Source organism: Pseudomonas sp. Pse35, assembly GCF_024519715.1.
Classification (GTDB): domain Bacteria; phylum Pseudomonadota; class Gammaproteobacteria; order Pseudomonadales; family Pseudomonadaceae; genus Aquipseudomonas; species Aquipseudomonas paracarnis.
This window is the reverse complement of record NZ_JALJRP010000020.1, coordinates 1-57,169: the sequence shown is the minus strand read 5'-3', so window position 1 is coordinate 57,169 and position 57,169 is coordinate 1. Positions and strand designations below refer to the sequence as shown.

Annotated in this window: 48 protein-coding genes and 1 pseudogene (1 of these 49 cut by a window edge); 27 read left to right on the top strand and 22 right to left on the bottom strand. The window is 59.6% G+C overall.

Features of this window, described 5'->3' with window-relative positions; genetic code table 11:
• From OC445_RS17475 to gcl, 7 genes are all read right to left on the bottom strand, one after another.
• Positions 1 to 635, bottom strand: partial view of an ion transporter gene (locus OC445_RS17475; protein WP_014717713.1) — the 5' portion only. It extends 190 nt beyond the left edge of the window; only the first 635 of its 825 coding nucleotides appear in the window; its start codon is at positions 633 to 635; the stop codon falls past the left edge of the window.
• 31 nt (positions 636 to 666) lie between these two features.
• A complete protein-coding gene (locus tag OC445_RS17470; protein ID WP_054920108.1) occupies positions 667 to 1,542 on the bottom strand; it encodes an urea transporter in 876 nt (291 codons plus the stop codon).
• Between the two features lie 131 nt (positions 1,543 to 1,673).
• Entirely contained in the window at positions 1,674 to 3,089 is a 1,416-nt protein-coding gene (pyk, locus tag OC445_RS17465) for a pyruvate kinase (RefSeq protein WP_054920106.1), read from the bottom strand.
• Entirely contained in the window at positions 3,079 to 4,359 is a 1,281-nt protein-coding gene (locus tag OC445_RS17460) for a glycerate kinase (protein ID WP_262020235.1), read from the bottom strand. Before OC445_RS17460 ends, pyk begins: the two co-directional genes overlap by 11 nt.
• 176 nt (positions 4,360 to 4,535) lie before the next feature.
• Entirely contained in the window at positions 4,536 to 5,474 is a 939-nt protein-coding gene (locus tag OC445_RS17455; protein WP_405647657.1) for a 2-hydroxy-3-oxopropionate reductase, read from the bottom strand.
• Between the two features lie 80 nt (positions 5,475 to 5,554).
• On the bottom strand, positions 5,555 to 6,337 hold the full coding sequence (gene hyi, locus OC445_RS17450; protein WP_014717718.1) for a hydroxypyruvate isomerase: 783 nt from the start codon (positions 6,335 to 6,337) through the stop codon (positions 5,555 to 5,557).
• Between the two features lie 10 nt (positions 6,338 to 6,347).
• A complete protein-coding gene (gene gcl / locus OC445_RS17445) occupies positions 6,348 to 8,123 on the bottom strand; it encodes a glyoxylate carboligase (protein ID WP_200648836.1) in 1,776 nt (591 codons plus the stop codon).
• Between the two features lie 256 nt (positions 8,124 to 8,379).
• Here gcl and OC445_RS17440 point away from each other — a divergent pair, with 256 nt between their 5' ends.
• Positions 8,380 to 8,820, top strand: a complete 441-nt coding sequence (locus tag OC445_RS17440; RefSeq protein ID WP_020302584.1) for a GlcG/HbpS family heme-binding protein — start codon at positions 8,380 to 8,382, stop codon at positions 8,818 to 8,820.
• 131 nt (positions 8,821 to 8,951) lie between these two features.
• On the opposite strand, the gene OC445_RS17435 is transcribed toward OC445_RS17440, so the two are convergent.
• Together OC445_RS17435 and OC445_RS17430 are read right to left on the bottom strand one after the other, a co-directional pair.
• Positions 8,952 to 9,410, bottom strand: coding sequence for an REP-associated tyrosine transposase (locus tag OC445_RS17435; protein WP_054898376.1), 459 nt, complete (start codon positions 9,408 to 9,410; stop codon positions 8,952 to 8,954).
• Positions 9,411 to 9,613: 203 nt separating this feature from the next.
• Entirely contained in the window at positions 9,614 to 10,219 is a 606-nt protein-coding gene (locus OC445_RS17430) for a TetR/AcrR family transcriptional regulator (protein ID WP_032897537.1), read from the bottom strand.
• A gap of 134 nt (positions 10,220 to 10,353) precedes the next feature.
• Here OC445_RS17430 and OC445_RS17425 point away from each other — a divergent pair, with 134 nt between their 5' ends.
• Positions 10,354 to 11,268 carry a DUF808 domain-containing protein gene (locus OC445_RS17425; RefSeq protein WP_060764485.1) on the top strand — a complete coding sequence of 305 codons (915 nt, stop codon included), beginning with the start codon at positions 10,354 to 10,356 and terminating at the stop codon, positions 11,266 to 11,268.
• Positions 11,269 to 11,324: 56 nt separating this feature from the next.
• Here the strand turns inward: OC445_RS17425 and OC445_RS17420 are convergent, their stop codons facing one another.
• Positions 11,325 to 12,113: a VacJ family lipoprotein gene (locus OC445_RS17420; protein ID WP_003189993.1), complete on the bottom strand. Its 789-nt coding sequence runs from the start codon at positions 12,111 to 12,113 to the stop codon at positions 11,325 to 11,327.
• Entirely contained in the window at positions 12,106 to 13,404 is a 1,299-nt protein-coding gene (locus OC445_RS17415) for a serine/threonine protein kinase (protein WP_032892643.1), read from the bottom strand. The genes OC445_RS17420 and OC445_RS17415 overlap by 8 nt, the downstream gene beginning before the upstream one ends.
• 233 nt (positions 13,405 to 13,637) lie before the next feature.
• Here OC445_RS17415 and OC445_RS17410 point away from each other — a divergent pair, with 233 nt between their 5' ends.
• Complete coding sequence (locus OC445_RS17410) at positions 13,638 to 14,006, top strand: hypothetical protein (RefSeq protein WP_014717724.1); 369 nt, start codon at positions 13,638 to 13,640, stop codon at positions 14,004 to 14,006.
• Between the two features lie 106 nt (positions 14,007 to 14,112).
• Here the strand turns inward: OC445_RS17410 and OC445_RS17405 are convergent, their stop codons facing one another.
• Positions 14,113 to 15,666 (bottom strand): glycosyl hydrolase family 17 protein, encoded by a 1,554-nt coding sequence (locus OC445_RS17405; RefSeq protein WP_262020234.1) that lies wholly within the window; start codon positions 15,664 to 15,666, stop codon positions 14,113 to 14,115.
• A 332-nt stretch (positions 15,667 to 15,998) separates the two neighbouring features.
• Between OC445_RS17405 and OC445_RS17400 the strand changes: the two genes are divergently transcribed.
• The 3 genes from OC445_RS17400 to OC445_RS17390 all read left to right on the top strand — a co-directional run bounded on the left by OC445_RS17400 (position 15,999) and on the right by OC445_RS17390 (position 19,049).
• Positions 15,999 to 16,850 (top strand): glycine betaine ABC transporter substrate-binding protein, encoded by an 852-nt coding sequence (locus OC445_RS17400; protein ID WP_262020233.1) that lies wholly within the window; start codon positions 15,999 to 16,001, stop codon positions 16,848 to 16,850.
• A 232-nt stretch (positions 16,851 to 17,082) separates the two neighbouring features.
• Complete coding sequence (locus tag OC445_RS17395) at positions 17,083 to 17,394, top strand: DUF485 domain-containing protein (protein WP_003190001.1); 312 nt, start codon at positions 17,083 to 17,085, stop codon at positions 17,392 to 17,394.
• Positions 17,391 to 19,049 (top strand): cation acetate symporter, encoded by a 1,659-nt coding sequence (locus OC445_RS17390; RefSeq protein WP_032892639.1) that lies wholly within the window; start codon positions 17,391 to 17,393, stop codon positions 19,047 to 19,049. The genes OC445_RS17395 and OC445_RS17390 overlap by 4 nt, the downstream gene beginning before the upstream one ends.
• A 246-nt stretch (positions 19,050 to 19,295) precedes the next feature.
• Here OC445_RS17390 and gltA read toward each other — a convergent pair whose 3' ends face one another.
• The gene (gene gltA / locus OC445_RS17385; RefSeq protein ID WP_014717728.1) at positions 19,296 to 20,585 is read right to left on the bottom strand and encodes a citrate synthase; all 1,290 of its coding nucleotides are present in this window, start codon (positions 20,583 to 20,585) and stop codon (positions 19,296 to 19,298) included.
• Between the two features lie 365 nt (positions 20,586 to 20,950).
• Between gltA and sdhC the strand changes: the two genes are divergently transcribed.
• From sdhC to brnQ, 10 genes are all read left to right on the top strand, one after another.
• The gene (gene sdhC, locus OC445_RS17380) at positions 20,951 to 21,325 is read left to right on the top strand and encodes a succinate dehydrogenase, cytochrome b556 subunit (RefSeq protein ID WP_262020232.1); all 375 of its coding nucleotides are present in this window, start codon (positions 20,951 to 20,953) and stop codon (positions 21,323 to 21,325) included.
• Entirely contained in the window at positions 21,319 to 21,687 is a 369-nt protein-coding gene (sdhD, locus tag OC445_RS17375; protein WP_003172805.1) for a succinate dehydrogenase, hydrophobic membrane anchor protein, read from the top strand. Before sdhC ends, sdhD begins: the two co-directional genes overlap by 7 nt.
• Positions 21,688 to 21,690: 3 nt before the next feature.
• Entirely contained in the window at positions 21,691 to 23,463 is a 1,773-nt protein-coding gene (gene sdhA / locus OC445_RS17370) for a succinate dehydrogenase flavoprotein subunit (protein ID WP_054920095.1), read from the top strand.
• Between the two features lie 11 nt (positions 23,464 to 23,474).
• The gene (locus OC445_RS17365; protein WP_003172807.1) at positions 23,475 to 24,179 is read left to right on the top strand and encodes a succinate dehydrogenase iron-sulfur subunit; all 705 of its coding nucleotides are present in this window, start codon (positions 23,475 to 23,477) and stop codon (positions 24,177 to 24,179) included.
• 262 nt (positions 24,180 to 24,441) lie between these two features.
• Positions 24,442 to 27,273: a 2-oxoglutarate dehydrogenase E1 component gene (locus OC445_RS17360; RefSeq protein WP_034127191.1), complete on the top strand. Its 2,832-nt coding sequence runs from the start codon at positions 24,442 to 24,444 to the stop codon at positions 27,271 to 27,273.
• 44 nt (positions 27,274 to 27,317) lie between these two features.
• Positions 27,318 to 28,541, top strand: a complete 1,224-nt coding sequence (gene odhB / locus OC445_RS17355; protein ID WP_262020231.1) for a 2-oxoglutarate dehydrogenase complex dihydrolipoyllysine-residue succinyltransferase — start codon at positions 27,318 to 27,320, stop codon at positions 28,539 to 28,541.
• A gap of 99 nt (positions 28,542 to 28,640) precedes the next feature.
• Positions 28,641 to 30,077, top strand: coding sequence for a dihydrolipoyl dehydrogenase (gene lpdA / locus OC445_RS17350; RefSeq protein ID WP_003190010.1), 1,437 nt, complete (start codon positions 28,641 to 28,643; stop codon positions 30,075 to 30,077).
• Between the two features lie 204 nt (positions 30,078 to 30,281).
• Positions 30,282 to 31,448, top strand: coding sequence for an ADP-forming succinate--CoA ligase subunit beta (gene sucC, locus OC445_RS17345; protein WP_003190011.1), 1,167 nt, complete (start codon positions 30,282 to 30,284; stop codon positions 31,446 to 31,448).
• Entirely contained in the window at positions 31,448 to 32,329 is an 882-nt protein-coding gene (gene sucD / locus OC445_RS17340) for a succinate--CoA ligase subunit alpha (RefSeq protein ID WP_003190013.1), read from the top strand. Before sucC ends, sucD begins: the two co-directional genes overlap by 1 nt.
• A 428-nt stretch (positions 32,330 to 32,757) precedes the next feature.
• Entirely contained in the window at positions 32,758 to 34,071 is a 1,314-nt protein-coding gene (gene brnQ, locus OC445_RS17335) for a branched-chain amino acid transport system II carrier protein (protein ID WP_003190014.1), read from the top strand.
• 90 nt (positions 34,072 to 34,161) lie between these two features.
• Here the strand turns inward: brnQ and OC445_RS17330 are convergent, their stop codons facing one another.
• Positions 34,162 to 37,923 (bottom strand): dermonecrotic toxin domain-containing protein, encoded by a 3,762-nt coding sequence (locus OC445_RS17330; protein WP_262020230.1) that lies wholly within the window; start codon positions 37,921 to 37,923, stop codon positions 34,162 to 34,164.
• Positions 37,924 to 38,139: 216 nt separating this feature from the next.
• Here OC445_RS17330 and OC445_RS17325 point away from each other — a divergent pair, with 216 nt between their 5' ends.
• Positions 38,140 to 38,880: a DUF599 domain-containing protein gene (locus tag OC445_RS17325; protein WP_034127195.1), complete on the top strand. Its 741-nt coding sequence runs from the start codon at positions 38,140 to 38,142 to the stop codon at positions 38,878 to 38,880.
• Between the two features lie 84 nt (positions 38,881 to 38,964).
• On the opposite strand, the gene OC445_RS17320 is transcribed toward OC445_RS17325, so the two are convergent.
• Complete coding sequence (locus OC445_RS17320; RefSeq protein ID WP_034127196.1) at positions 38,965 to 39,222, bottom strand: hypothetical protein; 258 nt, start codon at positions 39,220 to 39,222, stop codon at positions 38,965 to 38,967.
• Between the two features lie 157 nt (positions 39,223 to 39,379).
• Between OC445_RS17320 and OC445_RS17315 the strand changes: the two genes are divergently transcribed.
• The 4 genes from OC445_RS17315 (at position 39,380) to OC445_RS17300 (ending at position 43,228) form a co-directional block, all read left to right on the top strand.
• Complete coding sequence (locus OC445_RS17315; RefSeq protein WP_014717736.1) at positions 39,380 to 39,856, top strand: PaaI family thioesterase; 477 nt, start codon at positions 39,380 to 39,382, stop codon at positions 39,854 to 39,856.
• A complete protein-coding gene (locus OC445_RS17310; protein WP_057976708.1) occupies positions 39,853 to 40,305 on the top strand; it encodes a PaaI family thioesterase in 453 nt (150 codons plus the stop codon). The genes OC445_RS17315 and OC445_RS17310 overlap by 4 nt, the downstream gene beginning before the upstream one ends.
• An 89-nt stretch (positions 40,306 to 40,394) precedes the next feature.
• Positions 40,395 to 42,299, top strand: a complete 1,905-nt coding sequence (htpG, locus tag OC445_RS17305; RefSeq protein ID WP_262020229.1) for a molecular chaperone HtpG — start codon at positions 40,395 to 40,397, stop codon at positions 42,297 to 42,299.
• A 200-nt stretch (positions 42,300 to 42,499) separates the two neighbouring features.
• Entirely contained in the window at positions 42,500 to 43,228 is a 729-nt protein-coding gene (locus OC445_RS17300) for a dienelactone hydrolase family protein (RefSeq protein WP_262020228.1), read from the top strand.
• 99 nt (positions 43,229 to 43,327) lie between these two features.
• Here the strand turns inward: OC445_RS17300 and OC445_RS17295 are convergent, their stop codons facing one another.
• Both OC445_RS17295 and OC445_RS17290 read right to left on the bottom strand, forming a co-directional pair.
• Positions 43,328 to 44,194: a pirin family protein gene (locus OC445_RS17295; protein ID WP_054920074.1), complete on the bottom strand. Its 867-nt coding sequence runs from the start codon at positions 44,192 to 44,194 to the stop codon at positions 43,328 to 43,330.
• A gap of 62 nt (positions 44,195 to 44,256) precedes the next feature.
• Complete coding sequence (locus OC445_RS17290; RefSeq protein WP_034127200.1) at positions 44,257 to 44,673, bottom strand: OsmC family protein; 417 nt, start codon at positions 44,671 to 44,673, stop codon at positions 44,257 to 44,259.
• A 139-nt stretch (positions 44,674 to 44,812) separates the two neighbouring features.
• On the opposite strand from OC445_RS17290, the gene OC445_RS17285 reads away from it, so the two are divergent.
• From OC445_RS17285 to OC445_RS27170, 3 genes and pseudogenes are all read left to right on the top strand, one after another.
• Positions 44,813 to 45,835, top strand: a complete 1,023-nt coding sequence (locus OC445_RS17285; protein ID WP_089042709.1) for an amidohydrolase family protein — start codon at positions 44,813 to 44,815, stop codon at positions 45,833 to 45,835.
• A gap of 96 nt (positions 45,836 to 45,931) precedes the next feature.
• A pseudogene (locus OC445_RS27175) lies at positions 45,932 to 46,702 on the top strand (MCP four helix bundle domain-containing protein); the annotation flags it as partial.
• A complete protein-coding gene (locus OC445_RS27170; protein WP_405647825.1) occupies positions 46,694 to 47,557 on the top strand; it encodes a methyl-accepting chemotaxis protein in 864 nt (287 codons plus the stop codon). The pseudogene OC445_RS27175 and the gene OC445_RS27170, both read left to right, overlap by 9 nt.
• A gap of 185 nt (positions 47,558 to 47,742) precedes the next feature.
• Here the strand turns inward: OC445_RS27170 and fabB are convergent, their stop codons facing one another.
• From fabB to OC445_RS17255, 5 genes are all read right to left on the bottom strand, one after another.
• Positions 47,743 to 48,963, bottom strand: coding sequence for a beta-ketoacyl-ACP synthase I (gene fabB / locus OC445_RS17275; RefSeq protein ID WP_197900608.1), 1,221 nt, complete (start codon positions 48,961 to 48,963; stop codon positions 47,743 to 47,745).
• 11 nt (positions 48,964 to 48,974) lie between these two features.
• Positions 48,975 to 49,490 (bottom strand): 3-hydroxyacyl-[acyl-carrier-protein] dehydratase FabA, encoded by a 516-nt coding sequence (gene fabA / locus OC445_RS17270; RefSeq protein ID WP_003190035.1) that lies wholly within the window; start codon positions 49,488 to 49,490, stop codon positions 48,975 to 48,977.
• A 249-nt stretch (positions 49,491 to 49,739) separates the two neighbouring features.
• A complete protein-coding gene (locus tag OC445_RS17265; protein WP_054899022.1) occupies positions 49,740 to 51,641 on the bottom strand; it encodes an ATP-binding protein in 1,902 nt (633 codons plus the stop codon).
• A complete protein-coding gene (locus OC445_RS17260) occupies positions 51,638 to 52,567 on the bottom strand; it encodes an ABC transporter substrate-binding protein (protein ID WP_054899023.1) in 930 nt (309 codons plus the stop codon). The genes OC445_RS17265 and OC445_RS17260 overlap by 4 nt, the downstream gene beginning before the upstream one ends.
• Before the next feature lies 1 nt (position 52,568).
• Complete coding sequence (locus OC445_RS17255) at positions 52,569 to 54,689, bottom strand: TonB-dependent receptor plug domain-containing protein (RefSeq protein WP_082423475.1); 2,121 nt, start codon at positions 54,687 to 54,689, stop codon at positions 52,569 to 52,571.
• Positions 54,690 to 54,882: 193 nt separating this feature from the next.
• Between OC445_RS17255 and OC445_RS17250 the strand changes: the two genes are divergently transcribed.
• From OC445_RS17250 to sixA, 3 genes are read left to right on the top strand one after another with little or no spacing between them, the layout of a single operon-like run.
• Entirely contained in the window at positions 54,883 to 55,908 is a 1,026-nt protein-coding gene (locus tag OC445_RS17250) for an NAD(P)H-dependent glycerol-3-phosphate dehydrogenase (RefSeq protein ID WP_034127205.1), read from the top strand.
• A 10-nt stretch (positions 55,909 to 55,918) separates the two neighbouring features.
• Positions 55,919 to 56,266 (top strand): DUF4389 domain-containing protein, encoded by a 348-nt coding sequence (locus tag OC445_RS17245; RefSeq protein ID WP_054899024.1) that lies wholly within the window; start codon positions 55,919 to 55,921, stop codon positions 56,264 to 56,266.
• The gene (sixA, locus tag OC445_RS17240) at positions 56,263 to 56,712 is read left to right on the top strand and encodes a phosphohistidine phosphatase SixA (RefSeq protein ID WP_072448129.1); all 450 of its coding nucleotides are present in this window, start codon (positions 56,263 to 56,265) and stop codon (positions 56,710 to 56,712) included. Before OC445_RS17245 ends, sixA begins: the two co-directional genes overlap by 4 nt.
• Positions 56,713 to 57,169: the final 457 nt, after the last annotated feature.

Below are 57,169 nucleotides of genomic sequence, written 5' to 3'. Positions count from 1 at the left end.
GAAATCACCTGGCCCAGGGGCGTCTTGGGCACGATATCGCCGAAGCCCACGGTGGTCAGGGTGACGATCGCCCAGTAGATGCCCTTGGGGATACTGGTAAAGCCATGTTCCGGGCCTTCGATCACGTACATCAAGGTGCCGAACACCGTCACCAGGGTGCACACGCTGACCAGGAACACCACGATCTTCTGCTTGCTGCCGCGCAGCGCCGCCATCAGGTAGTTGGCCTGCTTGAGATACGGGCTGAGCTTGAGCACGCGGAAGATGCGCAGCATCCGGATGATGCGGATGATCAGCAGATACTGGGCGTCGCTGTAGTACAGCGCGAGGATGCCGGGGACGATGGCGAGCAGGTCCACCAAGCCATAAAAGCTGAAGGCATAGCGCAGCGGCTTGGGCGAGCAATACAGGCGCAGGCCGTACTCGATGGCGAAGATCAGCGTGAAGCCCCACTCGATATAGGCCAGCACGTCGGCGTAGTTCTGATGGATTGTGTCGATGCTGTCGAGCATCACGATCACCAGGCTGGCGAGGATGATCAGCAGCAGGATGCCGTCAAAGCGCCGCCCGGCGACGGTATCGCTTTGGAACACCATGATGTAGAGGCGCTGGCGCCAGTCGTTGTTGCTGTCCATAAACCCTGCCCGAAACGAATATCGAGCAAGCCTAGGGCGATTCGAACGGGCTGTCCATGTGAGGCTTGTGCAGCATTCGCTGACCGGCGCGCACCAGCCAGCACGCGAGAATAAATGGCGCGGTCAGCGCGGGCAGGTGCAGGCCGCAAAAGCCAGGGGTGAGCAGGATGGCCAGGCCGATACCCAGCAGTGGCAACCAAGGCTGGCGACGCGACGAGCACAGGGCCAGCGCGGCCAGCGCGGGGTTATAGCTATGCAGGCCGAGCAGGGCGCCAGTGGGGTCGTTCAACCACAGGCCGGCCAGCATGCCGAGAGTGGCGCCGCCCAAGGCCCACGCGACGGCGCGACGGTCGGCCAGCAGCAAGCCCAGGGCGATCAGCACACCCGCCAGGGGCTGGTCCAGAAGCATGATTTGCCCAAGGCCGGTGAAGGGTGCGGCCAGTACAGCGACAGTGTCGGGCTCGCTCAGCGCAAGGGTGTTCTCCGGGGCCTGGCCGAGCAGCAACCAGCCCAGGCCAACAAAGGGCGCGGTGTACGCTGGCAAATCCAGGGGTTGGGTCGCGTGTTTCAACCAGTGCCGAGTGAGGATGGCACTCAAGCCGCCGCACGCCAGGATCAGCGGCGGCACCAGCGCCGACCAGGCAAAGTGCTGGCTGATCAACAGGCCCAGCAATACGCCGTTGTAGCTATACAGCCCGGCCTGGCGCTCGGCCTTGGGATACCCCCGGCGCTGGGCCGTGAGCAACCCTGCGACGCCCCCCAGCAAGGCACCGCCAAGCAAGGCAGGGGCACCGATCAGGATCGCCAGCAGGCACAGCAGGCCGCACAGCGGGTGGCGCTGCAGGAAGATTTGGCTGAAGCCGTTGAGCAGGGCTTCGGCCCAGTCGGGGCAGGTTGGGTTGTGCATTTGGGTTGAGTCAATAAGACCGAGTTGCCCTCATCGCAGGCAAGCCAGCTCCCACATTTGATTGATGTTCGACATGCAAACTCGATCAAAGGTGGGAGCCGGGCTTGCCCGCGATGAGGCCCTGACAGGCGCTAAATCAGCGTCTCTATACGCAGCGAATTGGTGGACCCCGGCTGCCCGAACGGCACCCCTGCGGTAATCACCAAGGTGTCGCCACGCTGCGCCATGCCCTGGGCCTGGGCAATTTCCAGTGCGGTGGAACACACCTCATCCACCTGGCGCAGCCGATCATTGACCACCGAGTGCACGCCCCACGCCACGCTCAGGCGTCGCGCCGTGGACAGGTTGGGCGTGAGGTTGAGAATCGGCGCCACGGGCCGCTCCCGCGCCGCGCGCAAGCTGGAACTGCCGGACTCGCTGTAGTTCACCAGCACCGCCACCGGCAGGATGCTGCTGATGCGGCGGATCGCACAGCTGATAGCGTCCGACACCGTGGCATCTGCCTTGGGCCGGCTGACATCCAGCTGTGCCTGGTAGTCAGGGCCGTTTTCCACCTGGCGGATGATCTTGCTCATCATCTGCACCGCTTCCAGCGGGTACTCGCCCGAGGCGGTTTCCGCCGACAGCATCACCGCGTCGGCGCCTTCAGCCACCGCGTTGGCGACATCGGTGACTTCGGCGCGGGTGGGTGCCGGCGAGAAGCGCATGGATTCGAGCATCTGCGTGGCCACCACCACCGGCTTACCCAGTTGGCGGCAGGTGCTGATAATGTCTTTCTGGATCTGCGGCACGCTCTCGGCCGGCACTTCCACGCCCAGATCACCCCGGGCCACCATGATCGCGTCACTCAGTTCGGCGATTTCACGCAACCGTTGCACCGCCGAAGGCTTTTCGATCTTGGCCATCAAAAACGCTTTATCGCCGATCAGCTCGCGGGCTTCGCGGATGTCTTCCGGGCGCTGCACAAACGACAGCGCCACCCAGTCCACACCCAGCTCCAGGCCGAAGCTCAGGTCGCGGCGGTCCTTGGCGGTGAGTGGGCTCAGTTCCAACAGCGCTTGTGGGACGTTCACACCTTTACGGTCAGACAGTTCGCCGCCATTGAGCACGGTGGTGTCGATGGCGTCGGCATGCTTGGTGATCACGCGCAGGCGCAGCTTGCCGTCGTCGAGCAGCAGGTCCATGCCCGGCTCCAGGGCCGCGATGATTTCCGGGTGGGGCAGGTTGACCCGGCGTTGGTCCCCCAAAGTTTCATCCAGGTCCAGGCGCAGGGCCTGGCCGCGTAGGAGCTGCACCTTGCCTTCGGCAAAGCGTCCCACCCGCAGCTTCGGCCCTTGCAGGTCCATGAGGATGCCGAGCGGGTAGTTGAGCTGGCGCTCGACCTGGCGAATCCACTGGTAGCGCTGGGCATGGTCGGCGTGGTCACCGTGGCTGAAGTTGAGGCGGAAGATATTTACCCCGGCCTCCACCAGCTCGCGGATGTCATCGATACCGTCGGTGGCCGGGCCCAGGGTGGCGAGGATTTTGACCTTCTTGTCAGGCGTCATGGTTGGCAGTCTCAAGGATCAGGATGGCGCGGAAGTCGTTGACGTTGGTGCGCGTCGGCTCGGTGACGATCAAGTCGCCCAGGGCGGCGAAATAGCCGTAGCCGTTGTTGTTGTCCAGCTCATCACTGGCCGACAGGCCCAGGGCTTCGGCACGGCGGTAGCTGCAGGGGGTCATGATCGCGCCGGCGTTGTCTTCTGAACCGTCGATGCCATCGGTATCGCCGGCCAGGGCGTACACGCCGGGCAGGCCCTTGAGGCTGTCGGTGAGGCTCAAGAGGAATTCCGCGTTGCGTCCGCCACGGCCGTCGCCGCGTACGTTGACGGTGGTTTCGCCCCCCGAAAGGATCACGCACGGCGCCGCCAGTGGCTGGCCGTGCTGCACGATCTGGCGGGCGATGCCGGCGTGTACCTTGGCCACATCGCGGGCTTCGCCTTCCAGATCACCGAGGATCAGCGGGCTGAAACCGGCCTGGCGCACTTTGACCGCCACCGCTTCCAGGGATTGCTGCGGGCGGGCGATCAATTGGAAGTGGCTGCGGGCAAGCACCGGGTCGCCGGGCTTGACGGTTTCCGAGGCCGGGTTCTGCAACCAACTGCGCACCGAAGCGGGGGTGTCGATGTGGTAACGCTTGAGGATCGCCAGGGCCTGTTGCGAGGTGCTAGGGTCACCGACGGTCGGGCCCGAGGCAATCACCGTGGCCTGGTCGCCCGGTACATCGGAGATCGCGTAGGTGTACACCGTGGCCGGCCACGCAGCCTTGGCCAACCGACCGCCCTTGATCGCCGAGAGGTGCTTGCGCACGCAATTCATCTCGCCAATGGTGGCGCCGGATTTAAGCAGGGCTTTGTTGATGGCTTGTTTGTCCGCCAGGGTGATGCCCTCGGCGGGCAGGGCCAGTAATGCCGAGCCACCGCCGGAGAGCAGGAAGATCACGCGGTCGTCTTCACCCAGATGGCTGATCAGTTCCAGCACGCGCTGGGCCACGGCCAGGCCGGCCGCATCCGGCACCGGATGGGCGGCTTCGACCACTTCGATTTTTTTGCATGGCGCGCCATGGCCGTAGCGGGTGACCACCAAGCCCGAGACTTCGCCCTGCCAACAATCTTCGACGACCAATGCCATGGCGGCCGCGGCTTTACCGGCGCCGATCACGATCACACGGCCACTGCGGTCGGCAGGCAGGTAGGGTTCAAGGACTTGCCGGGGGTGGGCGGCATCGATGGCTGTGGCAAACAGCTCGCGAAGCAGGTGTTGCGGATCGACCGACATAAGCGGGCTCCCGGGGGGTTCTTGTTATTAGAGGTGCAGCGATCGTTCCCACGCTCTGCGATCGTTCCCACGCTCTGCGTGGGAATGCAGTCCGGGACGCTCTGCGCCCAAAGCGTGACGCGGAGCGTCACAAGAGGCATTCCCACGCGGAGCGTGGGAACGATCAGCGGTGTGGGTTATTTATCGCGAATCGAGAAATTCGCCATATGCTCCAGGCCCTTGATCAGCGCCGAGTGGTCCCAGTTGCCGCCGCCAATTGCCGTGCAGGTGCTGAACACTTGCTGGGTGCCGGCGGTGTTCGGCAGGTTGATCCCCAGTTCCTTGGCACCGGCCAGCGCCAGGTTCAGGTCCTTCTGGTGCAGGTTGATGCGGAAACCCGGATCGAAGGTGCCCTTGATCATGCGCTCGCCGTGCACTTCCAGGATCTTGGACGATGCAAAGCCACCCATCAGCGCTTCACGCACTTTGGCCGGGTCGGCGCCGTTTTTGGAGGCGAACAACAACGCTTCGGCCACCGCCTGGATGTTCAGCGCGACGATGATCTGGTTGGCCACCTTGGCGGTCTGGCCATCGCCATTGCCGCCTACCAGGGTGATGTTTTTGCCCATGCTCTGGAACAGCGGCAACGCGCGTTCGAACGTCTGCGGTTCGCCGCCGACCATGATGCTCAAGGTGCCGGCCTTGGCACCGACTTCACCACCGGACACCGGGGCGTCCAGGTACTGCGCGCCGGCCTGGTTGACCTTGGCGGCGAATGCTTTGGTGGCAGTAGGGGAGATCGAACTCATGTCGATCACCACCTTGTTCGGCGACAGGCCCGCAGCCACGCCGTCGGCGCGAAACAGCACGTCATCGACTTGTGGGGTGTCGGGCACCATGACGATGATGAACTCGGCTTCCTGGGCCACTTGTTGCGGGTTGGCCAGCGCCACGGCGCCGGCGCTGATCAGTTCAGCCGGAGCCTTGCCGTGATGTTCGGAGAGAAACAGTTGATGGCCTGCTTTCTGCAGGTTGGCGGCCATGGGTTGGCCCATGATGCCGGTGCCGATAAATCCGATTTTAGCCATGTTCAAAATCCTCTTTTCATGTGGGAGCTGGCTTGCCTGCGATGGCATCACCCCCGTATGCCTGATACACCGAGGTGTCCGCATCGCAGGCAAGCCAGCTCCCACATTGTTTTGTGTTGTGTCAGTTGTCAGATGGCGTTGTGGGTTTTGAGCCAACCCAAACCCGCCTCGGTAGTGGTCAACGGCTTGTACTCACAGCCGACCCAACCCGCGTAACCGATGCGGTCCAGATGCTCGAACAGGAAGCGGTAGTTGATCTCACCCGTACCTGGTTCGTTGCGCCCAGGGTTGTCCGCCAGCTGAATGTGATTGATCTCGCCCAGGTGCGCCGCCATGGTCCGCGCCAGGTCGCCTTCCATGATTTGCATGTGGTAGATGTCGTATTGCAGGAACAGATTGGCGCTGCCCACTTGCTCGCGAATCGACAGGGCCTGCGCCGTGTTGTTGAGGTAGAAGCCGGGAATGTCGCGGGTGTTGATCATCTCCATCACCAGCTTGATACCCGCCGCTTGCAGCTTCTCGGCGGCGTACTTGAGGTTGGCGACAAAGGTCTTTTCCACGGTCTCGTCATCGACGCCTTGTGGCCGGATTCCCGCCAGGCAATTGACCTGGGTGTTGCCCAAGACCTGGGCATAGGCGATTGCCAGTTTGACCCCGGCACGGAACTCCTCGACCCGGTCCGGGTGGCAAGCCAGGCCGCGCTCGCCCTTGGCCCAGTCACCTGCAGGCAGGTTGAACAACACCTGGGTCAGGCCGTTGGCGTCCAACTGCGCCTTGATGTCGGCAGAGCTGAACTCATACGGGAAGAGGTACTCCACGCCCTGGAAGCCGGCATCGGCAGCCGCTTTGAAGCGGGCAAGGAAATCCTGTTCGGTAAACAGCATGGACAGGTTGGCAGCAAAGCGCGGCATAGGGTTCTCCTTAATCGAGCAGGGAAATGGCAGTCGGCGCGTCGTTGCCGACCAGGGCCAGGTCTTCGAATTCATTGACGGCGTTGATCTCGGTGCCCATGGAAATATTGGTCACCCGTTCCAGAATAATCTCAACGATCACCGGCACCTTGAATTCTTCGATCATCTCTTGGGCGCGGCGCAAGGCTGGTTGGATCTGGCCTGGCTCGAACACACGCAGGGCCTTGCAGCCCAAGCCCTCGGCAACCGCCACATGGTCGACGCCATAGCCGTTGAGTTCGGGGGCGTTGAGGTTGTCGAAGGACAGCTGCACGCAGTAGTCCATCTCGAACCCACGCTGGGCCTGGCGGATCAGGCCCAGGTATGAGTTGTTCACTACCACATGGATGTACGGCAGCTTGAACTGTGCGCCCACCGCCAGTTCTTCGATCATGAACTGGAAGTCATAGTCGCCCGACAAGGCCACCACTTTGCGGCTCGGGTCGGCCTTGACCACGCCCAGCGCCGCGGGAATGGTCCAGCCCAGTGGGCCAGCCTGGCCGCAGTTGATCCAGTGGCGTGGCTTGTACACATGCAAGAATTGCGCGCCGGCAATCTGCGACAGGCCGATGGTGCTGACGTAGCAGGTGTCTTTGCCGAACACCTGGTTCATCTCTTCGTAAACGCGTTGCGGCTTGACCGGCACGTTGTCGAAGTGAGTCTTGCGGTGCAGGGTGGCCTTGCGTTGTTGGCAGTCATGCAACCAGGCACTGCGGTCCTTGAGCTTGCCGGCGGCTTTCCACTCGCGGGCCACTTCAATGAACATCGTCAGCGCGGAGCCGGCGTCGGAAACGATGCCCAGGTCCGGCGTGAACACGCGGCCAATCTGGGTCGGCTCGATGTCGACGTGAATGAATTTACGGCCTTCGGTGTACACCTCTACCGAGCCGGTGTGACGGTTGGCCCAGCGGTTGCCGATGCCCAACACCACGTCTGACTTGAGCATCGTCGCGTTGCCGTAGCGGTGCGAGGTTTGCAGGCCGACCATGCCCACCATCAGCGGGTGGTCGTCCGCAATGGTGCCCCAGCCCATCAGGGTCGGGATCACCGGGATGCCGGTCAGCTCAGCGAACTCCACCAGCAGCTCGCTGGCGTCGGCGTTGATCACGCCGCCACCGCTCACCAGCAATGGGCGTTCGGCTGCGTCGAGCAGAGCCAGGGCTTTTTCCACTTGCACACGGGTCGCCAGCGGCTTGGCCAGCGGCAGCGGCTGGTAGGCGTCGATGTCGAACTCGATCTCGGCCATCTGTACGTCGAACGGCAGGTCGATCAGCACCGGGCCGGGGCGGCCGGAGCGCATTTCATAGAAGGCCTTCTGGAACGCGTAAGGCACTTGGCCGGGTTCCAGCACTGTGGTTGCCCACTTGGTCACCGGCTTGACGATGCTGGTGATGTCCACGGCCTGGAAGTCTTCCTTGTGCATCCGGGCGCGGGGGGCTTGGCCGGTAATGCACAGGATCGGGATCGAGTCGGCCGAGGCGCTGTACAGGCCGGTGACCATGTCGGTACCCGCCGGGCCCGACGTGCCGATGCACACGCCGATGTTGCCGGCCTTGGTACGGGTGTAGCCCTCGGCCATGTGCGAGGCGCCTTCAACGTGGCGAGCAAGGACGTGATCGATGCCACCCACCTTCTGCAAGGCCGAATACAGCGGGTTGATCGCGGCGCCTGGGATACCGAAGGCGGTATCCACACCTTCACGGCGCATCACCAGGACGGCGGCTTCGATTGCTCTCATTTTGCTCATGGTTTTGGTGCCTCTTGCGTTTTGTAATTGTATACAAGTGGTGTCTGTCCAAAGTGTATTCACGGCGAGCGGCGTTGGTCAATGCCTTTCGTAAACTGACCTTTGCGTTCGTCGGAAGCGCTTTTTTCGACGTATGGAGCCTTTGTTGGAAAATATTGTATACAAAAGCAAATATCATTGTGTTCTATTTGTGTGATCGAGCATCTGATCAAACAGACCTCACCGCGTTACCCATAACAAGATAAGGACGGCACCTATGAGCGCTTTAACCTTGAAACTCGCCACCCAACTGGCCACCCAGGCCCTTACTGCAGGCCGCACCATTTCGGCTGCGCCACTGACCATCGCCGTGCTCGACAGCGGCGGCCACCTGGTCACCCTGCAACGCGAAGACGGCGCCAGCCTGCTACGCCCGCAAATCGCCATCGGCAAGGCCTGGGGCGCCATTGCCCTGGGCAAGGGTTCACGTTTGCTGGCGCTGGACGCCCAACAGCGCCCGGCGTTTATCGCGGCGTTGAACAGCCTGGGGCAGGGCAGCGTCGTGCCGGCGCCGGGTGGGGTGTTGATTCGGGATCAGAGCGGCATGGTGCTGGGCGCGATCGGGATCAGCGGGGACACGTCCGATATTGACGAGCAGTGTGCGATCACGGCGATAGAAGGAGTGGGGTTGATGGCGGATGCGGGGGTGTCGGCTTGAATCGTTCTGACTGTGAGTAAGCTATCGCAGGCAAGCCAGCTCCCACATTGGCGGTGTTCACAAATTCAACTGTGTGAGTGCAATCAGTGTGGGAGCTGGCTTGCCTGCGATGCAGTCGACTCGGTCTCCAGTCAAACCCAAATGGCATCCCACAGCGGATAGTCACCAAACTTCTTTACCAGCCCGGCCCTGAGTGGATTGGCTACGATGTAACGTGCAATCCCCTCAAGGCTGTCCTCTCGACGCACGGCATGGTCATGAAAGCCCGGTTGCCAGAGGCGACCTTGGCGGCCAGCCACCGCATTCACCACTCGGGTGCTCTTGGATTTAACTTGTCGCATCAAGTCGGCAAGTGAACCTTTCTCCAGAGAAACAAGCCAATGGAAATGGTCAGGCATTACCACCCAGGCCAATGATGTTGCGAGCCCTTTATATTGGGCGATCCTGAATTGTTGTACGACCAGGCGGCCGAGTCTGAAGTCGCTGAAGATGGGCTCGCGTTCAAGGGTGTTGGTGGTGAGCAGGTAAATGCGGTTGGACTCGTTATAGCGGCCGATGCGCAGGCGTTTTGAAGCAGGTAAATCAGGCATTCCGTGGCCTCTCTTCAGATGGTGTTCTGAGAGGCTAGACTGAGGGGCGAAGGCTGATCGGCGGGCTTTTAGCAGGATGTGTCTGGATGGGCGCTATCGCGGGCAAGCCCGCTCCCACAGGGGATTGTGACCATTTTACATTTTGTGTCCGGCGCAAATCCGTGTGGGAGCTGGCTTGCCTGCGATAGCCTCGCCGCGGTCTATCAATCCGGCTCACACCCCTTGAGCACCAACCGAATAATCGTCTGCGCCGCCGCCTCATAATCGGCCTCATCCAGCTTGGCCTTGCCGGTTACCGCCGAGATCTGCCAGTCGAAATCGGCATAGGTCTGGGTGGCTGCCCAGATGCTGAACATCAGGTGGTTGGGGTCGATCGCGGCGATCAGGCCACGGTCAACCCAGCTCTGAATGCAGTCGATATTGTGCTTGGCCTGAGCGTTGAGCTGCTCAACCTGGTCGGCGCTCAGGTGTGGGGCGCCGTGCATGATTTCGCTGGCGAACACCTTGGAGGCGAACGGCAGGTCGCGGGAGATGCGGATTTTGGAGCGGATGTAGTTGCTCAATACTTCCTTGGGCTCGCCTTCGGGGTTGAACGGCGTGGAGGCGGCCAGGATCGGCTCGATAATGCTTTCGAGCACCTCGCGGTAAAGGTTGTCCTTGGACTTGAAGTAGTAATAGACGTTGGGCTTGGGCAGCCCGGCCTTGGCGGCGATGTCGCTGGTTTTGGTCGCGGCGAAGCCCTTGTCGGCAAACTCCTCGCTCGCCGCCCGCAGGATTTTTTCTTTGTTGCGCTCGCGAATGCTGCTCATAAACCAGACGTTTCCTTGCCATGACAGGCGGTTGCGCATGGTAGCACCGGCCATCCGCAAGCCTCAACAATCTGCCCGCAAGGCCCTGCGCCGCGCTATGCTCGCGCCATCTCTCTCTAACGGAAGTCCGGTTCATGGCAGGAAGCAGCTTGTTGGTGTTGATTGACGATATCGCGGCGGTACTCGATGACGTCGCGCTGATGACAAAAATGGCCGCCAAGAAGACATCGGGCGTGCTGGGCGATGACCTCGCGCTGAATGCCCAGCAGGTCTCCGGCGTGCGCGCCGAGCGAGAAATCCCGGTGGTGTGGGCGGTGGCCAAGGGCTCGTTTATCAACAAGCTGATCCTGGTGCCGACGGCCCTGTTGATCAGCGCCTTTGCACCCTGGGCGGTGATACCGCTGTTGATGCTTGGCGGTGCCTATCTGTGTTTCGAGGGCTTCGAAAAGCTCGCGCACAAATTCCTGCACAGCCAGGCTGAAGATCAAGCCGAACACGCACAGTTGGCTGAAGCGGTGGCCGATCCGGCAACCGATCTGGTGGCGTTCGAGAAAGACAAGATCAAGGGTGCGATCCGTACCGACTTTATTCTTTCCGCCGAAATCATTGCCATCACCCTCGGCATCGTCGCCGACGCGCAGCTCACGCAGCAGGTGATCGTGCTGTCGGGTATCGCCATTGTCATGACCATCGGCGTATATGGATTGGTGGCCGGTATCGTCAAGCTCGACGACTTGGGGCTGTGGCTGACGCAGAAGCCGGGCCAGGTGGCGCGCAGTATTGGCGGCGCGATTCTGAGTGCGGCCCCCTACATGATGAAGAGCTTGTCGGTGATTGGCACGGCGGCGATGTTCATGGTCGGTGGCGGTATCCTCACCCATGGCGTGCCCGTGGTGCATCACTGGATCGAAACCGTGAGCCAGAGCACCGGCGCGTTGGCGTGGCTGATGCCAACGCTGCTCAATGCGGTGGCGGGGATCATTGCCGGCGCTGTCGTCCTGGCAGTGGTCAGCGTGGCAGGTAAAGGTTGGAAAGCACTGCGAGGGTGAAACCGCAGGCATAAAAAAGGCCATTCAATCGAATGGCCTTTTTTTATCGCTGCTGTTTACTCGGCGATCTGCAACTTGCGCGATTCGGTGTAGATATACCGCACCTTCTCATACTCGAACGGCGAGTTCATCTGGCCGTAGCGGAAGCTGGTCTGGTAGCGCTTGTCGACGGCGCGCAGGGCCCAGACTTCCGGATGGTTGGAGCTGACTTCAGACACGTTGAGGAAGTTGATCTGCGATTCGGCGCTGTAGTCCACCAGCAGGCCGCCGGTATCACGCAGGTTCGACGGCCCGAAAATCGGCAGCATCAGGTAGGCGCCACCCGGTACACCGTAGAAGCCCAGGGTCTGGCCGAAGTCTTCGCTCTGGCGCGGCAGGCCCATGGCGGTGGCCGGGTCCCACAGGCCCGCGATGCCAATGGTGGTGTTGACCAGCAGGCGCCCGGTGGTTTCCAGCGAGCGGTGGCCCTTGAGCTGCAACAAGCTGTTCATCAGGTTGGGCACATCGCCCAGGTTGTTGAAGAAGTTGCTCACGCCGGTGCGCAGAAAGCTCGGCGTAACATAGCGGTAACCGTTCACCACCGGCAGGAACACCCACTGGTCGAAGCGATAGTTGAAGTGGTACACGCGGCGGTTCCACGACTCCAGTGGGTCGTAGACGTTGAGCGCGGTGAGCGTGGAACGCTCGAATTCGCGCTGGTCCAAGCCTGGGTTGAACTTGAGCTTGGTCAGCGGCTCCTTGAAGCCGTCGGCATCGACCTTGACGGGTTCTTGGGCCTTGCTGTTGTCGGCATTGGCCACGCCTGCGCACATCAGTGCGGCGAGCAGCAGAAGATATTTAGCCACGGAAGAACTCCAGCATGGCGTCGGCGTTGACGCGGTAATTGAGGTTGCCGCAGTGGCCGCCCAGCGGGTAGACGGTCAAGCGATCGCCGAAAGTTTTACGCAGGAAGCCCAGGTCGCCAGGGCCGAGGATCACGTCGTCGGCGTTATGCATCACGGCGATTTTCGGGCTGTCGCGCAGGTAGTCCTTGAGGGCGTAGAGGCTGACCTGGTCGATCAGTTGCAGCAGGCTGCCGCCATCGGAACGCGCGCGCCACATCGGGATCACTTGTTCGGTGAGGTAGCAGTCGAAGTCACACTGCAGGGCGCGTTTGAGGAACGGCGTGAGGCTGGTGCCTTCGGTAATCGGGTACTTGGGCGGAATAATCAGGCCACGTCGGTTGATCAAGTCCGAAGTGAAGGCAATGTCGGCGGCCGAGAAGCGGAACGAGGTGCCGATCAGCATGGCCATCTGTTCGTTGGTCAGGTGCTGCTTGGACTGCTGGAAGTCATAAAGCAGGGCATCGTTGAGGTCGATGTAGCCTTTTTGCTGGAAGTAACGCGTCAGTTTGCTCAGCACCAACTCATAGAAGGTGGTGCTGTTGTTGATGCCCTTGACCTCGGTCTGTACCAGCTTGTCGAGGTTGGTGATCGAGGTGTAGAGGTTGACCGGCGGGTTGAGCAGCAGCACTTTCTTGAAGTTGAAGCTGCGGCGGGTCTCATCCAGCTTGCTGACAAACGCCGCATCCAGGGCGCCCAGGCTGTAGCCGGTGAGGTAGAAATCGGTCACTGGCAACGAGGCGTTCTGCGCGCGTACGGCTTGCATCACGCGGTACATGTCTTCGGCGTCTTCCTGGGTGATGCCCGGGGTGGCGAAGCGCGAAGCGGCGCTGATGAAGTCGAAGCTGGTCGGCGAAGACAGCTGCACCACATGGTAGCCGGCCTGGTAATACAGCTTTTTCAGGTATTCGTTGATGCTGCTGTCAAAGCGTGCACCGGTGCCGGCGATCAGGAAGATCAAAGGCGCGGCGCGGTCCTGCTTGGCAATGCGGTAGGTGAGTTTCTTCACCGCCCAGAAATTGTCCGGCAGGCTGAACTCGCGCTCGGGGCGCATCGTCAGGGTGTAGTCGGACTGGGTGATCTCGTCATCGGTCGGCAGGGTTGGCCGCAGATCGGGAGGTGTGGTGGCGATGGTCGCTTCGAACGGGTTGGTCAAAGGGTAGCCATAGCTGGCTTGGTCGATATCGACGGCCAGTGCTGACGCACTCAAAAATAGGCTGCCCAGCAAGGCAGCACAGCGCAAGGAACGGAGCATGACTTAATCCCTAAGAGGAACGGGCTGAATGAAGTTCGCAGGCTATGACCACCGCCTTGTCACCGAAGTGCCAGCACTCGGCACGAAAAGTCGGAAAAAACGTCGGAATCGGGGTAATAGTAGCGAGACGATACACTTTGCCATGCTTTGTTGAACAGATATCTGTGCGAACACCTTGCTAACGGCCGCCGTGGGATTAAGCTGGGCGCCGTTTTTGCCTATCGGAGTGCCCCATGTCCCGTCGTTTGCCGTTGATCCTGCTGCTTATTGCCCTGCCGTTATGGCTGGCCGCCAGTTATGCCGCACGCTATGGCTTCATGGAGGATGGGCAATGGGTTGGCATCTGCGCTGATGAGGCCAGCCGCTGGGAATGCCAGGTGCGTTCGAACCTGGGTTTGATGATTCATTTCAAGCTGCTGGGGTGGGCGGCGTTGATCACTTCGGTGCTGGGCTTTTTTGTACCGGGGCGTGCAGGGTGGGCGTTGGCGGTGGTGGGGTTGGTGTTCGGGTTGCCGGCGCTGGCGCTGTACAACACGACGTTTGCGGTGTTTGCGGTGGTGATTGCGGGGTTGCGGTTGGTCAGGAAACCTCGCGGCGCCTGATGTGGCCTCATCGCAGGCAAGCCAGCTCCCACAGTTGATTGTGTTCACACATTTCTATCTGTGAGCACGGGCAACTGTGGGAGCTGGCTTGCCTGCGATAGCGGTGTTACGCCTTGCGCACTCGCAAGCAACGCCACAAAGCCGCAACCATCAGCACGCTGACCACTGCCCAACCCCAGGCCTGCTGATTCAACAGCCCTTCACGGTACAACTGCGGCGCAACGCCGGCACCGATGATAAAGGCCAGCAACGCAATCTCCCGACGTGGCCCGGTCACCGGGCGTATCAGGTACACCAGGGCCGGCAACACCAGCGCTGCGCTTGGAAAGCTGCGATAGCGCGGGTCAAACACCAGCGCCAGCATCATCACCGCACCGGCAAACCCGGCGATTGCCATCAACCAGCCGGCGCGCTGCTCCAGCCAGTTGAACCCGCGCTCACGCCAGCCTTGCCGGGCGCTGAGGGCCAGGGCGGCATGAGCCAGCACCAGCAGGTTCAAGACCACCAGCAAGCCTGCCCATAGCCATTCATCGTTGAAACGCGCGGTAACGCGGGTCAGTTCGGCCCAACTGCCGATGGAGCACGCTGCGACGGCCCCTAGCAACGGCAGTATTAACGCAGAGCGAGTGCTGCGAACGCGGCCGCCGAGCACCAGGGTGCCCAGCAGGATGAGCCCGCCGACGCCCAGCCACAGCCGCCAGTACGGCACATTGGTCACCGGGCCGGCGAGGACACCTTTGTCCTGACGGTCTGCATCGAACAGCCCCCAGTAACCACCCACAGCCCCTTCACTTGCACGTTTCCATGGCTGGTCAAAGGCTTCGATCAGGTTGTAGCGCCAGCCATTGGCTTCGGCCATGGCCACGAAGCCGCGCATGAACCTGGCCTCATTGACCCGGCTGGGCACGGCGGTTTCGCGCTGCCGGCCTTCGCTGGGCCAGCCGGTTTCGCCGATCACGATGTCCTTGGGCGCGAATTTATGGCCGAAGGTCTGGCGCACATCGCCCACGTGCTTGAGCGCCTGGTCGATGCCGGACGGCTCATCTTCCCAATACGGCAACAGGTGAATGGTCAGGAAGTCCACCGCAGGCTCGATTTCCGGGTGTTGCAACCAGAACTCCCAGACATCGGCATAGGTGACGGGCTGCTTGATCTGGCTTTTAACCTGATGGATCAGCGCCACCAGTTGCTTGGCGGTGACTTCCTTGCGCAGCAGGGCTTCGTTGCCGACGATCACCGAGGTCACCACGTCCGGGCTGGCGTTGGCCGCCGCGATCAACTCGTTGATCTCTTTTTCGGTCGCCACGGGGTCGCTGCTGACCCAGGCCCCGGCCATGACTTTCAACCCATGCTTGCGCGCCATGTCCGGCAGGGCCTCCAGGCCGGTCATGGAGTAGGTGCGAATGCATTCAAAGCGCGTAGCCAGTAGCGCCAGGTCGGCGTCCATGCGCTCGGGGCGCAGCGCGAACGGTTGATCGAATGGGGATTGGTCTTTGTCGAACGGTGTGTAGGACGCACATTGCAGCTTATGGCTGGCGCTGGCGACGTCTGGCAACACCACCGGCCGGCCGAGGCCGTACCAGTAGCCGACAAGGGCAAGCACGCCGAGGATCAAGGCGAAGAAATAGGGCAGGGCAGGGAAGCGGGCAGTCGCAGGCATGGTCGGCTTATCTGGGGGAGCAAAGGCGCGCATCTTACCCGGATTTGCCGCAGCCCTGTGGGGCTGCATAATTTTGACATGCAAACTTCGGGCGGGATTCTGGCGATAACGCCTACAAAGCATCCTGCTGGCGATGTGATGTCGTTTCCTGCTCAACCAAGGTCGCTGACAGAGCAGGGCAAATGCCTACGCAGGTTGAAGATAAAACTGTCAGTACTCCACTGATGCCTCAGCAACCGGATCGATGCGCGTGAAGGGGGCGCGGTGCACCCTATAACAACAGTTTGACGTCGCTCGGCATCCGTCGGGCGCAGCACTTTCGGGGAAGTACTATGAAGATGCGACGACTCTTGGGCGCAGCTGCCACTCTGGTAGTTGCGATGGGCTCCACACTGGCCAGTGCCGACAGCAAGACCCTGAGCATCGGCTACGTGGACGGCTGGTCCGACAGCGTGGCCACTACGCATGTGGCGGCAGAGGTGATCAAGCAAAAGCTCGGCTATGACGTAAAACTGCAAGCGGTTGCCACCGGGATCATGTGGCAGGGCGTCGCCACCGGCAAACTCGATGCCATGCTTTCCGCCTGGCTACCTGTAACCCACGGTGAATACTGGACCAAGAACAAGGACAAGGTGGTCGACTACGGCCCCAACTTCAAAGACGCCAAGATCGGCCTGATCGTGCCTGAATACGTCAAGGCCAAGTCCATTGAAGAACTCAAGACCGATACCACCTTCAAAAACAAGATCGTCGGCATCGACGCCGGTTCGGGCGTAATGCTCAAGACCGACGAAGCCATCAAGCAATATGGCCTGGACTACAAACTGCAAGCCAGCTCGGGTGCGGCGATGATTGCCGAACTGACCCGCGCCGAAGACAAGCAGGAGTCGATTGCGGTCACCGGTTGGGTGCCGCACTGGATGTTCGCCAAGTGGAAACTGCGTTTCCTGGACGACCCAAAAGGGATTTATGGTGCTGCTGAAACCGTCAACAGCATCGGCAGCAAGGGCCTGGAGAAGAAAGCGCCGGAAGTCGCAGCCTTCCTGAAGAAATTCCAGTGGGCCTCCAAGGATGAAATCGGTGAAGTCATGCTGGCGATTCAAGAAGGCGCCAAGCCGGACGCCGCGGCCAAGGACTGGGTAGCCAAGCACCCCGAGCGCGTCGCCGAATGGACTGCTAAATAACCCCGCCCCAATTGTAGGAGCGAGCTTGCTCGCGAAGAACGCACAGGCACCGCGATCATCCAGAATGAACGCGTTATCGTTGACGTTTTTCGCGAGCAAGCTCGCTCCTACACTTTTTACAAATCCTCGCTAAGCTCGATCTACTACTAAGGTCGTCTGGAACCCATTGCGCAGCCGCATACAGTGGATACGTTCCAAAATAATAAAAAGCTGTGCTGCGAGGATAAAAACAATGAACGACAGCATTTACCTCTCGATTCAAAACAGCCCGCGTTTCAAGGAGCTGGTCAGGAAAAGGGAAAGGTTCGCCTGGATTCTCTCGGCGATCATGCTAGGGCTTTACTCCGCTTTCATCCTGTTGATTGCCTACGGGCCACAAGTGCTGGGGGCCAAGATCAGCCCTGGTTCCTCGATTACCTGGGGCATTCCCCTGGGCGTCGGGCTGATTGTGTCGGCCTTCATTCTCACAGGCATCTACGTGCGTCGGGCCAACGGCGAATTTGACGACCTGAACAATGCGATTCTCAAGGAGGCTGCGCAATGATCCGGCGTCTATTGGCTCTATTCGGTGCTTCGCTGTTGGCTCCGGCCGTTTGGGCGGCGGACGCATTGACCGGTGAAGTGCACAAGCAACCGCTGAACGTCTCGGCCATTGTGATGTTCGTCGCGTTTGTCGGCGCCACCCTGTGCATCACTTATTGGGCGTCCAAGCGCAACAAGTCGGCGGCGGACTACTATGCGGCGGGCGGCAAGATCACCGGTTTCCAGAACGGTCTGGCGATTGCCGGTGACTACATGTCGGCGGCGTCCTTCCTGGGGATTTCCGCGTTGGTGTTCACCTCCGGTTACGACGGCTTGATCTACTCGATCGGCTTCCTTGTGGGCTGGCCGATCATTCTGTTCCTGATCGCCGAGCGCTTGCGTAACCTGGGCAAATACACCTTTGCCGACGTGGCGTCCTATCGCCTGGGGCAAACCCAGATCCGCAGCCTGTCGGCGTGTGGCTCGCTGGTGGTGGTGGCGTTCTACCTGATCGCGCAGATGGTTGGCGCGGGCAAGCTGATCCAGCTGCTGTTTGGCCTTGATTACCATGTGGCGGTGATCCTCGTGGGGATCCTGATGTGCCTGTACGTGCTGTTCGGCGGCATGTTGGCGACCACCTGGGTGCAGATCATCAAGGCGGTACTGTTGCTGTCCGGTGCCTCGTTCATGGCGCTGATGGTGATGAAGCACGTCAACTTCGACTTCAACATGCTGTTCTCCGAGGCGATCAAGGTTCACCCCAAAGGTGAAGCGATCATGAGCCCCGGCGGCCTGGTGAAAGACCCGATTTCGGCGTTCTCCCTGGGCCTGGCACTGATGTTCGGTACCGCTGGCCTGCCGCACATCCTGATGCGCTTCTTCACGGTGAGCGACGCCAAGGAAGCGCGTAAGAGCGTACTGTACGCAACCGGCTTCATCGGCTACTTCTATATCCTGACCTTCATCATCGGTTTCGGTGCGATCCTGCTGGTCAGCACCAACCCGGCGTTCAAGGATGCAGCGGGCGCCTTGCTTGGTGGTAACAACATGGCGGCGGTGCATCTGGCCAACGCGGTGGGTGGCAGTATCTTCCTGGGCTTCATCTCGGCCGTGGCGTTTGCCACCATCCTGGCGGTGGTTGCCGGCTTGACCCTGGCGGGTGCTTCGGCGGTGTCCCATGACCTGTATGCCAGCGTGATCAAGAAAGGCAAAGCCAACGAGAAAGATGAGATTCGCGTGTCGAAGATCACCACCGTAGCCTTGGGTGTATTGGCCATCGGCCTGGGTATCCTGTTCGAAAGCCAGAACATTGCGTTCATGGTCGGCCTGGCGTTCTCCATCGCTGCCAGCTGTAACTTCCCGGTGCTGCTGCTTTCCATGTACTGGAAAAACCTCACCACCCGCGGCGCCATGATTGGCGGCTGGCTGGGCTTGATCAGCGCCGTGGGCTTGATGATCCTCGGCCCGACCATCTGGGTGTCGATCCTGCACCATGAAAAGGCGATCTTCCCGTACGAGTACCCGGCGCTGTTCTCGATGATCATTGCGTTCGTCGGCATCTGGTTCTTCTCCATCACCGACAAGTCGGCGGCGGCAGAGAAAGAGCGTGCGCTGTACTTCCCACAGTTCGTGCGTTCGCAGACTGGCCTGGGGGCGAGTGGGGCGGTTAATCACTAAGTCGTCAGTTGCATAAGAGATACCCCGGTCGCAAGGCCGGGGTATTTTTTTGCCTGGGTGTTTTGTGTTGCCTGGGCTGGCCTTATCGCGGGCGAGCCCGGCTCCCACACTGGGCCGTGTCCTTTTGTTGGAATGCGGTCCAATGTGGGAGCTGGCTTGCCTGCGATGACGGTAGATCAGGCCACACCAACAAAAACGGCCTCCACTAAGGGAGGCCGTTCTCAATGCAGCTAAGCAGTTGAATGTTTACTTGCGATCTTCCAGCTTGGTGATGTCACGCGACTCGTAGCCGGTGTACAGCTGGCGCGGGCGGCCAATCTTGTACGGGCTGGAGAGCATTTCTTTCCAGTGGGAGATCCAGCCCACGGTCCGCGCCAGGGCGAAGATCACGGTGAACATGCTGGTTGGAATGCCGATTGCCTTGAGGATGATCCCCGAGTAGAAGTCGACGTTCGGGTACAGCGAGCGTTCGATGAAGTACGGGTCGGTCAGGGCGATCTCTTCCAGGCGCATGGCCAGTTCGAGTTGCGGATCGTTCTTGATGCCCAGTTCCTTCAACACTTCGTCGCAGGTCTGCTTCATGACAGTAGCGCGCGGGTCGCGGTTCTTGTAGACCCGGTGACCGAAGCCCATCAACTTGAACGGATCGTTCTTGTCCTTGGCCTTGGCGATGAAGGTGTCGATGTTGGACACATCGCCGATTTCATCGAGCATGGTCAATACGGCTTCGTTCGCACCGCCGTGGGCAGGGCCCCACAGTGCGGCGATACCGGCGGCAATACAGGCGAACGGGTTGGCACCCGAAGAGCCCGCCAGGCGCACGGTAGAGGTGGAAGCGTTCTGCTCGTGGTCGGCGTGGAGGATGAAGATCCGGTCCATGGCCTTGGCGAGCACCGGGCTGATCGGTTTGATCTCGCACGGGGTGTTGAACATCATGTGCAGGAAGTTTTCCGCGTACGTCAGGTCGTTGCGCGGGTACATCATGGGTTGGCCCATGGAGTACTTGTAAACCATTGCGGCCAGGGTAGGCATCTTGGCAACCAGGCGGATCGCGGAAATTTCGCGATGCTGCGGGTTATTGATGTCCAGGGAGTCGTGATAGAAGGCCGACAGGGCGCCTACTACACCGCACATGACGGCCATCGGGTGGGCGTCGCGACGGAAGCCGTTGAAGAAGGTCTTCAACTGCTCGTGAACCATGGTGTGGTTCTTCACGGTGCTGACGAACTGGGCTTTCTGCTCGGCTGTTGGCAATTCGCCATTTAGCAGCAGGTAGCAGGTTTCCAGGTAGTCCGACTTTTCAGCCAGTTGCTCGATCGGGTAGCCGCGATGAAGCAGAATGCCATTGTCACCATCGATATAGGTGATCTTCGACTCGCAGGAAGCGGTCGACATGAAGCCTGGGTCGAAAGTAAAACGGCCCGTGGCCGTCAGGCCCCGTACGTCGATAACATCGGGACCAACGGTGCCGGTTAAAATGGGCAGCTCGACGGGGGCTGCGCCCTCGATGATCAACTGCGCTTTTTTGTCAGCCATGTGGCCTCCTATTTATGCTTCAAATCATCAGACAGACCCCCCACGCAGGGCCCGCACCACTATATTGATATAAATCCAGATGTCAATTTGCCTAAAGTCTTGCGCCAGAAGGCTTTAACCGTACTTTTTCGTCGAAATTGACTGCCATTTACGCCTTTTATCCCGCCAGCGCAATCAGCTATTAGGGTGAGGTGTGCGCGTTGTCATTAGTAACCTAACTGTCTATACTCGGCCACCGACCGCCAAGGGCTTTTGGGCTTGCTTTCATTGGGGGTCGCACTCCCTGGGTGGTGCTTACCTGACCAGTCGCACTCCCCAACAACTTTGCCCTGATTGTTAGGGGCTCTTCAGTGTGAAAAAAAGCCGTGAATAGCCAACGACCTGTAAACCTAGACCTAAGGACCATCAAACTCCCCATCACCGGCGTTACGTCGTTCCTGCACCGTGTTTCCGGCATCATCCTGTTCCTGGCCTTGGGCATCATGCTTTATGCATTGAGCAAATCCCTGGGTTCCGAGGAAGGATACGCCGAGGTGAAGGCATGCTTGACCAGCCCGCTGGCCAAGTTCGTAGCATGGGGCCTCCTGTCCTCTCTTCTGTATCACCTGGTAGCCGGTGTGCGCCACTTGATCATGGACATGGGCATCGGTGAGACGCTGGAAGGCGGCCGCCTGGGCTCGAAAATCATCGTCGCCATTTCCGTGGTGCTGATCGTTCTGGCAGGAGTTTGGATATGGTAACCAGCGTAACGAATCTGTCGCGTTCGGGCCTCTATGACTGGATGGCACAGCGTGTGTCTGCGGTCGTTCTCGCGGCTTATTTCATTTTCCTGATCGGATACCTCGTCGCAAACCCGGGCATCGGCTATGAGCAATGGCACGGCCTGTTTTCCCACAATGCGATGCGAATCTTCAGTCTGCTGGCCCTTGTAGCCCTGGGCGCTCACGCCTGGGTTGGCATGTGGACCATCGCGACTGACTACCTGACGCCGATGGCGCTGGGCAAGTCCGCGACTGCAGTACGTTTCCTCTTCCAGGCAGTATGCGGCGTTGCGATGTTCGCTTACTTCGTCTGGGGTGTGCAGATTCTTTGGGGTATCTGATTCATGGCTAACATTCCAACTATTTCATTCGACGCCATCATTATTGGTGGCGGCGGTGCGGGCATGCGCGCTGCGCTGCAGCTGGCTCAGGGCGGTCATAAGACTGCCGTGATCACCAAGGTGTTCCCGACGCGCTCGCACACCGTATCGGCCCAGGGTGGCATCACATGCGCCATCGCCTCCGCCGACCCGAACGATGACTGGCGCTGGCACATGTACGATACCGTCAAGGGTTCCGACTACATCGGTGACCAGGACGCTATCGAATACATGTGTCAGGAAGGCCCGGCCGCGGTGTTCGAGCTGGACCACATGGGTCTGCCGTTCTCCCGTACCGAGCAAGGCCGTATCTACCAGCGTCCATTCGGCGGCCAGTCGAAGGACTACGGTAAAGGCGGGCAGGCTGCCCGTACCTGCGCTGCGTCCGACCGTACCGGTCACGCGCTGCTGCACACCCTTTATCAGGGCAACCTGAAAGCCGGTACCACGTTCCTGAACGAGTACTACGCGGTAGACCTGGTCAAGAACGCACAAGGCGAGTTCGTCGGTGTGATCGCCATCTGCATCGAAACCGGTGAAACCACCTACATCCGCGCCAAGGCTACTGTGCTGGCGACCGGTGGTGCAGGTCGTATCTACGCGTCGACCACCAATGCCCTGATCAACACCGGTGACGGCGTCGGCATGGCTCTGCGTGCTGGCGTACCGGTACAAGACATCGAAATGTGGCAGTTCCACCCGACCGGCATCGCCGGCGCCGGTGTACTGGTGACCGAAGGTTGCCGTGGTGAAGGTGGTTACCTGATCAACAAGCACGGCGAGCGTTTCATGGAGCGTTATGCTCCGAACGCCAAAGACTTGGCGGGTCGTGACGTTGTGGCTCGTTCGATGGTTAAAGAGATCATCGCCGGTAACGGCTGTGGCCCGAATGGCGACCACGTACTGCTCAAGCTCGATCACCTGGGCGAAGAAGTGCTGCACAGCCGCCTGCCTGGTATCTGCGAGCTGTCCAAGACCTTTGCCCACGTTGACCCGGTAGTTGCTCCGGTTCCGGTGGTTCCAACTTGCCACTATATGATGGGCGGCGTGCCGACCAACATTCACGGCCAGGCAATCACCCAGAACGCCGAAGGCGAGGACGAGATCATCCATGGTCTGTTCGCGGTAGGCGAAGTGGCTTGCGTATCGGTTCACGGTGCCAACCGCCTGGGCGGCAACTCGCTGCTTGACCTGGTGGTATTCGGTCGCGCGGCCGGCCTGCACCTGGAAAAAGCGCTGACTGACGGCATCGAATACGATGACGCCACCGACGCCAACATCGAAGCTGCCCTGGCGCGTCTGAACGCTCTGAACGAGCGCACTGATGGCGAAGACGTAGCAACCCTGCGTCGCGAGCTGCAAAGCTGCATGCAGAACTACTTCGGTGTGTTCCGTACCGGCGAATACATGCAGAAGGGTATTGCCCAGCTGGCCGACCTGCGCACGCGCATCGCCAACGTCAAGATCAACGATAAGAGCCAGGCGTTCAACACCGCTCGTATCGAAGCCCTTGAACTGCAAAACCTGCTGGAAGTGGCTGAAGCGACGGCGATCGCCGCCGAGGTTCGTAAAGAATCCCGTGGTGCTCACGCTCGTGAAGACTTCGAAGATCGCGACGACGAAAACTGGTTGTGCCACACCCTGTACTTCCCGGGTGACAAGCGCGTAACCAAGCGTGCCGTGAACTTCTCGCCGAAGACGGTACCGACGTTTGAACCGAAGATTCGGACTTACTAAGGGTGGCTGCCATGTTGAAAGTCAGTGTTTATCGCTACAACCCTGATCAGGACGCTGCGCCGTTCATGCAGGAATTCCAGGTCGATACCGGTGGTAAAGACCTGATGGTGCTGGATGTACTGGCACTGATCAAAGAGCAGGACGAGGGTTTCTCCTATCGTCGCTCTTGCCGTGAAGGTGTGTGCGGTTCCGACGGCATGAACATCAACGGCAAAAACGGCCTGGCGTGCATCACGCCGCTGTCCGCCGTGGTCAAAGGCAACAAGCTGATCGTTCGTCCGCTGCCAGGTTTGCCGGTTATCCGTGACCTGGTCGTCGATATGAGCATCTTCTACAAGCAATACGAGAAAGTTAAGCCGTTCCTGCAGAACGACACGCCGGCTCCGGCCATCGAGCGTCTGCAGTCCCCGGAAGAACGTGAAAAGCTCGACGGCCTGTACGAGTGCATCCTGTGCGCTTGCTGCTCGACATCCTGCCCGTCCTTCTGGTGGAACCCGGACAAGTTCCTGGGTCCAGCTGCGCTGCTGCAAGCCTACCGCTTCCTGGCAGACAGCCGCGACACCAAGACGTCCGAGCGTCTGGCTTCGCTGGATGACCCGTTCAGCGTATTCCGCTGCCGCGGGATCATGAACTGCGTCAACGTATGTCCTAAAGGCCTGAACCCGACTAAGGCCATTGGTCACATCCGTAACATGCTGCTGCAGAGCGGCGTGTAACTGACGTTGTAGTAAAAGCAGGACCGTTGTGCCCGTAAATGCTACGGCGCAGGCTTCAACCGGCGCCGTAGTTTTAACTTGAGCAGCGACTTACAAAGCCGCGGCTCTTATTTTGAAGAAATGAGACAAGCAGGGGCATTCGGGTTGGTACCCGAACTATCAGCGTGATCCTAAGTGGCTTGTTTTGGTCGCTGCACTTGGCCTTTTGCAAGCAGACTCGGTGTTTTCGCCGGTGGTGTCCCCAAATCGAGGGTGACCAAGCATGCAAGAAAGCGTGATGCAGCGCATGTGGAACAGCGGCTATCTTTCAGGTGGTAACGCTGCCTATGTGGAAGAGCTTTATGAGCTCTACCTGCACGACCCTAACGCTGTGCCAGAAGAATGGCGCACCAAATTTCAGACGTTGTCTTCAGACGGCAACGCTGCCACCGATGTATCGCACGCAACAATTCGCGATCAGTTCGTGCTGCTGGCAAAGAACCAGCGCCGCGCCCAACCGGTTTCCGCCGGCAGCGTGAGCAGTGAGCACGAGAAGAAGCAAGTTGAAGTACTGCGACTGATCCAGGCCTACCGTATGCGTGGCCACCAGGCAGCCCAGCTTGACCCGCTGGGGCTGTGGCAGCGTCCTGCACCTGCAGACCTGTCGATCAATCATTACGGCTTGACCAATGCCGATCTTGATACGACCTTCCGTGCCGGCGACCTGTTCATCGGCAAAGAGGAAGCGAGCCTACGCGAAATTCACGAAGCGTTGCAGCAGACATATTGCCGCACCATCGGCGCTGAATTCACGCACATCACTGATTCCGAGCAGCGCCAGTGGTTCCAGCACCGCCTGGAAGGCGTGCGTGGCCGTCCGGTATTGTCCGCCGATGTGCGCGGCCACCTGCTGGAGCGTGTGACCGCGGCCGAAGGTCTCGAAAAATACCTGGGCACCAAATACCCAGGCACCAAGCGTTTCGGCCTGGAAGGCGGCGAAAGCCTGATTCCGATGCTCGACGAGTTGATCCAGCGTTCCGGTTCCTATGGCACCAAGGAAATCGTGATCGGCATGGCTCACCGTGGTCGCCTGAACGTGTTGGTCAACACCTTCGGCAAGAACCCGCGTGAGCTGTTCGACGAGTTCGAAGGCAAGAAGAAGGTCGAGTTGGGTTCCGGTGACGTTAAATACCACCAGGGCTTCTCGTCCAACGTGATGACCACCGGCGGTGAAGTTCACCTGGCCATGGCATTCAACCCCTCCCACCTGGAAATCGTTTCGCCAGTGGTCGAGGGTTCGGTGCGTGCTCGCCAGGATCGTCGTAACGACGCCACCGGTGAGAAGGTTCTGCCGATTTCCATCCACGGTGACGCGGCATTCGCCGGTCAAGGCGTGGTCCTGGAAACGTTCCAGATGTCGCAGACTCGCGGCTTCAAGACCGGCGGTACCGTTCACATCGTCATCAACAACCAGGTGGGCTTCACCATCAGCAACCCGTTGGATGCGCGCTCCACCGAGTACGCTACCGACGTTGCCAAGATGATTCAGGCGCCGATCCTCCATGTGAATGGCGATGATCCGGAAGCCGTGCTGTTCGTGACCCAACTGGCTGTCGACTACCGCATGCAGTTCAAGCGTGACGTGGTCATCGACCTGGTTTGCTACCGCCGTCGCGGTCACAACGAAGCGGACGAGCCAAGCGGCACCCAGCCGTTGATGTACCAGCAGATCACCAAGCAGCGCACCACCCGTGAGCTGTACGCCGAAAGCCTGACCAAGGCCGGCGTGGTTGACGATGCGCGTGTTCAGGCGAAAGTCGACGAATACCGCAACGCGCTGGACAACGGCCTGCATGTAGTGAAAAGCCTGGTCAAGGAGCCGAACAAAGAGCTGTTCGTCGACTGGCGCCCGTACCTGGGTCACACCTGGACTGCCCGTCACGATACCTCGTTCGATTTGAAGACGTTGCAGGAACTGTCCGCCAAGCTGCTGGAAATTCCCGAAGGCTTCGTCGTACAGCGCCAGGTTGCGAAGATCTACGAAGACCGTCAGAAGATGCAAGCTGGTGGCCTGCCGATCAACTGGGGTTACGCCGAAACCATGGCGTACGCGACCCTGGCGTTCGAAGGTCACCCGATCCGCATGACCGGCCAGGACATCGGCCGCGGTACGTTCTCGCACCGTCATGCTGTATTGCACAACCAGAAAGACGCGGGCACCTACATCCCGTTGCAGAACCTTTACGAAGGCCAGCCACGTTTCGACCTGTACGATTCGTTCCTGTCCGAAGAAGCCGTACTGGCGTTCGAATACGGTTACTCGACCACCACGCCGAACGCGCTGGTGATCTGGGAAGCCCAGTTCGGCGACTTCGCCAACGGTGCCCAGGTGGTTATCGACCAGTTCATCACCAGCGGCGAGCACAAGTGGGGCCGTCTGTGCGGTCTGACCATGCTGCTGCCACACGGTTATGAAGGTCAGGGCCCGGAGCACTCCTCGGCCCGTCTGGAGCGTTACCTGCAACTGTGCGCCGAGCACAACATTCAGGTGTGCGTGCCGACGACCCCGGCCCAGATCTACCACTTGCTGCGCCGCCAGGTGATCCGTCCGCTGCGCAAGCCGCTGGTGGTGCTGACGCCGAAGTCGCTGTTGCGTCACAAACTGGCCGTTTCGACCCTGGAAGATCTGGCCCAAGGTTCGTTCCAGACCGTGATTCCAGAGATCGATACGCTGGACGCCGCCAAGGTCACTCGCCTGATCCTGTGCAGCGGCAAGGTCTACTACGATCTGCTGGAAAAACGCCGTGCCGAAGGCCGCGAAGACATCGCCATCGTGCGTATCGAGCAGCTTTATCCGTTCCCGGAAGATGACCTCATGGAGATCATCGCGCCTTACACCAACCTCACGAACGTAGTGTGGTGTCAGGAAGAACCGATGAACCAGGGCGCCTGGTACAGCAGCCAGCATCATCTGCGTCGCAGCATCGGCAACCACAACAAGGCCTTGGTCCTTGAGTACGCCGGTCGTGATGCTTCTGCTGCACCTGCCTGTGGTTATGCGTCGATGCACGCCGAGCAGCAGGAAAAACTGCTGCAAGATGCTTTCACTGTTTAACGCCTTCGCGCTGACTGAAACCGAATTTTAAGGACCTACAGATAATGGCTATCGAAATCAAAGCCCCGTCATTCCCGGAATCGGTTGCCGATGGCACCGTTGCCACTTGGCACAAGAAACCAGGCGAGGCCGTCAAGCGTGACGACCTGATCGTCGACATCGAGACCGACAAAGTCGTTCTGGAAGTATTGGCCGAAGCTGACGGCGTGCTGGGCGCAATCGTTGCTGAAGAGGGCGCTACCGTTCTGTCGAATCAGGTACTGGGCTCGATCGAAGAGGGCAGCGCTGCTGCCGCTGCTCCTGCTCCTGCCGCTGCTGCACCGGCTGCTTCTGCGCCTGCCGCACCGGCTGCGGGTGGCGAAGATCCAATCGCTGCACCGGCTGCGCGTCAACTGGCTGAGGAAAACGGCATCAACCTGGCTTCCATCAAGGGCACCGGCAAAGATGGCCGTGTGACCAAGGAAGACGTGGTTGCCGCAGTTGAAGCCAAGAAGAACGCTCCGGCTGCCGCACCTGCCAAGGCTGCAGCGCCTGCTGCCGCTGCGCCTGTGTTTGCCGCTGGCGACCGCACCGAGAAGCGCGTACCGATGACTCGTGTACGTGCCACCGTGGCCAAGCGCCTGGTTGAAGCTCAGTCGAACATGGCGATGCTGACCACCTTCAACGAAGTCGACATGACCGAAGTCATGGCCCTGCGTTCGAAGTACAAGGACCTGTTCGAGAAGTCCCACAACGGCGTGCGCCTGGGCTTCATGTCGTTCTTCGTGAAAGCGGCCACCGAAGCGCTGAAGCGCTTCCCGGCAGTCAACGCTTCGATCGACGGCGGCGACATCGTTTACCACGGCTACGCAGATATCGGCGTTGCCGTCTCCAGCGACCGCGGCCTGGTGGTTCCAGTCCTGCGTAACGCCGAGCTGATGAGCCTGGCCGAAATCGAAGGCGGCATCGCTGGCTTCGGCAAGAAAGCCCGTGACGGCAAGCTGACCATCGACGAGATGACCGGCGGTACCTTCACCATCACCAACGGTGGTACCTTCGGTTCGATGATGTCGACGCCGATCGTCAACCCACCGCAAGCCGCGATCCTGGGCATGCACAACATCATCCAGCGTCCGATGGCCATCAACGGCCAGGTCGTGATCCGCCCAATGATGTACCTGGCACTGTCTTACGATCACCGCCTGATCGACGGTAAAGAAGCCGTGACGTTCCTGGTGACCATCAAGAACCTGCTGGAAGACCCGGCTCGCCTGCTCCTGGACATCTGATAGAAGCAGTTGCACGTTGCGAGCTACAAGCTGTAGGAAAAAGCAGCTTGGCTTGCAACGTGTGGCTAGAAGCTTGTCGCAAATAGAGGATCTATTTTCATGACACAGAAATTTGACGTTGTAGTGATTGGTGCAGGCCCTGGCGGCTATGTTGCCGCCATCAAGGCTGCGCAACTGGGCCTCTCCACTGCTTGCATCGAAAAATACACCGACAAGGAAGGCAAACTGGCGCTGGGCGGTACCTGCCTGAACGTGGGTTGCATTCCGTCCAAGGCGCTGCTGGACAGCTCCTGGAAATTCCACGAAGCCCAAGACGGCTTCGCGATCCACGGCATCAACCATGCTGGCGTGACCATGGACGTACCAGCAATGGTCGGCCGTAAAGCCAACATCGTCAAAGGCCTGACTTCCGGCGTTGCGACCTTGTTCAAGGCCAACGGCGTTACTTCGATTCAAGGCCACGGCAAGCTGCTGGCCGGCAAGAAAGTTGAAGTCACCAAGCCAGACGGTTCGGTTGAAGTCATCGAAGCCGAAAACGTGATCCTGGCGCCAGGTTCGCGTCCAATCGACATTCCGCCTGCTCCTGTTGATAACAACGTGATCGTTGATTCGACCGGCGCCCTGGAATTCCAGGCTGTGCCTAAGCGCCTGGGCGTGATCGGCGCTGGCGTCATCGGTCTGGAGCTGGGCTCGGTATGGTCGCGCCTTGGCGCTGAAGTCACCGTGCTGGAAGCCCTGGACACGTTCCTGCTGGCGGCTGACACTGCAGTCTCCAAGGAAGCGCTGAAAACCCTGACCAAACAAGGTCTGGACATCAAGCTTGGCGCCCGTGTTACCGGTTCCAAGGTCAACGGCGAAGAAGTCGTGGTGACCTACACCGATAAAGACGGCGAGCAGACCATCACCTTCGACAAGCTGATCGTTGCCGTTGGTCGCCGCCCAGTGACCAATGACCTGTTGGCTTCCGACAGCGGCGTGAACATCGACGAGCGTGGTTTCATCCACGTTGACGATCATTGCGCTACCACTGTGCCTGGCGTCTATGCCATTGGCGACGTGGTTCGTGGCATGATGCTGGCCCACAAGGCTTCCGAAGAGGGCATCATGGTTGTTGAGCGCATCAAGGGTCACAAGACCCAGATGAACTACGACCTGATCCCATCGGTTATCTACACCCACCCGGAAATTGCATGGGTCGGCAAGAACGAACAGCAGTTGAAAGCTGAAGGCGTTGAAGTTAACGTCGGCACCTTCCCGTTTGCCGCTTCTGGCCGTGCCATGGCAGCCAACGACACCGGTGGTTTTGTCAAAGTCATCGCTGATGCCAAGACTGACCGCGTTTTGGGCGTCCACGTGATTGGCCCAAGCGCTGCAGAACTGGTTCAGCAAGGCGCGATCGGCATGGAATTCGGCACCAGTGCCGAGGACTTGGGCATGATGGTCTTCTCCCATCCGACCCTGTCCGAAGCGTTGCACGAAGCAGCGTTGGCAGTGAATGGCGGCGCCATCCACATCGCCAACCGCAAGAAGCGCTAAGCGAGATAATAAGAAACCACGGCGGAGTTGCCCGTCGTGAGCCTTGCGCGCAAGACTCACCGCGGAATATCCGCTGGACGCAGCCTTGCGCAGCTTTACGGGCCATAAGCCCCGCAAGTTGCGCAAGCAGCAGTCACAGGTGGCGCGGCACTCATAATGAGCGCAGCGCCGAATGCGCAGTACCTAACGAAGACGGTAAAAAGCATGAATCTTCACGAGTATCAGGGTAAGCAGCTGTTCGCTGAATACGGCCTGCCAGTTTCCAAGGGCTACGCAGTAGACACCCCGGAAGCAGCAGCAGAAGCTTGCGACAAAATTGGCGGCAGCGAGTGGGTTGTCAAAGCCCAGGTCCACGCCGGTGGTCGCGGTAAAGCGGGCGGCGTCAAGCTGGTTCGCAGCAAAGAAGACGCCAAGGCCTTCGCACAGCAGTGGCTGGGCAAGCGTCTGGTGACTTACCAGACTGATGCCAATGGCCAACCAGTCACCAAGATCCTGGTTGAATCGTGCACTGATATCGCTAAAGAGCTGTACCTGGGCGCTGTCGTTGACCGTTCGAGCCGTCGCATCGTGTTCATGGCTTCCACCGAAGGTGGCGTGGACATCGAGAAAATCGCTCACGAAACCCCAGAAAAAATTCTGAAGGCCACTATCGATCCACTGGTTGGCGCTCAGCCATTCCAGGGTCGCGAGCTGGCTTTCCAGCTGGGCCTGGAAGGCAAGCAAGTTGCCCAGTTCGCCAAGATCTTCGTAGGCCTGGCCAAACTGTTCCAGGATCACGATCTGGCCCTGCTGGAAGTGAACCCGCTGGTGATCAAGGCTGACGGCGATCTGCACTGCCTCGATGCCAAGATCAACATCGACGCCAACGCCATGTACCGTCAGCCTAAGCTGAAGACTTTCCACGATCCGTCGCAAGACGATCCGCGCGAAGCGCACGCTGCCAAGTTCGAACTGAACTACGTAGCCCTGGAAGGTAACATCGGCTGCATGGTCAACGGTGCCGGCCTGGCCATGGGTACCATGGACATCGTCAACCTGCATGGCGGCAAGCCAGCCAACTTCCTCGACGTAGGTGGTGGCGCTACCAAGGAACGCGTTACCGAAGCGTTCAAGATCATCCTGTCCGACTCCAATGTCGCCGCAGTACTGGTCAACATCTTCGGCGGCATCGTTCGTTGCGACATGATTGCCGAAGGCATCATCGGTGCAGTGAAAGAAGTCGGCGTTAAAATCCCGGTTGTTGTTCGCCTTGAAGGTAACAACGCTGAACTGGGCGCTAAAGTACTGGCAGAAAGCGGTTTGAACATCATCGCGGCTACCAGCCTGACCGACGCTGCTCAACAAGTTGTCAAAGCTGCGGAGGGCAAGTAATGAGCGTCCTGATCAATAAAGACACCAAAGTTATCTGCCAGGGTATTACCGGTTCGCAAGGTAGTTTCCACACCCAGCAAGCCATCGAATACGGCACCCAGATGGTTGGCGGCGTAACACCAGGCAAAGGCGGCACCGAGCACCTGGGCCTGCCCGTGTTCAACACCGTGAAAGAAGCGGTAGAAGCCACTGGCGCCACTGCCAGCGTGATCTACGTTCCAGCTCCTTTCTGCAAGGACTCGATCCTGGAAGCGGCCTTCGGCGGCATCAAGCTGATCGTCTGCATCACCGAAGGCATTCCTACCCTGGACATGCTGGACGCTAAAGTTAAGTGCGACGAGCTGGGTGTAGTCCTGATCGGCCCTAACTGCCCAGGCGTGATCACCCCAGGCGAATGCAAGATCGGCATCATGCCAGGTCACATTCACTTGCCAGGTAAAGTCGGTATCGTTTCCCGTTCCGGCACCCTGACCTACGAAGCTGTAAAGCAGACCACTGACGCCGGTTTCGGTCAGTCGACTTGCGTCGGCATCGGCGGTGACCCGATCCCAGGCTCCAACTTCATCGACATCCTGAAGCTGTTCCAGGAAGACCCGAAGACCGAAGCGATCGTGATGATCGGTGAGATCGGCGGTTCGGCTGAAGAAGAAGCGGCTGCCTACATCAAGGCACACGTGACCAAGCCGGTTGTTTCCTACATCGCTGGTGTGACTGCCCCTGCGGGCAAGCGCATGGGCCATGCTGGCGCAATCATCTCTGGCGGCAAAGGCACTGCAGACGAGAAATTCGCTGCACTGCAAGACGCAGGCGTTAAAACCGTGCGTTCGCTGGCAGACATCGGCAAGGCCCTGGCCGAGCTGACCGGTTGGGCTGTCAAGTAAGCCTCGCGCTTAGCTGACGCTTCACCACACAAAGGCCACCTTCGGGTGGCCTTTGTGCATTCTGGATATAGCCAGATTGACGAATGTGCTCGGTTCAATGTCTGAGCTGGCTTGCCTGCGATACAGGCAACTGGGTGCATCAGCCAAACCGAGTCGATGCCATCGCAGGCAAGCCAGCTCCCACAGGGTTCTGTGTTGCCCAATTAAGTATGAAAACGCGACATTCAAATGTCGCTTATCGGACAGTTCGCCCCGCAACAGTGCGTTTGTCAGCCTGATTCTGTACTCTAGCCGCCTCTTTATGCGTCCGCGTCCCAAAAGGAAGCTGCGCGCTAGACCGGTCGGTCCCCACAAGGGCCGGCAGCATTTCCCTCATCCATAGGGAAGCCCTCTCTAAATTCCGATTCAGTAGTGTGGTATTTCCTCAAATGAAAGTGTTGAAAAGCCAGGATATCCTGGCGCTGGGCTTTATGACCTTTGCCCTGTTCGTGGGCGCCGGCAACATCATCTTCCCGCCTATCGTGGGTTTGCAGTCCGGGCCGCATGTGTGGATGGCGGCGCTGGGCTTCCTGATCACCGCAGTCGGTTTGCCGGTGGTCACCGTGATCGCCCTGGCCAAGGTCGGTGGTGGCATGGACGCGCTGAGCAGCCCGATTGGCAAGATTGCCGGTGGCCTGCTGGCGGCAGCGGCCTACCTGGCAGTGGGCCCGCTGTTTGCGACCCCACGCACCGCAACAGTATCGTTTGAAGTGGGCCTGGCGCCCTTGACCGGTGAAAGCCCGTTGGCGCTGTTCCTCTACAGCTCGGTGTATTTCCTGGTGGTGTTCTTTGTCTCCCTGTATCCAGGGCGACTGCTGGACACCGTGGGCCGTTTCCTGGCGCCGCTGAAGATCATCGCCCTGGCTATCCTCGGCATCGCTGCGTTTGCCTTGCCCGCCGGTGAGGTGGGGGTTGCCACGCCGGAATACGTTGCCGCGCCGTTCTCCCAAGGCTTTATCAATGGTTACCTGACCATGGATACCCTGGGCGCCCTGGTGTTCGGCATTGTGATCGTCAACGCTATCCGCTCCCGTGGCGTCGAGTCGCCCAAGCTGATCACCCGTTACGCGATCATTGCCGGGCTGATTGCCGGCGTGGGCCTGGCACTGGTGTACGTCAGCCTGTTCCGTCTGGGTTCGGGCAGCCATGCCGTGGCCGCGGGTGCCAGCAATGGCGCGGCGGTACTGCACGCCTATGTGCAATACACGTTCGGCTCCCTGGGTAGTGGTTTCCTCGCCGTGCTGATTTCCCTGGCATGCCTGGTGACCGCCGTGGGCCTGACCTGTGCCTGCGCCGAGTACTTCAGTAAGATCCTGCCGCTGTCCTACAAGACCCTGGTGGTGATCCTGGCACTGTTCTCGCTGTTTGTGTCCAACCTGGGCTTGACCAAACTCATTGCCTTCTCGATCCCGGTGCTGACCGCGATCTACCCGCCGTGCATCGTGTTGGTGGCCTTGAGCTTCTGCAAAGGGTTCTGGCAGGAACAGGGCCGTATTGTCGGCCCGGTGATGCTGGTGTCGTTCATCTTTGGCTGCATCGACGCACTCAAGGGTGCGGGCCTGGCGGGTTGGATGCCTACGCAACTGGTAAACCTGCCGTTGAGCGAACAAGGCTTGGCGTGGCTGGTGCCGTCGGTGATGACGCTGGTCGTGGCCGTGGTGATTGACCGTATGCTGGGCAAGCGCAGCGAAGCGATCGCTTAAAACCTCTGACTTATACGCTGCAATTAAAAAGCCCCGGATCAAATGATCCGGGGCTTTTTTTGTACGCAGTGCCAAGCCAGGTTGCCTGTTTCAGGGTATCGGGAACTTGCTCTTTGTCGAATCCACTCCCATGTTCCTCAAATATTCCTGGGCGGGCCTTAAATCGCTTTTTTTGGGTAGATAGTGTCCAGAGACATCGGAAAGGTGGAATTTCCCGAAGGCGTCTTTCCTTATATAGCCTGCGCTGACTACCTTTTCTGATTGGCCACTGCCAGCACCGATTTCCGCGATTGCAGGATGTGATAACCATTTTGGCGGTGCACTTTTGTCGATAGTACCGATGATCAGTTGGTTGTCTTGAGTGAAGACGAACTTGCTGACTGTATCGGGTTTCAATACAACCTTCAGGTCATCCGGCTTTGTGATGCGAACCAGTTCCGCTCGGGCCGCTCGGGGGTTCAATGCCGCTCCGGCCAGATGCAGCTCGGCGTTCAGGTCACGAGCCCTGGTATTGACCAGCACTGCAAGTGGTTTTCGAATGGGCGGCTCTATTCGCGAACTGCCGGAGGTGGTGGAGCTGCTTGCAGGCACTAGGTTTTCCGCCGAGGAGGCAGAATGAGGCTGCGGTAGGGGGGCTAGCGTTTGAGGTAGTTTGGCGCCTCCCGGCAAACCGGTTAGCACCCATTCGCCGTTCCCTTTGTTCAAAAGCGTAGCCACCCGACGCTTTGTCTCGGGGTTTATAACGTTTACAAATCCTGATTCGAATTTGAACGCTGGGCTTATTTGATAGACCCTGCTCACGTCTGAGTTATCGGTGTAACGGATCAACCATTTTTCACCGACTTGTTGTGGCCCGGTGGCGCTGAGCGGTTTTCCTGCCAGTAGCTGATTATCCAGTGCGTGCGCGGCGAGGTCCCCACGGTTCTGTACAGGGTGGGCCGGGTTCGGCAATTGAGTCGGGATGCTTGAGGGGCGGCCGGCCGATATCGACGTACCCGGAACCGGTACGACGTGACCGCTTGGCGTACCGTTTGTACCTGCCGTGATTGTCAGTCGCTGTTGGAGCGTGCGCCCAGGGCTTCTGAACACTGGGCGCAACGGGGTCCTTTTGAGTAAAGGGATACCCGACGCAGCCATGGCGAAGTCGTTGTACACCGCCCCCCAGCGTCCCGGTTGGGTGAGGAGCTTGGGCAGGCTTTGTCCGGGTGTACGCAACGTTCTTAGCGCAGCCTTGGAGAGCCTGTTGGTGGCTGACATACCAGCGTTGACCGGGATGAGGCTTAGAACGAATTGGGCTATGTCTGCGGCGAACATTAATTTGTTGGCTGTGGATCGGGCCGATATCTCTGCGCTGGTTGTCATCCCAACCGACGCTCTCCCTCTGAGTAACCCCACCTCCTGCATGTACAGGTTTTCAGTGATGCTACCTTTGAACGGCTTCAGCCGGATGCCCGCTTCATGGTCGGCCGCGAATTTCTTGAGCCACGTGCCGAGCTGAGGCAAAAACAGGGTGTCGTGAATATTGTATCGATCAACAGGTGATACCCGCTGATCCATGTAGGACATCCACTCGGACGTGTTCAGCAGCGTGTTAAGTTGATCCTCGTCCACAATTTCTCTGAAAGGACGTCCGTCGGGAGCATCCGGGCTGTACAGCACCAGCGAGGGGTGGTTGGTCGGTTTGATGACCATCATGCCCTGGACGGGTTTGCCGTTCAGGACCACTCTATGCGAGACGATGGACGCACCATTCACGATTGGCCAGGTGGTGGAGTCGCTATGCTCAAGCGTCGCTTCGATCCATTGTTCGGCGATTTTTTGCCTGTTCAGATAGGCGTCGGGATCCAGGCTGGTGATGAACGCGTCCTTGGCCATCCTTGCCTTCAGATGGTTTTTCCACGCGTCGGGCAGCACCCTGGCTTCGTCGGAGGTGGCAGTGGGGCTGAGTTTGTCATCCAGTAGTTTGAGGTATTTGCCGCCCACATCGGTTTGGCTGATCAGGTCCTCGAGAAACGGCTTATCCAGGGTCAGCAGGTATTTTCCATTGGCACTTACGACGCGAGCGGCCCAGGTGCTCGTCGGCGAGCGTTCATGCCATGGCGTTGTGTTCATGAGCGTCAGGTCGGTAAGCGATCGGGTGTGGATCTTCGGCTTTGGTGCGTTTGCGGAACCTAAAAGGCCGCGATTGCTCGACTGCTGTGTGGTCATCTGAACCATCACGTGGTCAGGGTCTATTTCCTCGTGCCGGTAGCGGTCCGGCAGCTTGGCTTTCAACGCCTGGGCCAGCAACTGTTTGGCGAAAATGTTGGGGGCCGGGATGTTTGCCAATAGCGCTTGCAAGTGCGTAAGGCTTGTATCCTGTGCTTCCTCCAGCTCCCTATAGCTCGTTTCTTGTTGGGGAGTCAGTTCTTTAAGCCATTGTGGCTGCAGTTTGTTGTGCAGTTGCTCATTGCGTGCGAGCAGGGCATTACTGCCATCGAAATGCAGTGAAAGATCCGCTGCATCATTGATGGTTTCGACAGTTTGGGCAGAGAGCAACGACGGTGTGCGAGAGGAGCCAGCTTCGGCTTGCGCTTGGGCGAACCCGGCCTGCATGGTTTCATTGACCTCGTCAGCCTGTCGCTGCAACAACTGGGGAAAGGTTTGTGCCACTACGTCGCCGCAGACGGGGGCGAATCCCAGCATTAAATCATCACCCCACGGAGGGTTTCGACTGTGCTCTACCGACACCGGTAGACTTTTGAGTAGCAGGTTGGCCTTCTCGTCATCATTATCGATTCTCTGCATCAATGCTTCGCGGGCTTTGCCAGGGCTCGCGAACTCCTCGAAACCGTCCCCGGGGGTATAAAGCACTACAGGCCCGGTGGTGTCATCCAGCCCGATATTACGGGTGTCACTTGCGGTGTAAGGTGCCTCGGCCGACGAGCCGTCGCTGCGAGTGATAAGAAAACAACCGGCTAAAAATGCGCCGTTGGCGGAGTTGTCATCTATCCGGATCGGATACACCCCAGGCCGATCCCCTGCGGGAAGTTCGCACTCGCGTGCTTCAAGGGTGGGGTACTGAAAGGCGGTGTCGATCAGCTTTTTGCCAGCCTCGCTGAGGGTTCCGTCTTCAACCCGCAGGGCTGCCTCGGTGGAAAGCATTTGCCGATGCAGGGCGAGCAGTTGGGCTGATCGTGATGGCTGCTTGGGGGAGCCTACGGGTGATCTTTTCCAGTAGCTACTGAGCGCGCCTGAAAAGCGGGTTGCGATATCGTGTGCAAGCGTCAGCAGGGAACCCTGATGCTCCAACCTGGTTTGGGGAGCACCCGCAGGTCCGTCAATGTAAAAGCCCGTTTGTATGTCGGCACTGTGCTCTTCAGTGTTGGGCGTGCCAGTGACGGCGTTTATGTGGACTTGCGCGACTTTTTCGAGCAATGCCTCCGATAAGATTTGCGTAGAAATCAGCACGGGCTCTGCCGGCGGCTGTTTTCGATAGGTGTTGACGTGGATAATGTTCGGGTCGATTGATGTGAGCTGGGGAAAGGCTTTTTTCAACTGAGCCTGGGTGAAGCGTTGGAATGTCATCTGCTGACTGAGTAAATCAATAATTTTCTGGTTGTACGCCTGATGCTGCTCAATCAATTGGGATTGCGCGGCGACTGCGTTCGGCCCTGTATCATTGGCAACGACTGGCTTTATGCCGGCTACCTGGATTTTGATCCGATCATCCGTGTCCAGTCCCAACGGCTTGGGTTGAGGGTGATGCGATAAAGGTGGGTGTTGCGTTGTCGATTCAGAGGCTGTGTCCACGGACAGTTGGATCGCTTGCGGCGCAGGTGTTTGGCTGACAGAGAGAGACGTTGAGCGCATTTAACATCCTAAGGATAGATATGCAGTTCCTTCCGCCTGAGAAATGATCGAGGCTTCGTGCCTTGTGGCCAACTAAGTGATTGGTGGCGTCCTATTGGTTCCGAGGCCGAACTCATGTACATCTGGAAACAGGAATTCTCATAAAAGACAGGTAGTACGGTCGGGGTTTTGATATTTGTTGCACAACTCACCGGGCTCACATTTAGAAGGACCCGCATGTCGTTCGTCGAAACCAATCAAGTCCACCTGCTTGCCGCCCTGTGGTTCATCCTGTGCTGGGGTGGCTATACCCGTTACGCCACTTGGAAAGCTCGAGATACGGCCTGCCTGGCCAGCGTGTTGCACCTGTACCGTGAAGACTGGATGCGCCGCATGCTGTTGCGCGATAACCGCATCGCCGATGCCAGCGTGATCGGCAACCTGGAGCGTAATGCCTCGTTCTTTGCCTCCAGTACCTTGATCATCCTTGCGGGTATCCTGACCGTGCTCGGTGCTTCGGAGCGGGCGGTGTCGTTGCTGGCAGACATTCCGATGGTGCAGCAGGCGTCCCAGGGCATGTCGGAGGTCAAGTTGCTGTGCCTGGCCCTGGTATTCGTCTATGCGTTTTTTACTTTCAGCTGGTGCATGCGTCAGTACAACTTCGCGGCGGTGCTGGTGGGCTCGGCGCCGATGATTGGTGAACGACATGTGTCGGAGCAGGAGCGCAATGCATTTGCCTTGCGGGCGGCGCGGGTGATTTCGATGGCGGCCAACCAGTTCAACTTTGGCCTGCGTGCGTATTACTTCGGCATGACCATGCTGGCCTGGTTTGTCAGCCCCTGGTTGTTCATGTTGATGAGCAGCGGGGTGGTGCTGGTGCTGTACCGCCGCGAGTTCCATTCCGATGTATTGCAGGTGATGGTGTATACCCCGACCGATATGCCAGCAGTCGACGCTGTAAAAGAGGGCGCATCGTAGCGCTGGCAGTAAATCGCAGACAAAGAAAAGCCCGCTTAGTCAGCGGGCTTTCTTTTTGCTGCAATACAGCTTCAAACCCTGCGATTACTGCTTGGCAGGTTCTGCAGGTGCGGCAGGTGCAGCTTCTTTTGCAGCAGCTTCGTTCGATTCGGCCTGAGCTTTGGCAGCTTCGGCGTTTTCTTTCGCAGCGTCGTTCACTTTATCCTGTGCTTTAGCCATATCTTGCTGAGCTTGCTCAGCATGTGCAGCAGCGTCTTGGGCTTTGTCTTCGGATTTCTTGTCGCAGGCAGCCAGACCGAGAGCAGCGGCCAGCATCATGGAAATAGCTAATGTCTTACGCATGGGGTGTTTCTCCTTATTGAAGATATCTACTGGCCTTTCGAACCCAAGGGGCCAGCATTAGTTCCTTATGTCCCACAGATATATAGCATGTTTCGTACAGGAACTTTACCCAGTCATTCCAATCCGCCGAATTCACACTAATAAGAGTCTAAAAACAATGACCGTAAACCCTTTGTTGGAGCGTGCCGTGCGCTTCGTTTCGGCCCTGCGCCATTGCCAGGTGCTGGGTGTGGCGGTGCATGAAGCCAGCGAGGAGGGCATGACCCTCGTACTGCCTTATGGGCCGCATATTGTCGGTGATCCCCTGACCGGGGTGATCCACGGCGGCGCGCTGACCTCCTTGATGGACACCGCTTGCGGCATGGCGACCCTGTGCGTATTGCCCGAGTTCGAGGTGTGCCCCACCCTGGACCTGCGTATCGACTACATGCATCCCGCCGAACCCCATAAGCCGGTGTATGGCTTCGCGCAATGCTACCGGGTCACCACCGACGTGATCTTCACCCGTGGCGTTGCCTATCAGGATGACCCGCAACAACCTATCGCCCATGTGGTAGGCACGTTCATGCGCATGGGCAAGCGCCTCAAAGGCACTCAAGGCTTGGGCACTGTCATCAAGGGAGAACAGGCATGAGGCATCGGTTCAAGACGCGCCTGGAGCAAGCCCTCGACCGTGGCAACTACGATGCGCTGCTCGAGCTGGTGCCCTATGCCAGGCTGATCGGCATCGAATGCACCCGCCTGGGGGATGAGTTGCTGTTTCGCCTGCCGGCCAGCAAGGACAATATTGGTAACCCCATATTGCCAGCGTTGCATGGCGGGGTGATCGCCGGCTTCATGGAGCTGGCAGCCGCCATGCACCTGCTGGTGTTCACTGGCGCTCCGGGCCTGCCGAAAATCATCGACTTCTCCCTGGATTACCTGCGCGCCGGCCAGTTTCGGGACACCTATGCCAAGTGTCAGGTATGGCGCCAGGGCCGGCGCGTGGCCAACGTGGCGATTACCGCTTGGCAGAGCACGCCGGCCGAACCGATCGCCACTGCCCGGGCACATTTCAAAATTGAGGAATTGGTCCGCCCTTGAAATCCTGGTCTTAGTCCCCAACTTTGATGACAACCCGCCGCCAACCCTCAAGGGCGCGGCCACTGCCATCCAATTGGAGTTTGATGACCATGAGTGTGGAAACTCAAAAGGAAACCCTGGGCTTCCAGACCGAGGTGAAGCAACTGCTGCACCTCATGATCCATTCGCTGTATTCCAACAAGGAAATTTTCCTTCGCGAATTGATCTCGAACGCCTCTGACGCTGTCGATAAATTACGTTTCGAAGCCCTGTCCAAGCCCGAGTTGCTGGAAGGCGGCGCGGAACTCAAGATCCGTGTGAGCTACGACAAAGACGCCAAGACCGTCACCCTCGAAGACAACGGTATCGGCATGAGCCGTGACGATGCGATCACCCACCTGGGGACCATCGCCAAGTCCGGCACCGCAGATTTCATGAAGAACCTGTCGGGCGACCAGAAAAAAGACTCTCACCTGATCGGCCAATTCGGCGTGGGCTTCTATTCGGCCTTCATCGTCGCCGACAAGGTTGAAGTATTCAGCCGCCGCGCCGGCCTTGACGCCAGCGAAGGCGTGCACTGGGCTTCCAAGGGCGAGGGCGAATTTGAAATCGCCACTATCGACAAGGCTGACCGTGGTACGCGCATCGTGCTGCACCTGAAAGCCGGTGAAGACGAATTCGCCGATGGCTGGCGTCTGCGCAACATCATCAAGAAGTACTCCGACCACATCGCGTTGCCGATCGAGTTGCCCAAGGAACAGACCGTTGCCGAAGGCGAAGAAGCCTCTGCGGTGGAGTGGGAAACCGTCAACCGCGCCAGCGCCCTGTGGACCCGTCCGCGTACCGAGATCAAGGACGAGGAATACCAGGAGTTCTACAAGCACATCGGGCACGACTACGAGAACCCGCTGAGCTGGAGCCACAACAAGGTTGAAGGCAAGCTCGAATACAGCTCGCTGCTCTACGTACCGGCCCGTGCTCCGTTCGACCTGTACCAGCGCGAGGCGCCAAAAGGCCTGAAGCTGTACGTGCAGCGCGTGTTCGTAATGGACCAGGCGGAATCCTTCCTGCCGCTGTACCTGCGCTTTATCAAAGGTGTGGTCGACTCCAACGACCTGTCGCTGAACGTGTCGCGGGAAATCCTGCAGAAAGACCCGATCATCGACTCCATGAAGTCGGCGCTGACCAAGCGCGTACTCGACATGCTGGAAAAGCTGGCGAAGAACGAGCCTGAGCAATACAAGAGCTTCTGGAAAAACTTCGGCCAGGTCATGAAAGAAGGCCCGGCGGAAGATTTTGCCAACAAGGAAAAAATCGCCGGTTTGCTGCGTTTTGCCTCGACTCAAGGCGAAGACGGCGAGCAGGTTGTGTCCCTGGCTGACTACCTGGCACGTGCCAAGGAAGGTCAGGACAAGATCTACTACCTGACCGGCGAAACCTACGCCCAGGTCAAGAACAGCCCGCACCTGGAAGTCTTCCGCAAGAAAGGCATCGAAGTGCTGCTGCTGACCGACCGTATCGATGAGTGGCTGATGAGCTACCTCACCGAGTTCGACGGCAAAACCTTCGTCGACGTGGCCCGTGGTGACCTGGACCTGGGTAACCTGGACTCCGAAGAAGAGAAGAAAGAAGCCGAAGAAGTCGCCAAGTCCAAAGAGGGCCTGGTTGAGCGCATCAAGGCTTCCCTGGGCGAAGCGGTGAGTGAAGTGCGGGTTTCCCACCGCCTGACCGATTCCCCGGCGATCCTGGCTATCGGCGAGCAGGACCTGGGTATGCAGATGCGCCAGATCCTCGAAGCCAGCGGCCAGAAAGTGCCGGATTCCAAGCCCATCTTCGAATTCAACCCGTCTCACCCGCTGATCGAGAAACTCGATGGCGAGCAGAGCGAAGAGCGGTTTGGCGACCTGTCGCACATCCTCTTCGACCAGGCCGCCCTGGCAGCCGGCGACAGCTTGAAGGACCCGGCCGCGTATGTGCGTCGACTGAACAAGCTGTTGGTTGAATTGTCGGTTTAACACCGTTGTAGAAAAACCCGCTTCGGCGGGTTTTTTCGTTCTGGCTCTACTGTAGGAGCGAGCTTGCTCGCGAAGAACGTCAACGATAACGCGCAAATGCTGAATGAGCGCGGTGATCTCACGTTTTTCGCGAGCAAGAACTAGGCGTCCCCCTCGCTCCTACAGGGAGCATCGTCAATCCATCTGAATTGGAGAAAATGATGAGCCAAGTCACTGTACGTTCCGTGGTCTATCAGATTGATGGCCAGTCTTATGAAAGCCGTCTGGCATTCGATGCCAGCCACAAGGGCCCGTTGCCGGGACTGCTGATGGCGCCGAACTGGATGGGCGTGAGTGCGGGGGCCGAAGAGATTGCGAAGGCCGTTGCTGGCAAGGGCTACGTGGTGCTGATTGCCGACCTCTACGGGCAAAACGTACGTCCTTCAAATGGCGATGAAGCGGGCGCGGCGATGATGCCGTTGAAGAATGATCGCCCGTTGCTGAACAAGCGCATGCAAGCCGCCTTCGAGCAACTGCAAGGCCAGGTTGAAGCCGCGGTGGACACGTCCAAACTGGCCACCTTCGGCTTCTGCTTTGGCGGTTGCTGCTCCCTGGAACTGGCCCGTACCGGCGCGCCGCTGAAGGCTGCCGTGTCGTTCCATGGCACTCTGGATACACCGAACCTCGCAGACGCGAAGAACATCAAGGGTTCAGTGCTGGTGCTGCATGGCGCCTCGGACCCGTTGGTGCCCAAAGAGCAACTGCCAGCGTTCGAAGATGAAATGAACGCGGCGGGTGTGGATTGGCAGTTGCTCAGCTACGGCGGCGCGGTGCATTCCTTCACCGACCCCCATGCCAATGTGCCGGGCAAGATGATGTACGACGCTAAGACCGCCGCACGGGCTTTCCAGTCGATGCATAACTTGTTGGATGAAGTGTTCAAGGGCTGATTTCTCAGCGCCTGATCGGACGCCATCGCAGGCAAGCCAGCTCCTACATTCTAAAATGTGTATACCCATCAAATGTGGGAGCTGGCTTGCCTGCGATAGCTATTTCACAGGCAACTCGATTCTTTCTGACTCCCCCGGCACAGTCGGCCAATCCCCAGCCGCCCAACGCTGTCTCGCCTGCTCGATCACAGCCGGGTCGCTCGCCACAAAATTCCAGTTGATCCGCCGTGGCCCATCCAGCGGTGCCCCGCCAAATACCATCAGGTGGCAATCACTCTCGGCATACAGAGTCATCTCCTGCCCAGTCGGCAATACCACCAAGCTGTTGACCTCCAGGGCTTCACCGTCCAATTGCACCTCACCCTCCAGCACATACACCGCGCGTTCCTCATGTTCATCAGGAATCAACAGGGTGGTGGCGGTTTGCATCTGTACTTCGGCATACAGCGTCGGCGACAGCACCGGCACCGGTGATCTGAGGCAAAAACCATCACCGGCGATCAAACGCACCTGCACGCCGAGGTTATCGCTTATCGGCAAACTTGCGGCTGGGTGATGGCTGTAGTGTCCGGGCCCGGTCTCGTGGTCCTTGGGCGAGGCCAGCCACACCTGCAGGCCATGCAGGTTGAAACCCCTGGCCTTGACCGCTTCAGGTGTGCGCTCGACGTGGGCAATCGCGCTGCCGGCGGTCATCCAGCTGACATCGCCGGCTTGCACCACCTGGTCCGAGCCAAGGCTGTCCTTGTGCTGCAAGGTGCCTTCAAACAGGTAGGTGAGGGTGGACAGGCCGATGTGGGGATGCTGGCGGATATTCATGCCGTTACCCGGTGCGTAGCGGGTCGGCAGCATATGATCGAAAAATACAAAGGGACCGACGCTGCGGCATTCACGTGAGGGCAGGGGCCGCAGGATAGGCTGGCCTTCTACATCTTCGGGGCGAGGGCGAATCACGGTGAGGGTGGTCATGGGCATCCCAGTCTGAGCGGGTTGGATGCTTTGAGCATAACCCGCTCGATGGGAAGTTGGGGCTATTGGCTGAAGGCGCCTTCCGACAATTTCGTCTCGATAGTGACTTCGGCGGTGGTCATCAGCTTATGTACCGGGCACTTATCGGCCACGCGATGCAGTTCATCGCGCTGGGCGTCGGTGAGTACGCCCTTGAGGGTCAGCTTGACGTTGAGTTTGTATTTACCCTTTTGCTCTTCGTCGCTGTCGTGAGTGACCTCCACGGTCACGCCGGTCAGCGGGATATCTTTTTTCTGCGCGTAGAGCCTTACGGTCAAGGCTTTGCACGACGCCAGCGCAGCATCGAAATAATCGTGGGGGGAGGGCGCCGAATCGTCACCGCCCAGGCTCTTGGGCAGGTCGGTAAACAGCTCGTGATTATTGATATTCACGCTGTGACGGAAGTTTTCAGCGTTCAGCGTATTAACGGTAACAGGCATGGCAAACCTCATAAGGGCGCAGGATGAAGGTCATGCAGTTATAGAGCATGCTGGCACCCCAGTGTTCCGGTTTTTTCCATGCTGAACCCTGAAGGCTGGCGCAAGGTCTACCCGTATCAACCCTTATTGAGGTTTTACCGTGTCTGGAGCCCGCCTGAGTCTTGCCTTGTTGCTCGCCGCCAGCAGCCTTGTCGTGCAGGCCCGTGACTATGCCTACAGCGACGCGCACCTGCACTACGTTGATTTTTTCCAGGAAACCGCCGGCATGGACAAGCTGCTCAAGGCCATGGCGGACAACCGTATTGAGCACGTCATGATTTCCGGGATTCCCGTGGCCAAGAAATGGCACGAAGACGAGCCCAAGCGCCCGCGCTACTACGCCGGTGACGACGCCGATGCCTATTGGTACAGCGCCACGGATGTGATCGTCGCGGCGGCTGTCAATAAACTTTCCCCCGAGCAACGCCAGTACTTTCATCCCTTCCTCGCCGGTTTCAATCCCAACGACAAAAACTCCGCCGCCCACATCCAGCGTATGCTCGACCTCAACCCAGGGCTGTGGCAGGGCATTGGTGAAGTGTTCACCCGGCACGATGACCTTACCGCCCTGACCTCCGGTGACACCCCGCGCGCCAATAACGAAGCCATGACGCGCATCTATCACCTGGCGGCCGAAAACGACCTGCCGGTGATGCTGCACTCCAACATCACCTCCAAACGTGAGCGCAACCCGCTGTACCTGGCGGAAGTCGAGCAGCCGTTACGCAATCACCCGCACACGCGTTTTATCTGGGCCCATGCCGGTACCAGCAAGGAAATTCACCGTCATCAGGTGCAGATGGACTTTTTGTTGCCTACCCTGACGCGCCTGCTTGAGGCGTACCCCAACCTGTATATCGACCTGTCCTGGAGCATGCTCACGCCCTATCTGCTGGATGACGCCGGCAAGCCACGGTCGCAATGGGTTGCGCTGGTGGAGCGCTTCCCGGATCGCTTCATGCTCGGCTCCGATGTTGTGGGGCGCTTCAATAAGTTGGGCAAGGAGATGCGCCGTTTCGATCCTTTCCTCGATGCGTTGCCCGAAGACGTTGCCCACAAGGTTGCGCGCGACAACTTCCTCGCCATCCTGCCCAAGCCGCATCGCGATGGCGACGCGCCTTGATATCGCGTTTTGATCTTACGCCAATGACCTGAGGTGCCGATAACGTCCAAGAGACCCGCTGCAGGTGGATGCAGTACTTTTGGAAGGAACCCTGGCATGAATATCCGCAGTTTGAATATCGCCCCTCGCGCCGGCCTGGGCTTTGGTGTGCTGGCGTTGATGGTGTTCGTCTTGGGCGGCTTTGCCCTGTTGCAGATGGCCAATATGCGCCAGCAGTCGGACCAGGTGGAGACCAACTGGCTGCCCAGCGTGATGGCGGTGGGGGAGATGAACCAGGATGTGTTGCGCATTCGGGCGCTGACGTTGCGCTTGCTGGTCAACCGCGACCCCCAGGCGGTGGCGCAGAACGAGCAGAAAATTGCCGAAATAAAAACCGGTTTGCACCACGCTGAAGGCGTGTACGAGGCATTGATCGTCTTGCCTGAGGAGCGCGTGCTGTTTGATCGCTTCAAGGTCGAGGAGCAGCAGTACCTGCAACGCCAGGAGCAGGTGGTGGGCTTATCCAAGGCCAATCGGCTGGAGGAGGCCATTGCGGTGGTCAATGGCGAAATGAATCAGATGGCTGACCAGATGGCCGTGACGCTGCGTGACTTGGTCAATCTGAACAAGTCCAGCGCCAACGAGGCCGCCCGGCTGGCACAGCAGGTGTTCAGCCAGTCGCGGGTCTGGGTGATGACCATGATTGGCGCCACGGCGTTGGTCACGATTGGCCTGGCGGTGTGGCTGACACGCAGCATCGTGCTGCCGCTGGCACAGTCGTTGAAAGTGGCCCAGGGCGTTGCCAGTGGCGACTTGACGGGCGACATCAGGCTCAGTGGCAGCGACGAGCCGGCGCGCTTGCAACAGGCGCTCAAGCGCATGCAGGAGAGCTTGCGCGACACTATCCGGCGCATATCAGAATCGTCGAACCAATTGGCGTCGGCTTCCGAAGAGCTCAGTTGCGTCACCGAGGATGCGACCCGTGGTTTACACCAGCAGAACCAGGAAATCGAACAGGCGGCCACGGCAGTCAATCAGATGACGGTGGCGGTGGAGGAGGTGGCGAGCAATGCCGTGGCCACGTCCCAGGCATCTCGCGAATCCGACCGGATTGCCCAGCAAGGGCGTGAGCAGGTGCAGCAGACGGTGGTGTCGATTGAAGCCCTCGCGACCGATGTGACCGCCAATGTGACCCAGGTCGAAGCGCTGGCGCAAAAGGTCTATGGCATCAGCACAGTGCTGGATGTGATTCGCTCGATTGCCGAGCAAACCAACTTGCTGGCACTGAACGCGGCGATTGAAGCGGCGCGAGCGGGGGATGCCGGGCGCGGGTTTGCGGTGGTAGCCGATGAAGTGCGGGCCTTGGCCCATCGCACGCAACAGTCGACCCAGGAAATCGAGCAGATGATCAGCGGGATTCAGCAGGGCACCGACCAGGCTGTCAGCTCGATGCAGCAGAGCAATACACGGGCGCGCTCTACATTGGATCTCGCCAAATCGGCGGGCATGGCCCTGGAAGAGATTGCCTCGGCATTCACCTTGATCAACGAACGCAACCTCGTGATTGCCAGCGCGTCGGAGCAGCAGGCGGCGGTGGCTCGGGAGGTGGATCGTAACCTGATGAATATCCGCGACCTCGCGCACCAGACATCGACCGGGGCCAACCAGACCAGTGCAGCGAGTCAGGAGTTGTCGCGGTTGGCGGTGGATCTGAATTCGATGGTGGCGCGGTTTTCGGTGTAGGGCGGGGAACCGGGTTGGCCCAGCCGCAGGCAAGCCAGCTCCCACACTGGACCGTATTCCTCCAGGATGAACGCGGTCGAATGTGGGAGCTGGCTTGCCTGCGATGAAGGCGACGCGGTTTCAAATCAAACGCAAAAAAAAGCCCCGAACCAGTCGGGGCTTTTTCGTGTGATCAACCTGCGGGCTTACTTGCCCTGCCAGCGCTTGAGTACCAAGGTGGCATTGGTGCCACCAAAACCAAAGCTGTTGCTCATCACGGTGTCGATCTTGGCGTTTTCAACGGTCTTGGTCAGGATCGGCATATCAGCCACAACCGGATCAATCTCGTCGATGTTGGCCGAGCCGGCCATGAAGTTGCCTTCCATCATCAGCAGGCAATAGATCGCTTCGTGAACGCCAGCGGCGCCCAGGGAGTGACCCGACAGGCTCTTGGTGGAGCTGATTTTCGGAGCCTTGTCGCCAAATACCGCACGCACGCCTTCCATTTCCTTGGCATCGCCGACCGGGGTCGAGGTGCCGTGGGTGTTCAGGTAGTCGATTGGGGTGTCGACGGTGGACATTGCCATCTGCATGCAGCGGATGGCGCCTTCACCGCTTGGCGCAACCATGTCGTAGCCGTCGGACGTCGCGCCGTAGCCAACGATTTCCGCGTAGATCTTCGCGCCACGGGCCAGGGCGTGTTCCAGCTCCTCGACCACCACCATGCCACCACCGCCGGCGATGACGAAACCGTCACGCTTGGCGTCGTAAGCGCGGGAGGCTTTTTCCGGGGTTTCGTTGTACTGGGTGGACAATGCGCCCATGGCGTCGAACAGGAACGACTGGCTCCAATGCTCTTCTTCACCGCCGCCGGCAAATACGATGTCCTGCTTGCCCAGTTGGATCTGCTCAACGGCAGTCCCGATGCAGTGGGCGCTGGTGGCGCATGCGGAGGAGATCGAGTAGTTCACGCCCTTGATCTGGAATGGCGTAGCCAGGCAGGCGGAAACGGTGCTGCCCATGGTCCGCGTGACACGATAAGGGCCGACGCGCTTCACGCCTTTTTCGCGCAGGATGTCCAGCGCTTCCATTTGGTTGAGGGTCGATGCGCCGCCGGAGCCGGCGATCAGGCCGGTGCGTACGTTCGAAACCTGGTCTTCGCCCAGGCCGGAGTCGGCGATCGCGTCTTTCATGGCCAGGTAGGCGTAGGCGGCAGCGTGGCCGACGAAGCGATAGATCTTGCGATCGATCAGTTCTTCGAGGGGCAGGTCAATGGAGCCGGAAACCTGGCTACGCAGACCCATTTCGGCATATTCCGGGTTGAAGCGGATGCCAGGGCGACTTGCACGCAGGTTAGCGGTGACGGTCTCTTTGTCATTGCCCAGGCAAGAAACGATGCCCAGACCAGTGATAACGACGCGGCGCATGCGGATAACCCTTAAAAGTTGTCAGTGGAAGTAAATACGCCGACCCGAAGGCCTTCGGCAGTATAGATCTCGCGACCGTCGACAGTCACCGAACCGTCGGCGATGGCCAGGTTCAGCTTGCCCTTGAGGACGCGCTTGATTTGAATGTTGTAGGTGACTTTCTTGGCGCTCGGCAGTACCTGGCCAAAGAACTTCACTTCGCCCGAACCCAGGGCGCGACCGCGGCCCGGCAGGCCTTGCCAGCCCAGGTAGAAGCCAACCAGTTGCCACATGGCGTCAAGGCCCAGGCAACCTGGCATCACAGGGTCGCCTTCGAAGTGGCAAGCGAAGAACCACAGGTCAGGGGTGATATCCAGCTCGGCGACCAATTCACCTTTGCCGTACTTGCCACCCTCTTCGCTGATATGGGTGATGCGATCCACCATCAGCATGTTCGGGGCGGGCAGTTGCGCGTTACCTGGGCCGAACAGCTCACCGCGACTGCAGCGCAGCAGGTCTTCCCGAGTAAAGGCGTTTTGTTTGGTCATGCGAGCTCCTCAATAATCCCATGCGGCAGGGTAGGGCAAATCTTCCCGAACCGAATGAAGCGTTCATGCCTCATAGCGGCAGCCTACACATAGACTATTGCGTTGTAGTGAAAGTCACAGCGGCAAGGCACTGAATGTACACTTGTTCACTGAAATTTTAAACCGGGCCTGTTTATCAGCCCGTTCGGGTGCCTAAGACTGCCGCACTTTCGTCTTTCACGCCAGTCGCAGTTGGCTGATGGCGCGGCGCTATTGCACCCAGCGCTGCAGGATTTGCTGCAAATCCGTGCGTTTGAACGGCTTGGCCAGGTAATCGTTCATTCCGGCTGCCAGGCAGGCTTCGCGATCGCCCTGCAAGGCGTTGGCCGTCAGGGCGATGATCGGCAGATCGGCGCAACCGGGCAGTTGGCGAATCTGCCGTGTGGCTTCGTAGCCGTCGATCAAGGGCAGGCGACAATCCATCAGGATAGCGGTGAAAATCAGGCTCTCGGCGCTGCGGATCGCCTCGGCGCCGTCCGTGGCCAGGCTGACTTCAAAACCCAGGCTGCGCAGCATCGCTTCGACCACGGTGCGGTTGACCGGGTTGTCCTCTACCAACAGCACGTGGCGCCCATCGCCGGCGCTGGCTTTGCCAAGCGCGTCAGGTGCGGTGACCGGGGCATGCTGCTGGTCAATGGCCAGCGGAATCTCCAAGGTGAACACTGAACCTCGACCTTCTTCGCTCTGGGCGCGCAAGGTGCCACCCATACGTTCGGCCAGGGTGCGCGCAATCGGCAGGCCCAGGCCCGTGCCACCGTAACGCCTGGAAATGGAGCTGTCTGCCTGCTGGAATGCATCGAACATCAAATCCAGGCGTTCGGCGGAAATACCGATACCGCTGTCGCGTACGGTGCAGGTGAACCACACCAACTCATGGTCCAGGGTTTGCCAGTGGGGCTCCACGGTCACGCTGCCATGTTCGGTAAATTTCAATGCATTGCCGATCAGGTTCACCAGAATCTGGCGGATCCGCGTCGGGTCGCCGCGCACACGCAGAGCCTCCATGCCCATGGGAATGGGCAGTTCCAGGCTCAGCCCGCGCTGCTGGGCGCTGTGCTGGAAAGCCTGGGCGCAGCTGTTGATCAGATCGGCCAGGTTGAACGGAATATGTTCCAGTTCCAGGGCGGCGCGTTCAATGCGTGAAAAATCGAGGATGTCATTGATCACCTTGAGCAAATGCTCGGTGGACTCACACGCCAGCGCCGCGTACTCGGTCTGCTCCTCGGTCATCTCCGTGGTTTCCAGCAGTTGCAGCATGCCCAGCACGCCATTCATGGGCGTGCGCAGTTCGTGGCTCATCATCGCCAGAAAATCCGACTTGGCGTTGTTCGCCCGCTCGGCTTCTTCACGGGTCTGGATCAACTGCGCCATGGCTTGTTGCTGTTCGCGACTGGCCTGTTGAAGGCCCTCGGCCAGGTTGTTGATATGCCGCGAGAGGTCGCCCAATTCCGAGTCATCGACGATGGGCAGTGGCGTCTTGTAATCGCCTTGCTGGATGGCCTTGACCGCGTGCCCCATGGCGCTGATCGGCTGTGACAGGCTGGCCGACAAGCGTCGCGCCAGCAGGAAGGTAAACAGCAGGGCAAACAGCGCCAGGACCCCTGCCTTGAACAGGATTTCCTGCTGGCGCTGGCTGAAAGCGTCGTTGGACATACCCACAATCACTCGCCCCAGGTAGTCCGCGCGGGGTGCCTTGGGTTCGCTGAGGTTGTCCTGGAAAAAGTCATTGTTGAGCTGGATGTGTTGCAGGCGGATCGGTGCCTGGAACACCTTCACCGACAGCGAACGGTCATGCCGCTCGGACGGCTGCTCCACATACACCAAGATGTTCTCGGCGCTGTCCTGGATCTCCAGGAAGCGCACATGGGGTGTGGCCAAGGTCGCACGCAGCAGGGTTTCAAGCACATCGTTGTTGCCGGAAATCACGCCGTACTCAGTGGCAGGCGCCAGCTGGTTGGCGATCAATTGACCGGTGTGGTCCAGCTCCTGGCGCAAGTCCTGGATGCGCACGAAGGTGAAGAAGGTGATGAGCAGCAGGGTCAACAGCAGCGCGGGGCCCAGGGTAATGAGCTGGGTGCGGGTGTTGATATCCCAACGACGGCGCAAGGTCATGGGCGTTGTTCTCCTTCGGCCAGGCGGGCGGCAACGGCGATTTCATCGACCTGTTCGATGCCCAGTGAGCGCGCGACTTGTGGGTTGCCCACGACTTTGAAGTACTGCGGGTAGAGCGTGCTGGGCCAACTGGCCGGCGGCTGGTCCAGCAGTCGGTCCAGTACCGCGAGCCAGTCGGATTGATCGCTGTAGGTGCTGGCCAGGCTGCCGGCCCGCACAAACCCAGCGTTGGGCCCCACCAACGGCAGTTGTTGGGCGTAGCTGCTCAGCAACAGGTTTTTTACGGTCTTGGGGTTGTACAGCTGCGGATCGTCGAGGCCCAGTAGCACGTCGCTGTTTTTGAACAGGGTTTGCAGCGGGCGACTGTCGCTGGTGTTGTCCCATGGCTGGGGCATGATTTCCAGGCCCATGGGTTTGGCGAACTGGATCAGTTCGCGCAGCAGGAATTCGCTATCGACGCCGTACAGCACGCCGACGCGCCGGGCCTGGGGCAGGATATTGGCGATCAGGCGCAACTGACGTTCCAGCGGCGGGTCGCTCCATAGCAGACTGATTTTTGCCGGGTGGGAGTTGCCCAGGCGTTGTCGGGCCTGCAGGCGGCTGATGCGCAGCACCAGGGTTGGTGGCCCCTGAGCATCCTGCAGGCGCCAGTCCAGACCCGGCAGGTCAAGGAGAATCAGGCGGGTGCTGGCAGGCAGGTGACTGGGCGCTGGCAACTGCTTGAGTGGCGTGAAGCTGACCTGGTCTTCGGGGCGTTGTTGGGCAAGGGCCTGGGTAAAAGCGCGCACGCCGGCGCTGTCTTCGGCGGCCGTCAGCAGAATGTCGGCACTCCACGCCGGCGCTGTCAGCAACAGGCAGGCGAGCAGCAGGCCGCGGCGCCAAAACCGTGAAACCAACAAGAGGGTCATCCGTGACTGGTCGGCCATGTCAGAAGTCCAGCTCGGCGCTGAAGTAGAGAACGTGGCGATGGTCGTAGTTGTTGTCGGCCCAGGTGGTGGGCTGGTCATCCAGGCGTTGCTGCAACATGCCCGCCAGCTCCACATTGGCTTTGCCTACGGCAATGCGCTTGGCCACCCGCAGGTCGACCCGCTGGAAGCGATATTGGTTGAGTGCGTCGTCGCCATAGTAGAACAAGGCGCTGGACCAACCCTGGCCCCACTCACGCAGCCAACCGGCCGAGCCACTGTTACGCGCGGTTTGCGCTTTGTCCAGCGGGTTGCTGGAGGTGGCGTCTACATAAGCATAGGTCAGGCGCAGGCGGTCGGCGTCACTCACGCGCCAGTCGAACTGCGACTCGGCACCGCTAAAACGCGAGCTGTTGGCGTTGCTGGCGATGTATTGGTTGTTGCGCAGCGGCGAGCTGATCATGTCGGTGATTTCGTCATAGAACAGCTTCACGTCGACATTCAGCCCCAGCTCGGCAAAGAAGCCGTTGTAGCCCAGTTCGCGCGAACGCATCAACTCTTTGTCGAGGTTGCCAGGGCCGCGCGTCACGACAAAATATTGACCGGCGTTTTGCCCGTAGGTCGGGGAGCTGAGATTGGTGACGCGGTAGCTCCAATTGACGTTGTTCTCGAACATGTCCGGCGAGCGGATTGCCTCGGAGTACACCGCGCGCAAGCCGTGGCGAGGATTGATCAGGTAATTGACCGCCACACGCGGCGTGAGCGAGTTGCCGCTCAGGTGGGTGTCTTCGTACATGGCGCCACCTTGCAGCAGCCAGTGCTCGCTGGCGCGCCATTCCAGGTGGCCGAACAGGCGCCAGGTGGTGTCGTCCAGGGTGCCATTGAAGTAGGTTTCGGAGTCGGCGCGGTCATAGCGGTAATTCATACCGCTGACCAGGCGCAGGCTGTCGGAGAGGCTGAGCGTGTCCTGGATCTCCACGTCGTAGCGGCTTTCGCGGGTGCTCTGGTCGATATCGCCGCACACGCTTTGGTTGGCACCGTTGCGCCACTGGTCCAGCACCTGGTTGGCCAAGGCCTGTTCGGCGGCGTTACCCGGTGGGGCGGAGCCTTGGCTGTAGGTGTCCATGTGCCGTGCCAGCAATTCGGCATAGTTGGGGTTGAGCTGCCATAACTGGGTCAGTTCAGGGCTGAACGAGGCCTTGGCGTCACAGGCTTTCCAGATTTGCTTGCGGTCCCATTGCTGTGCCGAGCCCTGGATATACAGGCTGTGGTCGGGGTTGAAGTCGAAGTTCCAGCGCAGGGAGCCTGCGTAGTCCTTGGCGGTGACATCGGAATTAGTGCCGCCTTCGGTAATTCCGGCAAACACCGGGGTGTAGGTATAAGGGCGCTGGTTGGTGCCTTCCTTGACGTTCAGTTGCCAATCGAGACTTTGTTGCGCGTTCAAGGCCTGGCTCACCGCCAGGCTGAAACGGTTGAGGCGACGCCCGTCACGGCGGTCGGCGCCGACCGCGTCGCTGTCAAAACCATCGTCCTGTTGCCCGGACAGAGACAAGCGCAAATCGCCGGTCTCCCAGCCCACACCCTGGCTGGCATAGAAGTCATTGATGCCACGCTCGCCACGGATGACCTTTACCCGCGAGCCGTGACTGTTGGCTGGCGAGCGGGTGAGGATATTCACCACCGCCATCAGCGCATTGGCACCGTAGCTGACGGTGTTGGGGCCGCGAAAGACCTCGATGCGCTCGATGTCCTCCATGGCCACTGGGATATCGCTCCAATCCACCGTGGCCAGGCCGGCGCGGTAGACCGAGCGACCGTCGATCAGCACCTGCATGCGCCGTGCGTCACTGGCGCTGGTGCCATGGTAATTCACCGACGCCTGGTTGCCGCTGGTGTAGCCGACCATCATCCCCGGGACCAGCCGCAGCAGTTCCGAGATGTCCCGGGCACCGCTGGCCTTGATCAGCTCACTGTCGATCACCGTCATGCTGCCGGGCACGGCGGCGGCCGATTGCTTGAGACGCGTGGCGGTCAAGACCTGCGGCAGCGGCTGGCTGTCGAGGAACAGATCGTCGGCATGCGAGCAGGTAGCGCACAACAGCACCAACAACAATGATGAGCGAGGAGGAGGGCCCAGATACACGGCACGGCCTTGTTAATTGCGGATAGCCGCCCATGTTAACCGAGGTGCGGCTGTTTGCCAGTCGTCGGACTTGCATTTACTTCGCACGCCTCTGGCATTTTCTGACTCGCGCGAATTGATACGGGGGCTGGCCGCAAGCGGGGCGCCCCGTATAATGCCGCCATCGCCACTGGTATGGATTAACGGATTGCATATGACTGAACAGCGCCCTATTGCGGTCCTGGGAGGCGGAAGTTTTGGGACCGCCGTGGCTAACCTGCTGGCCGAGAACGGTCACGCGGTGCGCCAGTGGATGCGCGACCCCGAGCAGGCCGAAGCCATTCGCGTGCATCGCGAAAACCCTCGTTACCTTAAAGGTATCAAGATTCATCCCGCCGTCGAGCCGGTGACCGACCTGCTGGAAACCCTCACGGCCTGCGACCTGTGCTTTGTCGCGCTGCCTTCCAGCGCCTTGCGCTCGGTACTGGCGCCACACGCCGAACGCTTGGCCGGCAAGTTACTGGTCAGCCTGACCAAGGGCATCGAAGCCCACACCTTCAAGTTGATGAGTGAAATCCTCACCGAAATCGCCCCTCAGGCGCGCATTGGCGTGCTGTCCGGGCCAAACCTTGCGCGGGAAGTCGCCGAGCACGCGTTGACCGCCACCGTGGTCGCCAGTGAGGACGAGGCTTTGTGCGAGCGCGTCCAGGCCGTGTTGCACGGCCGTACCTTCCGGGTCTACGCCAGCGGCGATCGCTTCGGCGTCGAATTGGGCGGGGCCTTGAAAAACGTCTACGCGATCATTGCTGGCATGGCCGTGGCCCTGGGCATGGGCGAAAACACCAAGAGCATGCTGATTACCCGCGCACTGGCCGAGATGACACGTTTTGCGGTGAACCAGGGCGCCAACCCGATGACCTTCCTCGGCCTGGCGGGCGTAGGGGACTTGATCGTCACCTGTTCTTCGCCCAAAAGCCGCAACTACCAGGTCGGGTTCGCCTTGGGCCAAGGGCTGAGCCTGGAGGAAGCGGTGACGCGTCTGGGCGAAGTGGCCGAGGGGGTCAACACCCTCAAGGTCTTGAAGGCCAAGGCCCAGGAAGTGGGCGTGTACATGCCGCTGGTCGCCGGCCTGCATGCGATCCTGTTCGAAGGGCGCACCCTGAACCAGGTCATCGAGCTGCTGATGCGGGCCGAGCCCAAGACCGATGTCGACTTTATTTCCACCAGTGGTTTCAACTGAGGAACGCGTCATGAACGATCCCAAAGCTGCCCCCCCATACGAGTCGATTGTCTTGCGCATCCTGTGGATGCTGGTGTTTGCGCTGGTGTGGCAGGTAGCCCAATTCCTGCTCGGTGCGCTGGTGGTGGTGCAATTGGTTTACCGGCTGATCTACGGCGCACCGAACCTGGGCCTGATGAACTTTGGCGACAGCCTCAGCCAGTTCCTGGCGCAGATTGGCCGCTTCGGCAGCTTCCACACCGAACAAAAGCCCTGGCCGTTCGCCGATTGGCCAACCCCACGCGCCCCCGAAGGCGAAGCGGCCCACAGCGTACCGCCGGCACCGCACCCGGTACGTGATGAAGAGCCGAAGCTATGAAAGTATGGATTCTGCGTCACGGCGAGGCCCAAGCGCATGCGCGCACGGACGCCGAGCGCAACCTTACCGAGCATGGGCGTGCTGAAGTATTGCGCAGTGCTGCGCACCTGATTGGCCAGCCCTTGGGCGCCATCATTGCCAGCCCTTATGTTAGGGCGCAGCAGACGGCGCAGTTGGTGCGCGATGTGCTGGGGTTTGAGCCTGAGATCCGCACGGTGCCGTGGCTGACGCCCGATGGGCATGTCCAGCGAGTGCTGGAGAAACTCGACACCGATGACAACGTGCTGTTGGTTAGCCACCAACCGCTGGTGGGTAGCCTGATCAGTTTTCTGCAGCATGGGCATCAGCGCCAGCCACAGCCGATGTACACGGCCAGCCTGGCGGAGCTTGAGGGTGACTTTCCGTTGGCTGGCTTGATGAGTCTGGTGGATGTGAAGAATCCTTAGGCATCGTGCGACGCTGTGGCGAGGGAGCTTGCTCCCGCGACGGCCTGCCAGCCGGCGCCTATCTCGCTGACGCCTCGCGATCCAATTGTGGGAGCTGGCTTGCCTGCGATGACGGCCTGCCAGCCGGCGCTATCTTGCTGACGCCCCGCGATCCAATTGTGGGAGCTGGCTTGCCTGCGAAGGCGGCCTGCCAGCCGACGCCTATCTCGCTGACGCCCCAACGATTCCACTGTGGGAGCGGGCTTGCTCGCGAAGACGGCCTCACAGTCGACACCGTTATACCGAGTACATATCCATTCCTGCGGTAACGGCCACTTAGGGTTCCGCCCTGAACGGCGGGTCACTTTGGCAAAGCCGGAATGCCGGCCCAGCCCAAAGTAACCAAAGGGCTCTTGCCCCACCACTCGGCACCTCGCCCAGGCTCGGTGTGCCCGTAATCCGCCAGTGATTTGGGGGG

Excerpts from the sequence above, each read along its gene's own strand:
- OC445_RS17470 (WP_054920108.1), bottom strand. The coding sequence starts at position 1,542 with ATGCACAACCCAACCTGCCCCGACTGGGCCGAAGCCCTGCTCAACGGC.
- pyk (WP_054920106.1), bottom strand. The coding sequence starts at position 3,089 with ATGACGCCTGACAAGAAGGTCAAAATCCTCGCCACCCTGGGCCCGGCC.
- OC445_RS17460 (WP_262020235.1), bottom strand. The coding sequence starts at position 4,359 with ATGTCGGTCGATCCGCAACACCTGCTTCGCGAGCTGTTTGCCACAGCC.
- OC445_RS17455 (WP_405647657.1), bottom strand. The coding sequence starts at position 5,474 with ATGCCATCGCAGGCAAGCCAGCTCCCACATGAAAAGAGGATTTTGAAC.
- hyi (WP_014717718.1), bottom strand. The coding sequence starts at position 6,337 with ATGCCGCGCTTTGCTGCCAACCTGTCCATGCTGTTTACCGAACAGGAT.
- gcl (WP_200648836.1), bottom strand. The coding sequence starts at position 8,123 with ATGAGCAAAATGAGAGCAATCGAAGCCGCCGTCCTGGTGATGCGCCGT.
- OC445_RS17440 (WP_020302584.1), top strand. The coding sequence starts at position 8,380 with ATGAGCGCTTTAACCTTGAAACTCGCCACCCAACTGGCCACCCAGGCC.
- OC445_RS17435 (WP_054898376.1), bottom strand. The coding sequence starts at position 9,410 with ATGCCTGATTTACCTGCTTCAAAACGCCTGCGCATCGGCCGCTATAAC.
- OC445_RS17430 (WP_032897537.1), bottom strand. The coding sequence starts at position 10,219 with ATGAGCAGCATTCGCGAGCGCAACAAAGAAAAAATCCTGCGGGCGGCG.
- OC445_RS17425 (WP_060764485.1), top strand. The coding sequence starts at position 10,354 with ATGGCAGGAAGCAGCTTGTTGGTGTTGATTGACGATATCGCGGCGGTA.
- OC445_RS17415 (WP_032892643.1), bottom strand. The coding sequence starts at position 13,404 with ATGCTCCGTTCCTTGCGCTGTGCTGCCTTGCTGGGCAGCCTATTTTTG.
- OC445_RS17410 (WP_014717724.1), top strand. The coding sequence starts at position 13,638 with ATGTCCCGTCGTTTGCCGTTGATCCTGCTGCTTATTGCCCTGCCGTTA.
- OC445_RS17405 (WP_262020234.1), bottom strand. The coding sequence starts at position 15,666 with ATGCCTGCGACTGCCCGCTTCCCTGCCCTGCCCTATTTCTTCGCCTTG.
- OC445_RS17400 (WP_262020233.1), top strand. The coding sequence starts at position 15,999 with ATGAAGATGCGACGACTCTTGGGCGCAGCTGCCACTCTGGTAGTTGCG.
- OC445_RS17395 (WP_003190001.1), top strand. The coding sequence starts at position 17,083 with ATGAACGACAGCATTTACCTCTCGATTCAAAACAGCCCGCGTTTCAAG.
- OC445_RS17390 (WP_032892639.1), top strand. The coding sequence starts at position 17,391 with ATGATCCGGCGTCTATTGGCTCTATTCGGTGCTTCGCTGTTGGCTCCG.
- gltA (WP_014717728.1), bottom strand. The coding sequence starts at position 20,585 with ATGGCTGACAAAAAAGCGCAGTTGATCATCGAGGGCGCAGCCCCCGTC.
- sdhD (WP_003172805.1), top strand. The coding sequence starts at position 21,319 with ATGGTAACCAGCGTAACGAATCTGTCGCGTTCGGGCCTCTATGACTGG.
- sdhA (WP_054920095.1), top strand. The coding sequence starts at position 21,691 with ATGGCTAACATTCCAACTATTTCATTCGACGCCATCATTATTGGTGGC.
- OC445_RS17365 (WP_003172807.1), top strand. The coding sequence starts at position 23,475 with ATGTTGAAAGTCAGTGTTTATCGCTACAACCCTGATCAGGACGCTGCG.
- OC445_RS17360 (WP_034127191.1), top strand. The coding sequence starts at position 24,442 with ATGCAAGAAAGCGTGATGCAGCGCATGTGGAACAGCGGCTATCTTTCA.
- odhB (WP_262020231.1), top strand. The coding sequence starts at position 27,318 with ATGGCTATCGAAATCAAAGCCCCGTCATTCCCGGAATCGGTTGCCGAT.
- lpdA (WP_003190010.1), top strand. The coding sequence starts at position 28,641 with ATGACACAGAAATTTGACGTTGTAGTGATTGGTGCAGGCCCTGGCGGC.
- sucC (WP_003190011.1), top strand. The coding sequence starts at position 30,282 with ATGAATCTTCACGAGTATCAGGGTAAGCAGCTGTTCGCTGAATACGGC.
- sucD (WP_003190013.1), top strand. The coding sequence starts at position 31,448 with ATGAGCGTCCTGATCAATAAAGACACCAAAGTTATCTGCCAGGGTATT.
- brnQ (WP_003190014.1), top strand. The coding sequence starts at position 32,758 with ATGAAAGTGTTGAAAAGCCAGGATATCCTGGCGCTGGGCTTTATGACC.
- OC445_RS17330 (WP_262020230.1), bottom strand. The coding sequence starts at position 37,923 with ATGCGCTCAACGTCTCTCTCTGTCAGCCAAACACCTGCGCCGCAAGCG.
- OC445_RS17325 (WP_034127195.1), top strand. The coding sequence starts at position 38,140 with ATGTCGTTCGTCGAAACCAATCAAGTCCACCTGCTTGCCGCCCTGTGG.
- OC445_RS17320 (WP_034127196.1), bottom strand. The coding sequence starts at position 39,222 with ATGCGTAAGACATTAGCTATTTCCATGATGCTGGCCGCTGCTCTCGGT.
- OC445_RS17315 (WP_014717736.1), top strand. The coding sequence starts at position 39,380 with ATGACCGTAAACCCTTTGTTGGAGCGTGCCGTGCGCTTCGTTTCGGCC.
- OC445_RS17310 (WP_057976708.1), top strand. The coding sequence starts at position 39,853 with ATGAGGCATCGGTTCAAGACGCGCCTGGAGCAAGCCCTCGACCGTGGC.
- htpG (WP_262020229.1), top strand. The coding sequence starts at position 40,395 with ATGAGTGTGGAAACTCAAAAGGAAACCCTGGGCTTCCAGACCGAGGTG.
- OC445_RS17300 (WP_262020228.1), top strand. The coding sequence starts at position 42,500 with ATGAGCCAAGTCACTGTACGTTCCGTGGTCTATCAGATTGATGGCCAG.
- OC445_RS17295 (WP_054920074.1), bottom strand. The coding sequence starts at position 44,194 with ATGACCACCCTCACCGTGATTCGCCCTCGCCCCGAAGATGTAGAAGGC.
- OC445_RS17290 (WP_034127200.1), bottom strand. The coding sequence starts at position 44,673 with ATGCCTGTTACCGTTAATACGCTGAACGCTGAAAACTTCCGTCACAGC.
- OC445_RS27170 (WP_405647825.1), top strand. The coding sequence starts at position 46,694 with ATGCAGGAGAGCTTGCGCGACACTATCCGGCGCATATCAGAATCGTCG.
- fabB (WP_197900608.1), bottom strand. The coding sequence starts at position 48,963 with ATGCGCCGCGTCGTTATCACTGGTCTGGGCATCGTTTCTTGCCTGGGC.
- fabA (WP_003190035.1), bottom strand. The coding sequence starts at position 49,490 with ATGACCAAACAAAACGCCTTTACTCGGGAAGACCTGCTGCGCTGCAGT.
- OC445_RS17265 (WP_054899022.1), bottom strand. The coding sequence starts at position 51,641 with ATGACCTTGCGCCGTCGTTGGGATATCAACACCCGCACCCAGCTCATT.
- OC445_RS17260 (WP_054899023.1), bottom strand. The coding sequence starts at position 52,567 with ATGGCCGACCAGTCACGGATGACCCTCTTGTTGGTTTCACGGTTTTGG.
- OC445_RS17250 (WP_034127205.1), top strand. The coding sequence starts at position 54,883 with ATGACTGAACAGCGCCCTATTGCGGTCCTGGGAGGCGGAAGTTTTGGG.
- OC445_RS17245 (WP_054899024.1), top strand. The coding sequence starts at position 55,919 with ATGAACGATCCCAAAGCTGCCCCCCCATACGAGTCGATTGTCTTGCGC.
- sixA (WP_072448129.1), top strand. The coding sequence starts at position 56,263 with ATGAAAGTATGGATTCTGCGTCACGGCGAGGCCCAAGCGCATGCGCGC.